The organism is Niabella drilacis (assembly GCF_900101395.1).
In the GTDB taxonomy this organism is placed as follows: Bacteria; Bacteroidota; Bacteroidia; order Chitinophagales; family Chitinophagaceae; genus Niabella; species Niabella drilacis.
Window position 1 is genome coordinate 93,210 of record NZ_FMZO01000011.1, and the last position, 57,140, is coordinate 150,349.

57 protein-coding genes (1 of these 57 only partly in view) are annotated in these 57,140 nt (G+C 46.9%); 32 read left to right on the forward strand and 25 right to left on the reverse strand.

All coding sequences use genetic code 11. The features are described 5' to 3' along the window. Window positions 1-173 precede the first annotated feature (173 nt). Entirely contained in the window at window positions 174-1,115 is a 942-nt protein-coding gene (locus BLS44_RS18040) for a sugar phosphate isomerase/epimerase family protein (RefSeq protein ID WP_090391627.1), read from the reverse strand. 592 nt (window positions 1,116-1,707) lie between these two features. On the opposite strand from BLS44_RS18040, the gene BLS44_RS18050 reads away from it, so the two are divergent. The 5 genes from BLS44_RS18050 to BLS44_RS18075 all read left to right on the forward strand — a co-directional run bounded on the left by BLS44_RS18050 (window position 1,708) and on the right by BLS44_RS18075 (window position 8,305). Continuing rightward, complete coding sequence (locus BLS44_RS18050; RefSeq protein WP_090391629.1) at window positions 1,708-3,333, forward strand: ABC-F family ATP-binding cassette domain-containing protein; 1,626 nt, start codon at window positions 1,708-1,710, stop codon at window positions 3,331-3,333. Window positions 3,334-3,511: 178 nt separating this feature from the next. Beyond that, complete coding sequence (locus BLS44_RS18055; protein ID WP_090391630.1) at window positions 3,512-4,708, forward strand: C1 family peptidase; 1,197 nt, start codon at window positions 3,512-3,514, stop codon at window positions 4,706-4,708. A 281-nt stretch (window positions 4,709-4,989) separates the two neighbouring features. After that, a complete protein-coding gene (locus BLS44_RS18065; protein ID WP_090391632.1) occupies window positions 4,990-6,030 on the forward strand; it encodes a Gfo/Idh/MocA family protein in 1,041 nt (346 codons plus the stop codon). A 50-nt stretch (window positions 6,031-6,080) separates the two neighbouring features. Further along, complete coding sequence (locus BLS44_RS18070) at window positions 6,081-7,385, forward strand: Gfo/Idh/MocA family protein (protein WP_245729262.1); 1,305 nt, start codon at window positions 6,081-6,083, stop codon at window positions 7,383-7,385. A gap of 95 nt (window positions 7,386-7,480) precedes the next feature. Continuing rightward, window positions 7,481-8,305 carry an alpha/beta hydrolase gene (locus BLS44_RS18075; RefSeq protein ID WP_090391716.1) on the forward strand — a complete coding sequence of 275 codons (825 nt, stop codon included), beginning with the start codon at window positions 7,481-7,483 and terminating at the stop codon, window positions 8,303-8,305. Between the two features lie 17 nt (window positions 8,306-8,322). On the opposite strand, the gene BLS44_RS18080 is transcribed toward BLS44_RS18075, so the two are convergent. Both BLS44_RS18080 and BLS44_RS18085 read right to left on the reverse strand, forming a co-directional pair. Beyond that, window positions 8,323-9,459: an acyltransferase family protein gene (locus BLS44_RS18080; protein WP_090391634.1), complete on the reverse strand. Its 1,137-nt coding sequence runs from the start codon at window positions 9,457-9,459 to the stop codon at window positions 8,323-8,325. Between the two features lie 52 nt (window positions 9,460-9,511). Continuing rightward, the gene (locus BLS44_RS18085; protein WP_090391635.1) at window positions 9,512-10,489 is read right to left on the reverse strand and encodes a metallophosphoesterase family protein; all 978 of its coding nucleotides are present in this window, start codon (window positions 10,487-10,489) and stop codon (window positions 9,512-9,514) included. Window positions 10,490-10,692: 203 nt separating this feature from the next. On the opposite strand from BLS44_RS18085, the gene BLS44_RS18090 reads away from it, so the two are divergent. Next, a complete protein-coding gene (locus BLS44_RS18090; RefSeq protein ID WP_090391636.1) occupies window positions 10,693-11,178 on the forward strand; it encodes a hypothetical protein in 486 nt (161 codons plus the stop codon). A gap of 55 nt (window positions 11,179-11,233) precedes the next feature. Here the strand turns inward: BLS44_RS18090 and BLS44_RS18095 are convergent, their stop codons facing one another. After that, window positions 11,234-11,989: a sulfite exporter TauE/SafE family protein gene (locus tag BLS44_RS18095; RefSeq protein ID WP_090391637.1), complete on the reverse strand. Its 756-nt coding sequence runs from the start codon at window positions 11,987-11,989 to the stop codon at window positions 11,234-11,236. A 352-nt stretch (window positions 11,990-12,341) separates the two neighbouring features. Here BLS44_RS18095 and BLS44_RS18100 point away from each other — a divergent pair, with 352 nt between their 5' ends. Beyond that, a complete protein-coding gene (locus tag BLS44_RS18100; RefSeq protein ID WP_090391638.1) occupies window positions 12,342-14,069 on the forward strand; it encodes a choice-of-anchor Q domain-containing protein in 1,728 nt (575 codons plus the stop codon). 389 nt (window positions 14,070-14,458) lie between these two features. Continuing rightward, window positions 14,459-14,680, forward strand: a complete 222-nt coding sequence (locus BLS44_RS18105; RefSeq protein WP_143019832.1) for a hypothetical protein — start codon at window positions 14,459-14,461, stop codon at window positions 14,678-14,680. A gap of 530 nt (window positions 14,681-15,210) precedes the next feature. On the opposite strand, the gene BLS44_RS18110 is transcribed toward BLS44_RS18105, so the two are convergent. Together BLS44_RS18110 and BLS44_RS26280 are read right to left on the reverse strand one after the other, a co-directional pair. Then, the gene (locus BLS44_RS18110) at window positions 15,211-15,555 is read right to left on the reverse strand and encodes a SymE family type I addiction module toxin (protein ID WP_090391640.1); all 345 of its coding nucleotides are present in this window, start codon (window positions 15,553-15,555) and stop codon (window positions 15,211-15,213) included. Between the two features lie 66 nt (window positions 15,556-15,621). Further along, on the reverse strand, window positions 15,622-15,960 hold the full coding sequence (locus BLS44_RS26280) for a hypothetical protein (RefSeq protein WP_143019833.1): 339 nt from the start codon (window positions 15,958-15,960) through the stop codon (window positions 15,622-15,624). A gap of 107 nt (window positions 15,961-16,067) precedes the next feature. Here BLS44_RS26280 and BLS44_RS18120 point away from each other — a divergent pair, with 107 nt between their 5' ends. From BLS44_RS18120 to BLS44_RS18155, 7 genes are all read left to right on the forward strand, one after another. After that, window positions 16,068-16,478: a helix-turn-helix domain-containing protein gene (locus BLS44_RS18120; protein ID WP_218127777.1), complete on the forward strand. Its 411-nt coding sequence runs from the start codon at window positions 16,068-16,070 to the stop codon at window positions 16,476-16,478. Window positions 16,479-16,496: 18 nt separating this feature from the next. Then, complete coding sequence (locus BLS44_RS18125) at window positions 16,497-17,636, forward strand: HNH endonuclease signature motif containing protein (RefSeq protein ID WP_090391643.1); 1,140 nt, start codon at window positions 16,497-16,499, stop codon at window positions 17,634-17,636. 157 nt (window positions 17,637-17,793) lie between these two features. After that, the gene (locus BLS44_RS18130) at window positions 17,794-18,987 is read left to right on the forward strand and encodes an ImmA/IrrE family metallo-endopeptidase (protein ID WP_090391717.1); all 1,194 of its coding nucleotides are present in this window, start codon (window positions 17,794-17,796) and stop codon (window positions 18,985-18,987) included. A 13-nt stretch (window positions 18,988-19,000) separates the two neighbouring features. Continuing rightward, window positions 19,001-19,549, forward strand: coding sequence for a hypothetical protein (locus tag BLS44_RS18135; RefSeq protein WP_090391644.1), 549 nt, complete (start codon window positions 19,001-19,003; stop codon window positions 19,547-19,549). Between the two features lie 275 nt (window positions 19,550-19,824). Next, on the forward strand, window positions 19,825-20,370 hold the full coding sequence (locus BLS44_RS18145; protein WP_090391646.1) for a hypothetical protein: 546 nt from the start codon (window positions 19,825-19,827) through the stop codon (window positions 20,368-20,370). A 310-nt stretch (window positions 20,371-20,680) separates the two neighbouring features. Further along, window positions 20,681-20,932: a type II toxin-antitoxin system ParD family antitoxin gene (locus BLS44_RS18150; protein WP_090391647.1), complete on the forward strand. Its 252-nt coding sequence runs from the start codon at window positions 20,681-20,683 to the stop codon at window positions 20,930-20,932. Further along, window positions 20,925-21,224, forward strand: a complete 300-nt coding sequence (locus BLS44_RS18155) for a type II toxin-antitoxin system RelE/ParE family toxin (protein WP_090391648.1) — start codon at window positions 20,925-20,927, stop codon at window positions 21,222-21,224. Before BLS44_RS18150 ends, BLS44_RS18155 begins: the two co-directional genes overlap by 8 nt. A 170-nt stretch (window positions 21,225-21,394) precedes the next feature. Here the strand turns inward: BLS44_RS18155 and BLS44_RS18160 are convergent, their stop codons facing one another. The 4 genes from BLS44_RS18160 to BLS44_RS18175 form a co-directional block, all read right to left on the reverse strand. Further along, window positions 21,395-22,111: a hypothetical protein gene (locus BLS44_RS18160; protein ID WP_090391649.1), complete on the reverse strand. Its 717-nt coding sequence runs from the start codon at window positions 22,109-22,111 to the stop codon at window positions 21,395-21,397. Window positions 22,112-22,540: 429 nt separating this feature from the next. After that, on the reverse strand, window positions 22,541-23,110 hold the full coding sequence (locus tag BLS44_RS18165; protein WP_090391650.1) for a dihydrofolate reductase family protein: 570 nt from the start codon (window positions 23,108-23,110) through the stop codon (window positions 22,541-22,543). A gap of 188 nt (window positions 23,111-23,298) precedes the next feature. Continuing rightward, the gene (locus BLS44_RS18170; protein WP_090391651.1) at window positions 23,299-23,853 is read right to left on the reverse strand and encodes a hypothetical protein; all 555 of its coding nucleotides are present in this window, start codon (window positions 23,851-23,853) and stop codon (window positions 23,299-23,301) included. Between the two features lie 202 nt (window positions 23,854-24,055). Then, entirely contained in the window at window positions 24,056-24,463 is a 408-nt protein-coding gene (locus BLS44_RS18175; protein ID WP_090391652.1) for a DUF1801 domain-containing protein, read from the reverse strand. Window positions 24,464-24,584: 121 nt separating this feature from the next. On the opposite strand from BLS44_RS18175, the gene BLS44_RS18180 reads away from it, so the two are divergent. Both BLS44_RS18180 and BLS44_RS18185 read left to right on the forward strand, forming a co-directional pair. Continuing rightward, window positions 24,585-25,148, forward strand: a complete 564-nt coding sequence (locus BLS44_RS18180) for a dihydrofolate reductase family protein (RefSeq protein WP_090391653.1) — start codon at window positions 24,585-24,587, stop codon at window positions 25,146-25,148. A 206-nt stretch (window positions 25,149-25,354) separates the two neighbouring features. Next, window positions 25,355-26,113: a class I SAM-dependent methyltransferase gene (locus tag BLS44_RS18185; protein WP_090391654.1), complete on the forward strand. Its 759-nt coding sequence runs from the start codon at window positions 25,355-25,357 to the stop codon at window positions 26,111-26,113. Here BLS44_RS18185 and BLS44_RS18190 read toward each other — a convergent pair. The 5 genes from BLS44_RS18190 to BLS44_RS18210 all read right to left on the reverse strand — a co-directional run bounded on the left by BLS44_RS18190 (window position 26,110) and on the right by BLS44_RS18210 (window position 32,683). Further along, window positions 26,110-28,629 carry a phosphocholine-specific phospholipase C gene (locus BLS44_RS18190; RefSeq protein ID WP_090391655.1) on the reverse strand — a complete coding sequence of 840 codons (2,520 nt, stop codon included), beginning with the start codon at window positions 28,627-28,629 and terminating at the stop codon, window positions 26,110-26,112. The two genes, BLS44_RS18185 and BLS44_RS18190, sit on opposite strands and share 4 nt — an antisense overlap. Before the next feature lie 305 nt (window positions 28,630-28,934). Continuing rightward, entirely contained in the window at window positions 28,935-29,912 is a 978-nt protein-coding gene (locus tag BLS44_RS18195) for a YihY/virulence factor BrkB family protein (RefSeq protein WP_090391656.1), read from the reverse strand. After that, window positions 29,909-30,949, reverse strand: coding sequence for an endolytic transglycosylase MltG (gene mltG / locus BLS44_RS18200; protein ID WP_090391657.1), 1,041 nt, complete (start codon window positions 30,947-30,949; stop codon window positions 29,909-29,911). Before mltG ends, BLS44_RS18195 begins: the two co-directional genes overlap by 4 nt. Before the next feature lie 75 nt (window positions 30,950-31,024). Further along, window positions 31,025-32,362: a tRNA lysidine(34) synthetase TilS gene (gene tilS / locus BLS44_RS18205; RefSeq protein WP_090391658.1), complete on the reverse strand. Its 1,338-nt coding sequence runs from the start codon at window positions 32,360-32,362 to the stop codon at window positions 31,025-31,027. A 9-nt stretch (window positions 32,363-32,371) separates the two neighbouring features. Beyond that, the gene (locus BLS44_RS18210) at window positions 32,372-32,683 is read right to left on the reverse strand and encodes a tetratricopeptide repeat protein (protein ID WP_090391718.1); all 312 of its coding nucleotides are present in this window, start codon (window positions 32,681-32,683) and stop codon (window positions 32,372-32,374) included. A gap of 102 nt (window positions 32,684-32,785) precedes the next feature. Between BLS44_RS18210 and BLS44_RS18215 the strand changes: the two genes are divergently transcribed. The 5 genes from BLS44_RS18215 (at window position 32,786) to BLS44_RS18235 (ending at window position 38,645) form a co-directional block, all read left to right on the forward strand. Further along, complete coding sequence (locus BLS44_RS18215; protein WP_090391659.1) at window positions 32,786-33,529, forward strand: electron transfer flavoprotein subunit beta/FixA family protein; 744 nt, start codon at window positions 32,786-32,788, stop codon at window positions 33,527-33,529. 77 nt (window positions 33,530-33,606) lie between these two features. Next, window positions 33,607-34,569, forward strand: a complete 963-nt coding sequence (locus tag BLS44_RS18220; protein WP_090391660.1) for an electron transfer flavoprotein subunit alpha/FixB family protein — start codon at window positions 33,607-33,609, stop codon at window positions 34,567-34,569. Window positions 34,570-34,831: 262 nt separating this feature from the next. After that, a complete protein-coding gene (locus BLS44_RS26285; RefSeq protein ID WP_143019834.1) occupies window positions 34,832-35,083 on the forward strand; it encodes a hypothetical protein in 252 nt (83 codons plus the stop codon). A 183-nt stretch (window positions 35,084-35,266) separates the two neighbouring features. Continuing rightward, complete coding sequence (locus BLS44_RS18230; RefSeq protein WP_090391662.1) at window positions 35,267-36,946, forward strand: TldD/PmbA family protein; 1,680 nt, start codon at window positions 35,267-35,269, stop codon at window positions 36,944-36,946. Between the two features lie 34 nt (window positions 36,947-36,980). Continuing rightward, on the forward strand, window positions 36,981-38,645 hold the full coding sequence (locus BLS44_RS18235; RefSeq protein WP_090391663.1) for a metallopeptidase TldD-related protein: 1,665 nt from the start codon (window positions 36,981-36,983) through the stop codon (window positions 38,643-38,645). A 158-nt stretch (window positions 38,646-38,803) separates the two neighbouring features. Here the strand turns inward: BLS44_RS18235 and BLS44_RS18240 are convergent, their stop codons facing one another. Continuing rightward, entirely contained in the window at window positions 38,804-39,295 is a 492-nt protein-coding gene (locus BLS44_RS18240) for a DUF3276 family protein (RefSeq protein WP_090391664.1), read from the reverse strand. Window positions 39,296-39,557: 262 nt separating this feature from the next. Continuing rightward, a complete protein-coding gene (locus BLS44_RS18245) occupies window positions 39,558-41,423 on the reverse strand; it encodes an ABC transporter ATP-binding protein (RefSeq protein ID WP_176954466.1) in 1,866 nt (621 codons plus the stop codon). A 270-nt stretch (window positions 41,424-41,693) separates the two neighbouring features. Here BLS44_RS18245 and BLS44_RS18250 point away from each other — a divergent pair, with 270 nt between their 5' ends. Further along, window positions 41,694-42,887: a hypothetical protein gene (locus BLS44_RS18250; protein ID WP_090391666.1), complete on the forward strand. Its 1,194-nt coding sequence runs from the start codon at window positions 41,694-41,696 to the stop codon at window positions 42,885-42,887. A gap of 76 nt (window positions 42,888-42,963) precedes the next feature. Here BLS44_RS18250 and BLS44_RS26290 read toward each other — a convergent pair whose 3' ends face one another. Then, window positions 42,964-43,479, reverse strand: a complete 516-nt coding sequence (locus tag BLS44_RS26290) for a hypothetical protein (RefSeq protein ID WP_143019835.1) — start codon at window positions 43,477-43,479, stop codon at window positions 42,964-42,966. Between the two features lie 570 nt (window positions 43,480-44,049). On the opposite strand from BLS44_RS26290, the gene BLS44_RS18260 reads away from it, so the two are divergent. Beyond that, window positions 44,050-44,862: a patatin-like phospholipase family protein gene (locus BLS44_RS18260; RefSeq protein WP_090391668.1), complete on the forward strand. Its 813-nt coding sequence runs from the start codon at window positions 44,050-44,052 to the stop codon at window positions 44,860-44,862. 17 nt (window positions 44,863-44,879) lie between these two features. Here BLS44_RS18260 and BLS44_RS18265 read toward each other — a convergent pair whose 3' ends face one another. The 3 genes from BLS44_RS18265 to BLS44_RS18275 form a co-directional block, all read right to left on the reverse strand. After that, a complete protein-coding gene (locus BLS44_RS18265; RefSeq protein WP_176954467.1) occupies window positions 44,880-45,368 on the reverse strand; it encodes a DUF3995 domain-containing protein in 489 nt (162 codons plus the stop codon). 8 nt (window positions 45,369-45,376) lie between these two features. Further along, window positions 45,377-45,751, reverse strand: a complete 375-nt coding sequence (locus BLS44_RS18270) for a DoxX family protein (protein ID WP_090391670.1) — start codon at window positions 45,749-45,751, stop codon at window positions 45,377-45,379. Between the two features lie 67 nt (window positions 45,752-45,818). Then, on the reverse strand, window positions 45,819-46,382 hold the full coding sequence (locus tag BLS44_RS18275; RefSeq protein WP_090391671.1) for a Crp/Fnr family transcriptional regulator: 564 nt from the start codon (window positions 46,380-46,382) through the stop codon (window positions 45,819-45,821). 208 nt (window positions 46,383-46,590) lie between these two features. Between BLS44_RS18275 and BLS44_RS18280 the strand changes: the two genes are divergently transcribed. Beyond that, window positions 46,591-47,463 carry an AraC family transcriptional regulator gene (locus BLS44_RS18280; protein WP_090391672.1) on the forward strand — a complete coding sequence of 291 codons (873 nt, stop codon included), beginning with the start codon at window positions 46,591-46,593 and terminating at the stop codon, window positions 47,461-47,463. 31 nt (window positions 47,464-47,494) lie between these two features. Here the strand turns inward: BLS44_RS18280 and BLS44_RS18285 are convergent, their stop codons facing one another. Next, complete coding sequence (locus BLS44_RS18285) at window positions 47,495-48,154, reverse strand: gluconate 2-dehydrogenase subunit 3 family protein (RefSeq protein WP_090391673.1); 660 nt, start codon at window positions 48,152-48,154, stop codon at window positions 47,495-47,497. 65 nt (window positions 48,155-48,219) lie between these two features. Next, window positions 48,220-49,899 (reverse strand): GMC oxidoreductase, encoded by a 1,680-nt coding sequence (locus BLS44_RS18290; RefSeq protein WP_090391674.1) that lies wholly within the window; start codon window positions 49,897-49,899, stop codon window positions 48,220-48,222. 254 nt (window positions 49,900-50,153) lie between these two features. Here BLS44_RS18290 and BLS44_RS26630 point away from each other — a divergent pair, with 254 nt between their 5' ends. Together BLS44_RS26630 and BLS44_RS18295 are read left to right on the forward strand one after the other, a co-directional pair. Then, window positions 50,154-50,312 (forward strand): hypothetical protein, encoded by a 159-nt coding sequence (locus tag BLS44_RS26630; RefSeq protein WP_176954468.1) that lies wholly within the window; start codon window positions 50,154-50,156, stop codon window positions 50,310-50,312. 104 nt (window positions 50,313-50,416) lie between these two features. Then, window positions 50,417-50,782, forward strand: a complete 366-nt coding sequence (locus BLS44_RS18295) for a Uma2 family endonuclease (RefSeq protein WP_218127778.1) — start codon at window positions 50,417-50,419, stop codon at window positions 50,780-50,782. A 9-nt stretch (window positions 50,783-50,791) separates the two neighbouring features. Here BLS44_RS18295 and BLS44_RS18300 read toward each other — a convergent pair whose 3' ends face one another. Next, window positions 50,792-52,021: a proline dehydrogenase family protein gene (locus tag BLS44_RS18300; protein ID WP_090391676.1), complete on the reverse strand. Its 1,230-nt coding sequence runs from the start codon at window positions 52,019-52,021 to the stop codon at window positions 50,792-50,794. Window positions 52,022-52,155: 134 nt separating this feature from the next. Here BLS44_RS18300 and BLS44_RS18305 point away from each other — a divergent pair, with 134 nt between their 5' ends. Next, window positions 52,156-52,665 (forward strand): acyl-CoA thioesterase, encoded by a 510-nt coding sequence (locus tag BLS44_RS18305; protein ID WP_090391677.1) that lies wholly within the window; start codon window positions 52,156-52,158, stop codon window positions 52,663-52,665. A 3-nt stretch (window positions 52,666-52,668) separates the two neighbouring features. Here BLS44_RS18305 and BLS44_RS18310 read toward each other — a convergent pair whose 3' ends face one another. Continuing rightward, a complete protein-coding gene (locus BLS44_RS18310) occupies window positions 52,669-53,232 on the reverse strand; it encodes an NADPH-dependent FMN reductase (RefSeq protein ID WP_143019836.1) in 564 nt (187 codons plus the stop codon). Between the two features lie 631 nt (window positions 53,233-53,863). Between BLS44_RS18310 and aroQ the strand changes: the two genes are divergently transcribed. From aroQ to BLS44_RS18335, 4 genes are all read left to right on the forward strand, one after another. Continuing rightward, window positions 53,864-54,289 carry a type II 3-dehydroquinate dehydratase gene (aroQ, locus tag BLS44_RS18320; protein ID WP_090391680.1) on the forward strand — a complete coding sequence of 142 codons (426 nt, stop codon included), beginning with the start codon at window positions 53,864-53,866 and terminating at the stop codon, window positions 54,287-54,289. A 13-nt stretch (window positions 54,290-54,302) separates the two neighbouring features. After that, window positions 54,303-55,535 carry an MFS transporter gene (locus BLS44_RS18325; protein WP_090391681.1) on the forward strand — a complete coding sequence of 411 codons (1,233 nt, stop codon included), beginning with the start codon at window positions 54,303-54,305 and terminating at the stop codon, window positions 55,533-55,535. Between the two features lie 550 nt (window positions 55,536-56,085). After that, the gene (locus tag BLS44_RS18330; protein WP_090391682.1) at window positions 56,086-56,691 is read left to right on the forward strand and encodes a DUF4254 domain-containing protein; all 606 of its coding nucleotides are present in this window, start codon (window positions 56,086-56,088) and stop codon (window positions 56,689-56,691) included. Further along, a protein-coding gene (locus BLS44_RS18335) for a glycosyltransferase family 9 protein (RefSeq protein WP_090391683.1) crosses the window boundary here: on the forward strand, window positions 56,688-57,140 show its start. The gene runs 573 nt beyond the window's last position; 453 of the gene's 1,026 nt are visible here — the first part of the coding sequence; its start codon is at window positions 56,688-56,690; its stop codon lies off the right edge, out of view. Before BLS44_RS18330 ends, BLS44_RS18335 begins: the two co-directional genes overlap by 4 nt.

Here is a 57,140-nt window from a genome sequence, read left to right on the forward strand (position 1 = left end):
GGTCTCTTACAGATACCTCAGATATCCACAGACTCTTTTAATCTTTCTGTGTAAATCCGCGAAATCTGCGAGCAAAACCCAGGGGTCCACAAGCAGGAAGGTCTCTTACAGATACCTCAGATATCCACAGACTGTTTTAATCTTTCTGTGTAAGTCCGCGAAATCTGCGTTTTTTATGTCTTCATCGCTTTTCGCAACATGGCAATACTTTTAGGCACAGCCGTTGCAGCATCTTCTTTGCCCTCATATTCCAGCGAAAGATAGCCCTGGTAATTTACTTTACTTAACAGGGACATGATCCGGTTATAATCCAGATCGAGTGTATACCACTCGCCACCACCATAATAGGTTTTGGCCTGTACAAAAACGGCCTGCGGCGCAATCATTTCCAGTTTCGAATATGGGTTTTCCAGGAAATTGCCCGTATCCAGCAAAAGCCCCAGCCATGGTGAGTTGATGGCTTCTTTGATGCGCAGCATACCTTCTGGAGTAGAGCACAGTCCCCAGTGATTCTCCAGGGCCAGCATAACACCATATTTTTCCGCTGTTGGGATGCATTGTTCAATAGCCTCAATACACCATTTAAAGCCGTCATCTTCCGTGTAGCCCGGAAGGATCGGTTCCTGGCCACGGTTCTTCATCAGTTCATCAAAGGATTTGGTAGTACCCCATCTCCCGGAATTGAGCCGTAAACAGGCAATGCCCATTTTTGCAGCCAGTTCAATACATTCTTTTGTTTTGTCGATATTCTTCTGCCATTCTGCCTTATCCGGTGTTACAAAACCCTGGTGGATCGAAAGACAGGTAAAGGCGATCCCGTTCAGGTAGGCCCGGCGTTTCAGGGCATTGATGTATTGATCGTCGACGCTGTCCATTTGCCGGTGCAGGATGTCTACTCCTTCCACACCCAGTTTTGCCGCTTCATCAATTACTTTCTCTATCGGGTACTTTTCCGGTTTAAAATGCCAGTAGGAATAGGAGGAAATACTGAGTTTGATGCGTGCAGCTGCCGGCGCTGTACTAAGGATACCTGACCGTGAAAAGGCAGGTAATGCGGCGGTGGCAAGGGCACTTCCAATACCATTGCGGATAAATGAGCGACGGGAACTTTCCATTTTTAACGGATTTTGATGGTAAATGAGCCTTAAACCGGGCTTTATCCAAAAGCAATCATTTGTACAAATCCCTTTCTGAAAGTTAAGGAATAATTCCCCTTTTTTTGTCTTTAAACTTTTTGTTGCCGGCAAATGTACCTGGTTTCAGCATTGATCGGTCCTGGGAGAGCGTTGTGATTATAGCAGATGTGCAGTTTGTAAAACCTATGCAGCCCAAAATGATCTGAAGGTGATCTTTCTGGAAGTGGAGCATCACAACGAACGGGCCCGAAAATTGTATCAGGGCTCCGGGTTTAATGATCATCACCGGGCGCTGATGATCTACCGTCCTGAGTAACAGGACAAACACGATGATCCGCCACCGACAGATTTTGCAGTGCAAACACCCCAAAAAGCCTTTACCAGCGTTTTTGTACAGCCAGGAGCGGCTTAATGAGGCTCCGGGCTCCCTGTACAATAGATTTGCCGGATCTTTATTCATTCAGCCGGCAATACAGGAACCCCGACTTTTCAGCGCCTCAAACTTTTCCACCTGTCAACTTTGCGTTACCTTTGCACCACTTTTTGAAAACAGATAAATAAAGATTGGCTCATGATAAGTGTAAAAGATCTGAAACTCGCTTACGGAAAGCGGGTATTGTTTGAAGATGTGAACGTTAATTTCACAAAAGGGAACTGCTATGGTGTTATTGGAGCCAACGGGGCAGGAAAGTCCACCTTTCTGAAAATCTTAAGCGGGGAGATAGAAGCCAATAAGGGCACCATATCCATTACACCCGGTGAGCGTATGGCCGTTTTAAAGCAGAACCAGTTTGAGTTTGACGATCAGACGGTGCTGAATACGGTATTGATGGGGCATAAAAAGATGTGGGATACCATGTTGCGCCGGGATGCCATTTATGCCAATCCCGATGCTACAGAAGATGATTACATGAAAGCATCCGAACTGGAAGCGGAATACGGCGAAATGGGAGGGTATGAATCAGAGAGTGATGCTGCCGCATTTTTAAACGGTCTTGGAGTGGGAGACGCACTGCACCAGATGCTGATGAAAGATATTCCCTCCAATATGAAAGTGCGGGTTCTGCTGGCGCAGGCCCTGTTTGGGAACCCGGATATCCTGTTGCTGGATGAGCCTACCAACGGTCTGGATATTGAGACCATCGGCTGGCTCGAAAACTTCCTGGCAGACTATGAGAATATTGTATTGGTAGTGAGCCACGACCGTCACTTCCTGGATGCCGTATGTACCCATGTGGCCGATGTAGACCGCCAGAAGATCAAGGTCTTTACCGGTAACTATTCCTTCTGGTACGAAAGTTCACAATTAATGGCCCGCCAGATCAGCGATAAGAACAAAAAACTGGAAGAAAAGAAAAAGGAATTGCTGGATTTTATTGCCCGCTTTAGTGCCAACGCTTCAAAGAGCAAACAGGCTACCAGCCGGAAAAAAGCATTGGAAAAGCTGGATTTCCAGGAGATCGAGCCCAGTTACCGCAAATATCCCGGCATTATCTTTCAGCCGCTGCGGGAAGTGGGGAACCAGATCCTCAATGTGGAAAAATTAAAGTCGGCAACAGAAGACCGGGTGCTTTTTGACAACGTAACCTTTAGCGTGAACAAGGGGGACAAGATCGCCTTTATTTCAAAAGACCCTACGGCTGTAACACAGTTTTTTGAGATCATTAACGGCGAAACAAAGGCCGATGCAGGACAATTTGAGTGGGGCACTACCGTTACTTCTGCATACCTGCCCATTGAGAACAGCAAATTCTTCCAGTCTGACTTAAACTTAATGGACTGGCTGCGCCAGTTTGTACCATCGCATGTGACCGATGTGGACGAGCCCTTTCTCCGGGGTTTTTTGGGGAAGATGTTGTTTGGCGGGGAAGAAGTGCTTAAAAAAACAAATGTGTTAAGCGGGGGTGAGAAAGTACGCTGTATGGTGAGCAAGATGATGCTGCAGAACCCCAATGTGATCATCCTGGATCAACCTACCAACCACCTGGACCTGGAAAGTATCCAGAGTTTCAACGAGCAATGTACCGTTTACAATGGCATTGTGCTGCTGACCAGCCATGACCATACCTTTATGCAAACAGTGGCAAACCGCATTATTGAATTAACACCTAAAGGCATCATTGACAGGTTGAGCACCTTTGATGAATACCTGGAAGATGAACGTGTAAAAGCGCTGCGCCAGGAAATGTATGCATAGGCTGCAGCATTGAAAAGATAGGATCGAACGGAGCTGTGGCTCCGTTTTTTTGTATCAGCCGGCGGCCATTCATAAAAAAACTGCATTCCATTTGCATCATCCGTCTTTACTTTGCGGGAATTTTTAAGTATTGCTTTAGCGGGATCCGCTTTATAAACAACCGATAAATTTAAATAAAATGTGTAGAAAGTTTTTCTTAACTGCCTTGCTGTTTGTGACCGTTGCCGGCAGCGGCTGGCTTCATGCCCAGGATGATCTCATCAAAAAGATCAGCGGTAACAGCAGCGACAGTACCGGTTTCCGGTTTACCAATATTATCAACCTGGAAGTGACGCCTATAGAGAACCAGGGTTCTTCGGGTACCTGCTGGAGTTACTCCACCAACTCTTTTTTAGAGTCCGAAATGATCAAAGCCGGCCGGAAACCTGTACCGCTTGCAAAGATCTATACAGCGCGCAGGTCTTATGAAGACAAAGCCGAAAATTATGTAAAAATGAATGGTGCCGTAAGCTGGGGCGATGGGGGCGAAGCACATGATGTCATAAATATGTATGCCAAATACGGTGCTGTGCCCGAAGAGGTATACACCGGTCTGCTGAATGGAGCCACTACCAATAATTTCAGCGAAATGCAGGCTATCCTGAAAGCCATGCTGGATGCGGTCATTAAAAATCCGGCCGGCGTACTTTCTCCCCGCTGGAAGAAAGCTTTTGCTGCAACCCTGGATGCCTACCTGGGGCCCGTACCACCAATGTTTACTTATCAGAACAAAAGCTATACCCCCCAAAGTTTTGCAAAAGAAGTAGTAGGGCTTGATGCCGGTAACTACATCGAATTTATTTCCCAGAACAATACACCATACTGGCAAAAAGCAATGATGATGGTACCCGATAACTGGGCTTTCCAGTGGGATTACAATATTCCTCCCGCGGCTGTTACGGATATTATTGATAATGCGCTGAAGAATGGGTACACTGTGGCCTGGGGAACAGATGTTTCCGAACCTTATTTCAGCTGGCCCAACGGGGTGGCCTTTGTACCGCAAAACCCGTTCTCCTATGTAAAAAATATTACCGCTGCCCAAAAAAAGGAGCTGTTCACCAGTCCCAAACCAGAACCGGAGATCACGCCGGAACTCCGGCAGACAGGTATCGAAAACGGCCAGACGTCGGACGATCATGGAATGCATATTGTTGGCCTGTCGAAAGATCAGGACGGCAAAGAATATTATATTGTCAAGAACTCCTGGGGTACCGGCAACGAATACAAAGGCTACCTGCATGTAACAAAAGCGTACGTACAGTTTAAGACGACCAGTATCCTGGTCAATAAAAAAGCCGTTCCGAAATCGGTTGCTTCAAAGATAACCCTATAAAGAAGTAGCAGCCTGTAATCAGGTAACCATAACAGCACCGGGGTTTCTCATTAAAGAAACCCCGGTGCTTTATCCCGTATACATCTGCTTGCCCAATGCCCGGGATAGCCGGAACGCCTGTACAGGAAATGGTCCTGATCAAACCGGGGGGTGATCCGGCCAGGAAACAAGCCGGGAGCCTGTTTACTTTTCCATCTTTAATCGTTTCGGTAACGTAACCGGAGATTATAACGGGGGCTTCATTGCAATTAAATATCTTTAAACACAAAACAGACGATCGCATGTTAAAGAAAAAAACAATGGACCGCAAACGATTCCTGCATCTTTCCGCGCTGGCGGGTATCGGCCTCGGGATCAGCGGGCATGCATCCGCAGGAACGGCAGAACGGGCCTGGCAGGGAAAGCGGATCGGGATCATCGGGCTGGACACTTCCCATGCCGTGGCCTTTACAAAATCACTGAATGGCAATAATCCGGATCCGGCATTTATGGGTTACCGCGTTGTAGCCGCCTATCCCAATGGCAGCAAAGATATCCCTTCAAGCGTGGAGCGCATTCCCGGCTACACGGCCGATGTTCACCAATACGGGGTTACCATTACCGGGTCCATTGCGGAGCTGTTGCCAAAAGTAGATGCGGTATGCCTGGAAACCAATGATGGCCGGCTGCACCTGGAGCAGGCTTTGCCGGTGCTGAAAGCAGGTAAACCGCTTTTTATCGACAAACCCATGACCGCATCCCTTAAAGATGCTGTCGCCATCTTTAAGGCGGCAGAACAATATAAAGTGCCTGTATTCTCCAGCTCATCGCTCCGCTATATAACCGGTATGGAGGAGATACTTAAAGGAGAATACGGCAAAGTGACCGGTGCGCAAACCTACAGCCCGGCAACACTCGAAAAAACGCATCCGGACCTGTTCTGGTACGGCATTCATGGGGTGGAGATCCTTTTTACGGCGATGGGCCCGGGCTGTCGGTCGGTAGTGCGCGTGCATACACCGGACACCGATGTGGTAACAGGCACCTGGGGCGATGGACGTGTAGGCAATTTCAGGGGTACCCGGAGCGGGAAAGCGGACTATGGCGGTACGGTTTTTACCGAGAAGAAAATAGTATCCCTGGGAGGTTTTAAAGGATATGATCCATTGCTGAAGGAGATCATCCGTTTTTTTGAAACCGGGAAGTCACCCGTAGCAACACAGGACACACTGGATATCCTTGCCTTTATGGAAGCCGCTGATGAAAGCAGGCGCCGGAATGGAGTGCCTGTCACGCTGGAATCCGTTTATAAAAAAGCCAACTACAAAACCAATAACGTATAACAGTTATGACCGGCAAAACTTCACGCAGAGCGTTTCTTAAAACCTCCACATTGAGCGCAGCAGCGCTTACTGTAGGCGGTGTGCTTCCCGGGTTCAGTGCCCGGAGCTACCGGAACATACCCGGGGCAAACGAACGGATCCTGACAGGTATGGTGGGTGTTAACAGCAGGGGGGCGGCACTGGCCGGCACCTTTGCTGCACAAAAGGAATGTCTGATCCGCTACGTATCAGATACCGATAGCCGTGCTATGACCCGCTGCATTGGCAACCTGTCTAAAATACAGGCCGTAACACCAACGGCACAGCCTGATTTCCGCAAGGTACTGGAACAAAAAGACGTGGATGTAATGGTGATTGCAACACCCGACCACTGGCATGCACCAGCGGCCTTGCTGGCTTTGCAGGCAGGCAAGCATGTGTACCTGGAAAAACCCTGCAGTCACAATCCCCGTGAGGGCGAAATGCTTATTGCATCTGTAAAAAAACATAAGCGTCTTATACAGATGGGCAACCAGCGCCGTTCCTGGCCCAATGTTATGGAAGCCATCCGGGAACTGCACAATGGCATTATTGGTAACGCTTATTTTGCACGCACCTGGTACGCCAATAGCCGTAAACCCATTGGTACCGGCAAAGCAGTTCCGGTACCCGGTTGGCTGAATTATGATCTCTGGCAGGGACCGGCTCCCCGCAAACCTTATATGGATAACCGGATCCACTATAACTGGCATTGGTTCTGGCACTGGGGCACCGGCGAAGCATTGAATAACGGCACCCATATGGTGGATCTTGCACGCTGGGGATTGCAGGTCAGCTATCCAACCAGGGTTACTTCGAGCGGTGGACGCTACTTTTTTACAGATGACTGGCAAACTCCGGACACACAAACGATCGGCTTCGAATTTGGCAGCAAAGGCAGCATTACATGGGAGGGCCGGAGCGCCAATGGCCGGTATGCAGACGGAGCTTCTGTGGGCGTTATATTCTTTGGAGAAAAGGGGGCCCTGCAGATGAACGGAGATGACGGATACCAGGTATACAGCCTCGATAACAAATTGATAAAGGATGTAAAGAGCAAAGTAACCGTAAACGCCACCAATACTTCCAACCCCGCGGGGATCCTGGATGGTCTTCATGTGCAAAACCTGTTCGATGGCATCAAAAAAGGAACGCCACTCAATTCCGATATCGAAAGCGGCCATATCAGTACCCTCCTTGTACAACTGGGCAATATTGCACAACGTACCTCGGGAGTGCTGGATACAAATCCCCGGAATGGGCATATTCTCAATAATACAGCGGCAGAAAAATTATGGAGCCGCACATATGAAAAAGGCTGGGAGCCCCGGGTGTAATATTGCCCGCTTCAGGAATGTTGCCCGCAATAATCCCAATGGGCCGGAAAAAGCTGTATCTTGTCCTTTCTGAACCCTTTCAAAAAGGACAAAATATGAAACGATTACTTGTTTTTGCAATCCTGTGTTTTGTACTTCATCAGGCACAGGCACAGGACAACAATTATGAATGGCAAAAAGATATTCGATACTACCCTGCATCTGTAAACCAGGATGCTTATCAGCAGGGGCAATGCCGGCTGGATGTGTACTATCCCCGGAATAAAAAGAATGCGGCTACCATTATCTGGTTTCATGGGGGAGGGCTCAAAGCGGGGAAAAAAGAAATTCCTGCTGCATTGATGAACAAGGGCTATATTATTATAGGAGTGGGGTACCGGTTTTCTCCAAAGGTAAAAGCGCCAGAGTATATTGAAGACGCAGCGGCAGCAGTTGCCTGGGCTTTTCAGCATGTTGAACAATATGGAGGCGACCGCAGAAAAATCGTATTATCCGGCCATTCGGCCGGGGGGTATCTTGACCTGATGCTGGCCCTCGATAAAAAGTATTTACAACACTATGACGTCAATGCCGACAGTCTTCTGGGAATTGTTCCTTTCAGCGCCCAATGCATCACCCACTTCACTGTAAGGGAAGAGCGGGGAACTGATCCGCTGCAACCGGTCATCGATTCAATGGCGCCCCTGTATCATGTTAGGAAAACGACTCCGCCCATATTGCTGATCACCGGCGACCGGGAAAAAGAGCTTTATGGCCGCTATGAAGAAAATGCCTACCTGCTCCGGATGCTGAAGCTGACCGGCAATACACAAACACAGCTTTATGAACTACAGGGTTATGATCATGGAGGAATGGCGCAACCGGCCTTCCCCTTACTGCTGCAGGAAGTAAGCCGGGTGCTGAAGCAGCGTCGCTTTTAAACCAGCAAGGTCGTTCATCAGTCGCGGGAGGGTATAACCGTAAATCTTCTTTTCAGGTGCAAAAACGGACGTTCCAGGAAGCGGTAGGAGAGCATCGCCGTAACCACCGTACCTATAAAAGCCAGTACAAAGCCAATATTATTTTTTTGCTCCGGCAAGTGCAGCCAGGTGGCAAACAGCGTGAGCTGATCTTTGTAAAGGTGATAGATCAGGTAGTAAAACAGGTTATGGAACATATATAAACCATAGGATATCCTTCCCAAAAAAATAACCGGTTTAGGCAGGTATTTGCCCGGGGTACCCAGCATGCTCAAAAACATAAGGAGGGCACCCAGTAATATACAAGCCCAGCCGCTCATAGCTTCGGCTGAGTTGGAAAGATGCGGAGCATCAGCTTTTACTTTAAATACCAATGAGGCGATCAGCCAGCAACCGATGCCGGCAATAAACAGGAGCGCCCGTAACGGGATGGAGAACCGGGGCTGTCGTCCTCTGAGGTATACCGACAATAAAATACCGGCGGCAAAAAACTGGAACTGTACAAAACTATTGGTCCATTCACTGCTGAATCCTTCCCTGGGGTGCCGGCCATAACTAAAAATAACCACGTAAGCGATAACCAGAAATGTAAATGCAACGGCTTTTAGCCCTTTGCGTGTAAAAAATACCGCCAGCAGGGGAATCAGCAGGTAAAACTGTTCCTCTACCGAGATGCTCCAAAGCGGGTTTTGCGGATAGCAGGACACCCATTCATTAAAACTGATATACCAGTTGCCTGCGAAAAGCGAAAATGACAGGAAATTACCGGTAGTGATCACACCAAAGTTTTTAGTGGTTACCGAAAGCACCAGGAAACCCGTTAGTACAAAAAAATAGAGCGGCCATATACGCAGTATACGGCGGATATAAAAGGATTGGGGGCGAACGCTGCCGGTGGCATCCTTTTCCCGTAACAACAGTTCCGTGATCAGGAAGGCACTCAGTAAAAAAAATAATGGCACCCCAAAAACGCCAACAAGACTTACCTGGTAAACCCAGTAATATTCTTTAACATCAATAGGGGCGAGATCCATCCGGTGCGTACAAAACACAAAGAGAAATGCAAAAAAGCGGAATACATCCAGCTCCGGGCGGTAATAGCGCTGTAAATTCATGATGGCAGAAATTTATTTGAAAGCAGACTTCATGGAAATAGTTGAGGAGCAGTTACCACTGTAGGTTACTGATCCGCGGCACGATCTCTTTACCGGTATGCAGCAATCCGGAGTTTTGATAGTTCAGTTCCTCCGGGGATTTTCCTTCCCATTGACTGCGCTTTCCCTTTATATGGATCCGGCCTTTAACCGGGTCAATTACAAGCGTCGTAAACAATGCGTCCTTATACGGACAGGTATAGGCAAGATAGGGGTATTGCTGATGCACAGCCGGATCATAGATCAGGTGCTTATATTTTTCACCCATCCAGTAGTAGGATGCAGAGTTAACGTGCACATAATGTATACCGTTTATGTGATAATGAGCGTCAATATGCGTATGGCCGTTAATGGCCAGCAAAATCTTATTCTGGTATTTTTCCAGTAATGCCTGTATTTCAGCCGCATTATCCACCGCATCGGGACCCGCCAGTGGCTGATGAGATACAATTATGAGTGGCTCCTTTATTGTTCCCAGCTGCTCCTTCAACCAGGCCGTTTGTTCCGGGCCAATATAGGAGGGATAGCCACCTTTATGATCCGGCGAGCCCTTATCGTTGCCATCCAGAACCAGCAGGCATATCCCTTTCAGCGCATAGGTATAATACCGGCCAGGCATGCCCCAGTAATTGATACATTGTTGTTTTGTATAACCGGCATCCGTATCATGGTTGCCGATCACATGCAATGTTTTCTGATGGGCATTTTTAAAAGCTGTGATCACATTTTTATTCTTATCACCGGGATAGGCGAAATCACCCATTTGCAACAGCGCATCCGGTTTTACTTTTTTCATGTCTGCCAGAAAAGCAGCCAGCCGCTCGTAGCCGGTCGGGATCAGGTCCTGGTGCAGGTCCGTAATAATACCGATTGTAATGGTTTCTTTTCTCAATGCGGCAGATACAGCGGACGGAATACTCAGGGCGAGGGCCGCAGATGCCGTGGCCTTTACAAATTGCCGCCGGCTAAGGGAAGTAGTTTGCTGTTTCATATTTAAGCAATTTAAACCAAATGCACTAATTGTTTAAGGACATAATGTAAACTTAATAGGAAAAGCTTCTGTTCCCGGCCAACTGATCAGTGGGCCCAGGGTATGCACAGCAGACCCGAAAATAACTGAGGCGCCCGGAATTTTTAAACGATCCGGGATCGTTTTTCCTATCTTCATTGAAATAAACTGTAAACAGATATTCTATGAGATCAAAAATTGCGGCCGCTTTTATAGTTGTTTTTGCCATATCCTGTACCCGGCAACAAGAAGAAAAAAGTACGGAAGCCCGGCTTCCGGTTACCGGTACCTGGAAGCTTTTAAGCGGAACACTTATTGAAAACGGCGATACGACTGTTACTGATTACACCAGGGACCGCTCTTTTATAAAGATCATCAACGACAGCCATTTCGCATTCCTGCATCATGGATTTAAAAACGGAAAGGACTCCGCTGTTTTTGCTGCAGGTGGCGGAGCCTATACACTCAGGGACAGTACCTATACGGAACACCTGGAATACTGCAATGCGCGGGACTGGGAAGGCCATGATTTCAGCTTTACCATTTCCATTCACAATGACACATTGGTACAGCAGGGCACAGAGAAAATTGCCGGCAGCAATGTAGACCGTTACAATATTGAAAGATACGTGCGGGTGAAAACGCCATCCGCCGAAACTTCCTCTAAATAGCGGTATGCGGTACTGCGTCAAAAAACAACCGCTGGTGAAAAAAGGGACGATGAAATCATACAGCAATGGCCGGGACCTGATACCAGGCCACCAGTATTAAAATAATGCCGATGATCATCAGTCCGTAAAGAACATACCGGAGAAAGGACCGGCTATTTAATTTACGGTTCAGCCATCTGCCTAAAAATATGGCCGGAATGGAGGTCGTCAGCGCTACCAGGAAGTAGTAATTCACTTCAGCCGTCACTAATCCCTTAACAACATACCCGATAAAGCCAAGCAGGCTCACCGGCAAAAAATAGGCCTGCAGCGTGGCGCGAAAGTGGGGCGCCGACCAGTTTCTAAGATTGCCGTAAACCACCAGGGGCGGTCCGTTCAGTCCATACGCGCCGCCAAAAACACCCGACAAAAAACCGCATGCAAAAAGCCACCATTGGTTATCATCCTTCAGGTTTTTTGTAGCTTTGGCAGTTAGCGTATACAGCGCGTAGCAGATAATTAATAACCCGAGAGCCGTTTTTACAAGGAGCTCATTGCCATATACAAGGATCAGCAAGCCCAGCGGAATACCGGGAATTGCATAAAAAATAAGCCATTTAGCGCTATAAAAATGGATCTTCCGGTGATCCTGGATCACGATAATCAATGCAATCACAATGGACAGCATGACAGACAATGGCACCGCAATTGTGGCGGGTAAAAAAAGCAGGAAGAGCGGCACTGCAACCAGCGATTCTCCAAAGCCCAGGGTTGACCGCACAAGCGCAGCAATAAAACTGATAACAAGAATGAAAATGATGATGAAGGGCATAGGGGATGAAAATACATAAATATTCCCGTTTAGTGCCCTCAGCTACTTAATCCTTGTTTTTTCATATCTTGCGTCTCTCGTTTTTAAACTATTCAAAACAATACTTTAAGTCTATTCGTGAACCTCTTTCAAATTTCCATGAATGCAACAACCCTGACAATTAAAAACTGTATGAAAAAATGATCCGCTAAGTACGATGCCCTATAACATTATATTGTGCTTCTTGTGCAGTAGTCCAACGCTCCATTGCTTTTAATTTTAACTGTGCAGGTACCGGTAGAGCAGCTGCTCGCAATGCTTGGGCGCAACCGATCATTATTAATAATTCCATTGTAACCCATAAACGCAAAAAATGAAAAAAACGTACCTCTTATTCCTCCTAAGCCTGTGCCTGGCGGGCGTACTCCCTGCGCAGATAACCCCCACAGCGGACCGTATACTCTATGTGAATAAAACGGTATCCGGTGGAAACGGCAGCGGTTCTTCATGGACCAATGCCATTCCGGAACTGGCCGATGCCCTCAAATGGGCCAGGGAACAGTACGATGCCAATAATAACTGGCTGGCGGGCGATTCGCTGCGTATACTGATTGCCGAAGGAACTTATAAACCTTTGTATGACGCTGATAACAGCCGGTATCAGAATGATGGGGCACGCGACAATGCCTTTGTGGTAATGGATCGTGTACATCTGTACGGCGGGTTTCCATCCGCAGGAAATCCCGGCATGGGCCAACGTAACTGGAAGACCTATGTTACCACGCTGAGTGGTGATATCGGTATCCAAAACGATCCATCAGATAATGCTTATCATGTGCTCATCAGTATGCGAGCTACAAACCTGCACCTGGATGGGATAAAAATTTCCGGTGGCACGGCCAATAGTACAAGCACAACGGGTCTTAGTGTACCAGGCGCTACTATCAGCTTCATCAGGAACACAGGGGCAGGTTTGCTGTTACGGGGCGGCCGTTCCTTACGGGTCAGCAATGTTGAAATAAGCGGCAACATGGCTGGCTATGCTGCAGGAGGTTATATTTTTGGTAGCCCGGCTTTTATAAATATTTTGGTTCGTAACAACGCAGCAGTAGAGTCCGGCGGCGGGTTGCATTTTACAGATGCTTATGATAGTCCAATTATTACCGGTGCGGTCTTTACGGGCAATACGGCAAAACTGGGTGCCGCTATCTATAACCGGGCCGACTCGCTCGTATTAATCAACACTACGATTGTGGATAATACGGCCACAAACGCCGGCAATAGCATATATAGCACGGTTTCTGATGGACCTGTACCAGGTGTCAGAAACCCGGTATTGATCAATAGCATACTTTGGAACAGCCAGCCAGGCGCAGTCAGTATGATGGAAAATGCGGGGAACAAAGCTTTTGAAGTCGCCCACAGTATTGTACAGGGCGCGGCACCGCCGGCCGGTACAGGCAACTCCAATGCCAACCCGCTTTTCACCAACGCCGGCAGCGGCAACTATACATTAATGGAGGCAAGCCCCGCTGTTAATGCCGGTAATAACCAGCTATGGAATGCAGCTAATGTTTCCGGAACAACGGTAGACCTTGCAGGTAACGCGCGCCTGGTAGGCAATAGCATTGATATGGGCGCCTTTGAATTACAAACCGTTCTTCCGGTAATGTTTGGCAGCTTCCGCGCAACGCTTAAGAACGGGCAATTATTATTTAACTGGAACACAGAAACGGAAACCAATAATGATCATTTTTTAGTACAGGTTTCTGCTGATGGAGCAAGCTGGGAGACCGTGGGAACCGTCCAAAGCAAGGCTACAACAGGCAACAGCCATACCGTATTGGAATATGCCATTACGATTCCGCTAACCATGCTCGGTTTAAGTGCCGGATTTTTATCACTGGGTGCAATGGCATACAAGCGTCGCAGGCGGGCATTGCCAGTAGCTGCGTTCCTGGTTTGCATTTTAAGTTTCGCCTGCCATAAAACCGGGATTGTTAAAAGCGCCGAAACCGGTACGCTGTTCGCACGTTTGGTACAGGTAGATAAAGATGGTGCTCAGCGGGTATCAAAGACCATTCAGGTAGTGCGGGAATAAGTTTCCATATATTACAAATTTGTTTGTAGACGATGGGTAGGAGTTTGTCCTCCATTGCCTATACTATAGTAAATCACCGGTATGTTGTATATTCAATTATACTGGTGATTTTAATTTATTCTGAGGCAAACAACGTTTTTTGATTAGCTTTGTTTGAGCTAACAAAATTTTCAGTACCTATGAATTGGATGCGAGCACTAAAAGATGCCAGGACTGCCTATATGGAAAATAATTTTGAAGGTTGTCGCGATTTTGGAGTTCCACGAAAATCATATTCCGACAAAACAGCAAATGGTTTAACTACCTGAATTCTTGATTTCCTGAAATATCACAGGCATTATGCGTGCCGGATCAACACCACGGGCATTCCACGAATCGTAAACGGCATATTGACCTGGACGCCCTGCAATGCGAATCTTGGCGTGGCAGATATTCACGCTGTTATTACCAGTCGCTTTATTGCCATCGAAATAAAGATCGGTACTGATCGGTTGAGCAGGCACCAGGAAAAAGAAAGGCTGCGGGTGGAAGGAGCAGGAGGGGTATACTTTTTTGTGCGGACCATGGAGCAGTTTTACGACTGGTACCAGGAATATTGCAATAGCAATTAGATAGTTTTATTTAACATAATATAAATTATAGGACAAACCGGGCCGCCGGAAATCGGCGCCTGATCCGTTTATCCTATAATTTAATATTATGTCTGCTCCCGGTAGCGGTTTTGTAAGCCCTGTGCCAGGACAACAAAACCAGGGACCGGGATTGCCCTTCGGGTAAATAATTAATCATGTTCTTGTCTCCATAGGCAATTTTTTTTTGCGTTTGTCTGGAAAGAATATCTCCGCCCGTTTTTCCTATAATTAGACATTATGTCTCCGCTGCGCTTCGGGCTGCGCCTAAATAGCCGCTGCGGCTATGCTGTTTGCTTGTAAAATTTTTAGTGGCGCTTTTAAAAATTTACGCCACAAATTTTACGCGCAAAGCCCTGCACAGGCCACGCTGCTTTACAGTTTGATTTAATTTACGTTTCTGCCTGCGCTGATTTTCTTCGGGTAAGTGCATGTTAGCGATAATTAAACGTGACGAAGAAAATAGGCGCTTTGTACACTCCTGATAATCGAAAACCCTATCCGCCTCCTATTTAACATAATGTTATTTGCGCGTATTTATTTATGGACTCGTTTTTTGCAGGATCATCTATTTTATCTGTTTTTGGTTCTTTGTAGTTGCTCATTTTAAGATCGGCTTCTTCATTACTATGTGTAATGATCAGTTTATTCGGTTCTACGGTAACATCTACATATTGACCGGGCTGAAAGCCACAATCGGCCAGCCATTTGCCAATTAAACGTATTTCCGGGTGGTGAGCAACTGTTTCATCGCCCATGTAACAGGTTCTGCTGTATACGATCGTTTTTTCATACACTTTCAGTTTACGTATTTTCCTAATGACGAGGTTGTTTTTCAACATTGCTATGATTGCCATAGGGTTGTTTTAAAAGTTAAAAAATATTATTTTGTATATTAAGCAAAACGGGGAAATTGGAGCGTTCTAAGCTATTGCCACTCCATTGTGTTCTGTTTGTAGTTTTATTCCGCCCCCACCCTCTCTTATCCAAACCAAATGTGCGGCTTCCAGCAGCTTTATTAAACCGGTACAAATGCATATTGCATTTAACCTTAGTCCTACATTACAGGGACTAAGCGCACCTTCTACCAGCGCTTCCCAATCCGCTACCCAACGCTGTAAGCTGTGTTGCCGGAACAACTTTGCAAACACCCGGTACGGATGGCAATATTCTTTTATGGATAAACTACGCGGAAAATCGCCCCAGGGATCCGGCTTGCCCACGCCGCAGCAATAGTCCACCAAGGGCGTCACCAGCTGCACTGCGGGATATTCAAGTTACCCGCCGCATATTTTATCCTGTTTACGGGATATTTTAGCTAACTTTATAGAGCAATTATTTAAGAAATAAAAAACCTAAATTTGAACCTATGACACACTCAAATGCTATGGAGAAAAAGATACACGAAGGACGAAATGTAAAACGTTTCCGGGAAATGCTGGGTATAAAACAAGAAATGTTGGCTTATGAGCTGGGCGACGACTGGAACCAGAAGAAAATATCTATACTGGAAACCAAAGAAACGATTGATGTGCCCCTGCTTCAGCAAATTTCCGCTGCGTTGAAAATACCCGTTGAGGCTTTTCAGAACTTTGATGAGGAACAGGCGGTGAATATTATTTCTAATACTTTTCAAGAAGGATCTGTTGCCAATAATTCTGGTTCCTTGAATTATACTTTTAATCCTCTTGAAAAAGTAATGGAGTTGTTTGAACGTTTACTAGCAAGCGAACGTGAAAAGGTAGAACTGATGAAAGAGATTTTGGAGAAGATGAAATAATTCTCAATCCTCGACCCTATGATTGATACATATCTTCAATATGGCATTTCAAGCGATTTGGCGCAAAAATTAGCTGGGCTTGGCCTACCAAAAACAACCTTTGAAAAAACATCTAAAAAGAATCTTAAAGAAAAATATGGCTTATCCGACAATGAAGTCAATATTGTAAATGACCTAATCCAAAGGAAACCTATAAACAAAGATACCGTTGAAGAGTTATTATATAATTCAAATTATACTTGCTGTATTTGTAAAGGTACAAAGGGAAGTTCTTACATCATTCATCACATAAAGGAGTATTCAATAAGTCAAGATAATAGTTATTTTAATCTTGCTGTTCTTTGTCTTAATGATCATGATTTGGCTCACAAAAAAGGTAAAACGTTGAGCTTGCAGCTTACAGAATCGGACATTCACAAAGCCAAACAGAAATGGGAAAAGCAAGTATATGAACAAAATTTGGAGAAGGCTTGCAGAAATGGCAATATTACTGAGATTGATTTTTTGAATATACCCCGGATATTAGAGCTTTGTGTTGAGCTATTCGGCAATGTCCCGCACACGCAGTATAGTAATGAATTATACTCTAATCATCTAATTCTGAAAAGTGGGGCTTTAAATGATTGTAGAATTAGAGAAATGAATAAGAATCCCGAAACCCCATTAATTTTTTTCGCACCTAACGGTTCTTCAATCCTAAAGCACCATTACTATGAAATATTCAAGGCTTTACTGAATCATTTAAACTTTGTTGATTTAGATCACTTGCTAAATAGAAAATCTTTAAAAAAGGGTATTGTCGGACAATATTGCTATTACATTGGAGGATTGTATAGTAAGCGGCTACCTGATCCAATTACAGAGTCTTCGGAGTTTATGAAATTCTATTTCAAACGAAAACCATTTGTAGTAGAATGGCTTGTAGACCCTAAATATTTTTGTTCAAGCTCTGCAAAATGGCGGACATTACATAGAGGTGTCTATATCATTTTTGGAAAGATTCGAAATGTGAACATTGAATCTATCGAGGGAAAAGATCAAATAATAGTTGATATAAGGCCATATTGCTTCGGTCTTCCCAAAGAGCAAAAAGATAGAACTCCTTCAATTGCATATAGAGAACAATTTGACGATTTTTTTGATGAAGAAGACAATTAGTCTATTTATTGCTGGATAATCAAAGTCTAATATCAAAAGCAATGACAAAGTAAAATAAGCCAGGAAGCGATCAGGCATTATTTTGAGGGTAATTACCCTCTTTTTTTGGTTTATTTCAAATTTATACTTATTTTTGAGGGGTAAATACCCGTGTTTTGTGGATAATTTAAACATCAATTCTTTATTAAGATCCGTTTTTGAAGATCAGCCTTTGCTCGATATAAAGGCGTTGTTCGATCAAAAGCTAAACGATTTTGGCATTACCAAAACCAAAGCGTTAAAGTTGTTAGGTATTGACAAAGATGTTTTTGAGGAGATAATTACCGGCACTGCTAAACAGCCCAATTTAATTCATGTAGTTAAGCTGGCGGAGTTTCTTGAAATCGATATTAATAGCTTTATAAAAGTTGTATTAAACAATCAAAGCATAGACAATATTTCGTCAATTGATAGCGCGCGCAAAGCCACTTTTTTGCTCAAAAATTTTGACGTAAAAACATTAACGAAGCTCGGCTTTTTTCAAAGCAACGATGATGTAGATGCTTTGGTAAAAAAGGTGCTTACCTTTTTTGGCTTCTCCTCAATACAGGAATTTGAAGAACAGTTGGAGGAGCCTTTATACAGCCGAACCAAAAGAAACTTTTCGGATAAGATGAAAGACTTTTGGATTAAATCGGCCTATCAAACTTTTAAGGTGATTAATAATCCAAATGAGTATGACAGAAATCGCTTAAAGGATTTGATTGTAAAAATTAAACCTTATTCGCAAGATATAGAAAACGGGCTTTTTATTGTATGCAGGGCTTTGTATAATGTGGGCGTAACTGTTATTTTCCAAGATTATTTAGCAACTACACAAGTGAGAGGTGGTACGTTTATTGTAAATGGTAAGCCGTGTATTGTATTAACAGACTTCAACAAGAAATATCCTACCATCTGGTTTACCCTGCTGCACGAGCTGCATCACGTTTTATTTGATTTTGAATTTATAGAAACGAACAGGTTTCACCTAACCGGCGATGATGATTTATTCCTGATAGAAGAAAAAGCCAATTCGTTTGCGAGAGATTTTTTTCTTTCTGAAGAAAAATTTCACTATATCAAAAAGTATATCCATAATCCCTACTTGGTTTCGAAGTTTGCAAAGGAGAATGAAATTCATGATTCCATTGTGTATTCATTTTATATCTGGTATCAGGATGAGCTTTATGGGAAAAAATATCATGCTGCGTTCAAGAAATTTTATCCAGTTTATAGCAGTTCTTTAAAGAAGTTGAACCCGGTATCATGGGATGAGGAAAGTATAAAAGTAACCAGCGAGAAAATTAAAGAGATTTTAGAAATTAAGTAACCCCTTTATTATTATGGAGAACAACAAAAAAACAAAAAAACAAGAAGAACTTTCGGAAGCAGATATCGAGCGATTGGAGCTTCTGCAAAAAGCAAACGAAAAAGTAGGCAGACAATTAAGCATCAGTACAGAAGATGGCTCTTTGCACGAAATTGATGAGCTGAAACAACTTATTGGAAAAGAGTTTGAGAATCCCGAAGAGAAGTATAACATCTACTATCGTGGTATAAGAAAGCTCTTAATGGATTACTTGCCCAAGGGTGCAGATTTTAAGGAGGTGAGAGAAATTATCTATGATGAGAAGAATGTTTTTTTGAACTTAGGCAAGCGAAAGTCTGACAACAATGGTATTAGGAAATCAGACGGAAGGATGACCTATCAGCCTGTCATGAACGAAATACTGGATATTGTAATAAGATGGGTGGCTGAATCACAGAATCCATTTGATATTTACCGGGAGTTTTATGAGCTAAATGAGCGGCATGGTTACGGTCATGAAGAATATGATAAGACTACACTGAGCGTTGCCAAAGCTATGAAGATATTAAGTGAAAAGAAATAATATCAAATCAATAGGGTTATTAAGTCGTAGCTAAATGTTACGACTTTTATTTTTCAGCGTCCCGCGTGAGGGATAGCAGCGGATACCCCGCTGAAGCATTTGTGCGGTGGGGTTTGTGGCGGAGTATGAGCGGATAGCCCGGCCCCGGTATGGGGTGTTGTGCGATTTCGATTTATATTTGGTATATGCTGTAATGGGCTGTGTGGGGATATTTAAACTTAGCGGATGCCCCATACCGGGGACACGCCCAAATAAAAAATTAATTAAACAAAGGAATGACAAAGGAAGCGATCAATGAATATTTAGACGAGCTGGAACATTGGCTTTTGAATGCATCCGCAGTGATTTCGGTTGAGGTAAGCAGTACATGGGTCAATCAATTTCCGGAAGAAGCAGCTGTATTTATTTTGAGAGAGGATGATGCAATTGTGTATGTAAGCGAAACGGGTAACTTAAAAAACAAGATGGCTGAATTGGTAAGCGACAACCATTTTGAAGATGATATGAGCGGGTTGCTAAACGATATCATTGCAAAACATTTAAAGCTATCATACCTGTTGGTGGATTTAGGAAGAAAGGAATTGGAAGAAAGAATTTTGGAACGAATCAGTGCTTCTAAGAAAACATATACCAAAGCCGGAAAACAACAGTCGCATAAGAATGCTTATGAAAAATGGACTACGGAGGATGATGAAAAGCTGGAACTACTTTTTTGTGAAGGAAAAACGGTAAAAGAATTATCTGCCATTTTTGAAAGAAATGAGGGATCAATAAATTCAAGGATTAAAAAACTGGAACTAAGAGAAAAGTATGATCGCTAACTACCATTCCCCTACCCTTGCTAAATTTTAAAAGAATAAAAACAAAAAAGAATTACGCGGCTTCGCCGCTAAACAAAGAACCCTGGCCCACCCACCACCCAGATCCATTACCGGGTTACATTATATACTACAGGTCTGGCACATTTTAGCGCACATTGTCAAGGATCAGGGCGTGCCCCCGGTAAGAAAAACTACGGCTCCTACCCTCGCCTTGTTTTCTAGCCGGGGCCGGACTATCCGCTGAATCCAAGATAATTAATATTCTAAAAAGTTACCAAATATTGGTAACTTTACTAAAAAAGAGAAAGTTATGGGACGCAATACCTCTGTATCATTGGGCGATTACTTCGAAAATTTCGTAGAGCACAGCATTGCCGACGGTAGGTACAAAAATGCAAGCGAAGTAATTCGGGCAGGACTTCGGCTGCTCGAAGAGGAAGAAAACAAGATGCGGGCCTTGAAAAACGCTATTCAGGAAGGCATTAACAGCGGGATAGCTAAAAAATTTGATGCAAAAAAGCATTTAGCCAACTTAAAATCTGCTAAGAGAAAAGATGGCTAAATATGTATTGACGAATAAGGCGGTTGAAGACCTTACCCGGATTTGGAATTATACTTATGAAGTGTGGTCGGAAAACCAGGCGGATAAGTACTATGAGCTACTTATTTCGGCCTTTGAGGAAGTAGCAGAAAGCCCTGCGTTGGGTAAAAGCTATGCAGCGCTGTCAAAAGAAATATTGGGTTTTAAAGTAGGTAAGCACATTGTATTTTACAGAACCCTGGCACTAAAAGAAGTGGAGGTTGTAAGGGCGCTGCATGCAAGAATGGATTTGAATAATAGAATGAGAGAATAGTCGCTGCCAATTTTCGAGGCACGCAAAGTAAAAAGAATATCGATGACCAGCTTCCCCACTAACGCCAGGCCCACCACCGCCCATAAATACTGTGGGTTTTCAGATACATTATTTTTCATGAGAACCTGTCCTCTGCCCTGCGGGTAAATAATCAATCACGGTTGCGCCTCTTATTGATTCGCTATTTTATTATACGCGTTCAGGCACTCGTCAAGCGGTTTTCCCTGGTTATAAATGCAATCGCAAAATGCTTCGCAGGCCTTTGGATTTCTATTGCCGGGACATCCGTTGGTGCATTCCTCCGGGGAATTGCCCGGCCGGATATCATATATATACAGGTTTGTGATGATTACCGCTGCTATCATGCCAACAACAAACCCGAAAAACAGGAAGGGGAATTTATTGCTCAGCGGTTTTTTCCTTGCAGGACGATCGTTCTCTTTACCTTGTTTGAATTGTAACAGGTATTTTAACCGGTCATAGTCCCACCATAACAAATAAATATTGCCAAGCAGGAATATGGTCGTTATGCGGGTACCCTCGAACCGGACGGCATAAGTAAGGACACAAATGTTCAGGATAATGGGAAAATACGACAATGCCCCCAGGAATGCTGTTCTTGGAATGAGCAATAAAACGCCGATTACTAACTGCGAAATCCCGATAAATGTATAGTAGTATTCGGTGTGATACAAGGCTTCCAGGTAATGCCCCATTGGGTTGTTGACGGATAAGCCGGCGGCAAACCGTTCTCCCCTGATTTTTACAATGCCTGATATAAAGAATGCCAGCGCCAGTACGATGCGGCAGAAAACAGCAAAGTAATAAAACCATTTGTTCCCTTTTGCTTCATCATACAGATGGGTAAGCCTGCCTGCTTTGCTCATAAAATAAAAGTTGCGTTGCCGGTTACGAATAATCTTGTGCTCTACTTTGCCTGTTGCTTTTCCCTATGTACTCTGCATTCTGTTTACTTGTATTAAAAAGCACTTTGAACTACAAAGTTCAAAAAAATAACTCATCCTCCAAAAATTATTTTTAAGGCGTTCTTTTTCCCGCAGACTCCCGGTATTATCAGATTTATGAAGAAAAACGGCCGCCACCGCCCCATTGCAATGTGCCGGTGACCGATAAAGAGGATGGCCTGGCTTTAACCGGCAGGCCCCTGCCCGGTCCATCGAGAAGCATTTTTAAGAGAATTAAAAAATGTTACCTGCTCCCCCTCTATCGGGTCGACTGCCTTTTTATGTTTGCCGGAAATAATTAGCTCCGGAGATGTTGAAATATCTTATGCAGGATTTTATTCCGGAGAATGATCATTTTTTCAATGATCCAAGGTGTTGATACCTGTTGATGAGCAAACCGGTGGGCGTTGTCTTTGAGTCTATAAAAGCAAGTTCGCGGGCATCAATACCGTTTGCCAATAAGCGTTTACCACTGCCCAGCAGAACCGGGTAAGTGATGAGTACCACTTCGTCTGCCAGTCCCTGGTCGAGCAATACAGAGGTTAATGTTGAACTTCCCACAACAATCAGATCGGGGCCGTCCGTTGATTTGAGATCACGGATCGCAGCTACTATTTCTCCTCCCAATCCTTTTACCGGCCCCCATTCCAGGCTCTCGGGCCGGTGGGTGACGATGTATTTTGTTGCAGCATTTATCGCACTGGCCATTGGAAAATCCCCGGCATTGGGCCAAAAGCCGCTAAATATATCGTAGGTGTGGCGGGCAAGCAGCAGGTCGAAATCAGGCCCATAAGCCTCCAGGAGGGCTGCCGCCCCGGCCGGGCTTCGGTAGGGCGTTGTCCAGGCTCCATAGGTATAGTCTCCGTCATGCTCGATTACGCCATCCAGCGAGATGTGTTCAAAAATCCGGATCTTTCTCATTTTATTTCTTTTTAATTATTGTTCAAAGTTAAAAAGGATGAGGACCTCCGGTAAGGTGCGATCATGACAACATAAGGGTGGTTTTAGCCCGGCACGGGAAACCGCACCAATAGGGCCATGATCGCGCCCGCACATAAAACAGGTGGCAAAGACTGCGTATAAAAAGGTAAATGCCCAGGCATCCGCCCCTATTCCTTCTCCACTTTTACGATTTTGGAGTAGGTTACGGTACTATCAAGATCCTGCTGGGCTACCCGGATAAAAGCGATACTGCTTTGTTCTTCTCTTAATGCTGCGTTTTGCTTGAACATAAATTGCAGGTCTGCTACCCCCGTAAGATCCGGGCTTTCGGCTGTGGGAATGGTTTCTAAATTAACACAGGTGCTAAAGGCCCGGTCAAATGTGGTCCAGTGGGTATTGCCCCATTGGGTTACCGCTACCAGGGCTTTCACAGACGATTCTACATCTGTATTGCCGCAATAGAATCTTGAAAAGTTGCCGGTGCCCTTATGTGCCTTTACCCGGTAGATGGCACCGGCGGCAGGAAAATTAATGGTTGTAAACCCATTGCCGGTCAGCGCCCCCTGAACGGCAGGATCGTTCTTCTGTTCCCACTCAATAGAATATCCGGCACCTTGTCCCGGGAACTGGATAGACGTGGTACCGGCCGGGAGCTTGCTTAAGTCCCATTCCGTTATAAACCAGTCTGCCGGAGCCTGGGCCCGCGCTTTGGCGGCGATCATTAAAAGAAAAAAAAGGTAGCAAAGGTCAGCGTGCGTTTTGTTGCGTTCATTTATAGAGGTTTAAGGCTTATAAATATAGGAATTGCATTTTATAACGCTATGAAAAGCACTGGCGCTGTTTGCTAACCAGGGCATGCATATACTGTTGAAACAAATGCTTCGAACGACAGCAGAAGGCGTTGACGCTTGACCTCGCCACTGTTTAACGATTGTTCTTTTTGAACGTTTTGTCCAGCTCAACGGCTTCCCGTATCAGCTTTTGCAGGGCTTTGACGTTGATCTCTTCGGCCGATTGATAGATCCTGTAATAAATTTGCTTGTTGGTTCCGTGCTCCAGGTAATGGGCTTCATCCTTTAACCGGTTGCCAAACCAAAAGGCAAACATCACTCCGCTTTTCAAACCCCCGCGGGGAACCGCAGCCGGATAGATCAGTAATATGGATCGGTTGCCATAGAAAAACGGAACATTGTAGGATAACTTTTCTTTGCCGTAGCCATTCAAGGTGTCAATGGCGATCTGGCGCAACACATCCAGCAGCAGGGCCTGGTCTGCCGGGAGGAAGGCAAACAGCTCGATCAATGAGCGAAATTTTATCTTCGGTTTTTCCATTTCCCGGTTGTCATATAACCCCGTAAAAATAAAAAAATTTATGCGGGCGCTTGCCCGTTACCGATAAATATTTACCTTTTGGGACATCATGCAGGTATGCAATGAATATAAATGAAATAAAATGAGAAAGCTAATCGGAGCGATCAATATGACACTGGACGGCTATTGCGATCATACAGCAATCATTCCGGATGATGACCTGCATCAGCATTACGCTGACCTGTTGCGGAGCGCAGGTGTTACGCTCTATGGGCGGATCACTTATCAATTGATGGAATATTGGCCCACGGTGGTAAAGAACCCTACGGGTAACCAGGCTACAGACGATTTTGCGCTGATCATGGACAGGATTCCGAAAATCGTCTTTTCCCACACGCTGAAACGTGTTGACTGGGAAAGCGCCCGATTGGCAAAAGGTTCCCTGGAAGAAGAAGTTGCTGCGCTCAAACAAGCTCCCGATGGGGAAAAAGACATTTTAGTGGGCAGCCGGAGTCTGATCGTTGCCTTGCTGAATCTTAACCTGATCGACGAGTTCCAGTTGACCATCCACCCGGTTGTGGCAGGAAGCGGTTTGCCCTTATTTAATAATATCAGCGACAGAACAATGTTTAAGCTTCTGCATACAAAAACCTTTGGCTCCGGTGCAATAACGCTTTACTATGCCCCGGTAAAAAATGGCGATTAACAGGATGCTCCCGTCAGCCCTGTTTCGCCCCTTTATACGTGCCGCCCCCTTTACGATATTGGAAGAGATGCGCTCAATAATGATAGAGCTGTTCTCTTATCTAAAAGATCATCGACTTTCATATAGTAGCCCCATCTTCCCGGTAGCTGATCTGACCGATCGTCAGAGAAAATCATTAAAGGGCTCTTAAGCTTATATTTGTACCTATGCAGGATAATACCCGGCGTTTTAGCAACCGCGTAGAAGACTATGTAAAGTACCGGCCCCACTACCCGCCGGAGATCTTAACGATGCTGGAGCAGCAAAAATTGCTGTATCCCGGTGTTGCCATCGCAGATATCGGATCCGGAACAGGGATCTCTGCCGGGCTATTTCTTCAAAACGGGTATGCAGTCTGGGGTGTGGAGCCTAACCGGGAAATGCGGCTAAAAAGTGAAGTACTCCTCCGGGCTTACCCCCATTTCAAAACCGTGGAGGGCACTGCAGAAGCTACCACCCTGCCAGGCAACAGTATTGATCTTATTATAGCCGGGCAGGCTTTCCACTGGTTTCACCGGGAGGAATGCCGCAGGGAATTTAAGCGGATCTTAAAGCCGGGCGGGACCGTTGCGCTGATCTGGAATGAACGATTGACGGACACTGCGTTTGAAAAGGATTATGAACAGCTTATTATCCGCCACGGGAACCAATACCGGAAAGTGGACCACCGGAATATCGGCAATGCTGCTATAGAAGAATTCTTTTTCCCTCAACCGGTAACGCTGACGGTTTTCGACAACCAGCAGGTTTTTAATTATGAAGCGCTGGAAGGCCGCTTGCTTTCATCCTCCTACATGCCTGCCAAAACAGATCCGGGATACCCGCAAATGGCCGCAGCGCTCCAAACGCTGTTTGAACAATTCCAGGACAACGGTCATGTTACGCTTCACTATGCCACCAAACTGTACCTGGGACAGCTTACCTAAACCACCCGTCCCATAAAGGGATCCGTAATGCTTTCGGTGATGGTCTCAACCCGGCCGGCATACCGCTTTTCAAAACGGATGTTTCCCTTTATCCTGATGCTGAAGTCGTACCAGCCCCTGCTTTTGGAAAGGTTAAGAACCAGGTTCTGACTCCCGTTTACCTGTTTACTGATTGTATTGTTTTTATAAGCATTGTCTACGATATCGACAGTCACGGGTGCAGCGCTACTGAATTGTACGATCACATTCCCCGTTGGCTGGTTCCGGTTCATTTCATAAGCGCAGGTTACTTTCAGCGGGGGATCCTGCCTGCCTCCCCTGAATTCGCGGAAAAAGCCGTTGGGCCCATGCAACCGCAAATGATAATTCCCGTTTTCGAATGCTTTTACCGGCCACTCATACTCCAGGCTATCGCCGGCTTTTACGGCAAATGACCAGTTGCGGCAAATATCCGCCGCTTCCGCGCCGTCCGCAAAAGCAGCCGGTGCATAGGCCGTAAATGGTGCGCCCTGGGCCCTTTGCCCAAACACTGCCGCTCCTGCCTTCAGGGAAACAACCAGCGCGTCCTTAGCATCCGAAAGATTACCATCCACGTACAACTCATATGGGAGTGGTAAAGAAGGACGGGTCCCCTTCTCCTGCTGCGGCATAAAGGGAAGATCGCCCAATCCTTTAATAGCCTGCCGGGCATCCTCGCCAGACAAACGGTGAAAGCCGCCCGGTTCTTTCCGGAACTGCGCGTTATAAATACTTTCTACAAATGCGTTCCTTTTCAGGAACGGCAGCGGTTGTACCGGCTTACCATCAAACGGACTGAAAGCCGCCGTGAGGTCCCCGCTGATCGTCCTGCGCCATTCGCTGATGTTATCGATCCGGATCTTCTTATTGAATTTCTGATTCAGGAATGTTTCCAGGAATTGCAGGGTAGACGTATGCTCAAATACCTGGGAGCATACCTTTCCGCCGCGGCTCCAGGGCGATGCGATGACCATCGGAACCCTGAAACCCAGCCCCACCGGGGCTTCCCGGGCCTGCTTCTCAGGGATACCCTGCTTCAGCTCGTATTCCATCCTTACATGTTCCACCTCGGTGTCGATACCGGCGCTGCATTTCCCGGTTCCCGGTTTTTTAAGATCGGCTATGGAAAAAGGAGGCACATGGTCGTAATAACCATCATTTTCATCATAGGTCAAAATAAATATAGTCTTCTTCCAGACTTCCGGATTTTTGGTGAGGATGTCCAGGATCTCCGAAATATACCAGGCGCCGTACCAGGGTGCACTGGGGTGGTCCGAAAAGTTTTGCGGGCCTGCCAGCCAGGAAACCGTGGGAAGCCGGCCTTCATCCACATCCTTGCGGAACTGGAATAATAAGTCGCCCGAGGGCACTGTCATCATGCGCTCCGCACCGCCTTCACTGTACTTCAGCTCCGACACCGAGCGATATCCCGCATCATTCCTGTTATTCACAAATGCATTAAAAAACAGCTCCTTTTCCTTTTCGGTCAGCTTTTCAAAATTGGCCCGGCTCCACTGCGCCAGCTCAGCCCGGGCATTGTCCAGGGCTGCCTGCTTTTTACCCAGCGCCGCTTTTATTTTCGTTGACGCGTCTTCGCTGGAGGGACTTTCTTCCTGTAGCCGGTTGATCTCCCCCGGCAGGGTCTCCACCAGTTGTTTTAATCCCTCAATATACCTGGGAGTATATTTTACATTATAGGCTTTGAAGAATTCCAGCAGGTTACATCCAAAGTTCGATAGCCATGCCCGCTCCTCTCCTTTGTACCCCCCTCCACATGAAATATCATTCTGATAGAATTTCCAGTTGATATCGTTCGCTGTAAGTAATTCCGGAAAGGTCTTCCAGCTCATTTTGGCATGGGCAAAATTGTCATTACGGATATTGTCCCGGGGATACCCGTCATCCGTATCACGGATCGTTCCGGTCCAGAAAAAAGAGCGGTTGGGTGTAGTACTGGTCATAGCCGAGCAAAAATTCTGATCACAAACCGTAAAAGCATCTGCCAGTGCATAATTGAACGGAAGGTCCTCCCGGGTATAAAACCCCATGGTCAGCGGCATTGCTGCGTATTTTTTATTACCGGCCTTTTTGGCTGGCAGCCAGCGGTCATATTTCCCGTTATTGAACGCATCTACCTGACTGGGACGGGAATGCGGAAGGGCGCCCATCCAGGTGGCCTTCGTCTCCTTTATATTGAGCCGGAACGGGGCATAGCTATCCCCTTTCTCGTTGGTCTGGAACCATACCGGCTTTTGGTCCGGCAGCGTAATAGCCCGGGGATCATTAAAGCCACGCACGCCCTGCAGGGTGCCGAAACAATGATCAAAGGAACGGTTTTCCTGCATAAGGATTACGATATGCTCGGCATCTAAAAAAGTACTTCCCGGCTTCGGATCAATAGACAGGGCCTTTAAAAGCGCATCCGGAACAGCAGCCCTGATACCCGCAGCCCCGGATAATAACATGGATTTTTTTAGGAAGACACGTCTGTTATCCATTCAATCGTTTTTATAAATGATAAAAAAGTACCCGTCAAATATAATTTAAGAGACCACTGAAGACTCATTAAAAGATCGTTAACCGGTCTTATGACTATTTCGACGGTAGAAAATTAAGAAAGTTTAAACAAAAGAAATGGAAATAAACAAAAAAAAAGCATTTGCTATTCGGAATAATGGGGAAATGTGAAAGTGTGAAAATGGAGAATATCAACAATGCTTCAGGTCGGATCAGACGTTGTGCTTTGAAACCTTGAGCCCGCCCATGATCTGTGAGCCGTGAAATACCGCTCTAACGTTGAACCTCAAATAAGCACATCTTCTGTAAAGGGTTCTTCCTTTTGAGTATCCCGCTTTAAAGCATTGGACCGGATACTGACATTGATCTCAAACCCGACGAGCAGGATCAGCGAGTTGATAAATATATAAACAAGCACCAATAATACGGTTCCAAGTGAGCCGTACAGTTTGTTGAAGCTGCCAAAACTGCCTACCCACCAGGAAAAACCCAGGGCCAGGATGGTCATCAGCACGGCAGCCAGCACAGAGCCGGGAGTGATCCAGGTCCATTTTTTATGTACAGAAGGCACAGCCCTGTAGATATAGGAAACAATGGTTAAAAATAAGATCACGATCAGGATCCATCGTGTACTGCTGATGAGATTTATGAGCCATTGCTGCTCGATCCCAAACCATTCCAGCACATTGCCCTGTGCAGCCAGTAAAGCCACACAAAGGATGAACAGGAAATCCAGCACGAGCGTTACCCGCAGCGCGTTACCTCTTTTTTGCAGCCCTTTCCGCTTTATAAAACCGGGAAGATTCTTGTCGAAAGAGCGCATCAATCCCATAATGGCATTGGACGAGAAAAAAAGCGATAACAGGATCCCCACAGAAAGCAGGTCTGTCCGCTGTCCTTCAAAAATATTATTGACAAATTCAAGGATGGGCATATGGTACCGGGGATCCGGAACGATCCCTTTTATGATCTCCATGATCTCCTCTTTGAAACGGATCTTCACCGGGAGCTGTCCCAGGATGATCGGGAACAACGTAAACAAAAAGATCAGCGTGGGCGGTATCGCCATAAAAAAATTATAAGAGATCGCCGAAGCCCGCTCGATGATATTATCATCCTGGATCTGTTTCCTGAACCCTTTGAATGTATCCAGCACAGAAACCTGCTCAAACCCCGGTATGGCCGTGGTTTCTCCTTTATGCCGCAGCCAGCTTACCCGCCGGGAGCCCTTAATACGGTTGGCGATATTTTTTATAGGACTCATGGAGCTGCGCGAAGACTGTCTCTTTTTCTGATCTGGGTATCCAGGGCCTGCTGATACAGTTTTGCATACTTTGTATGATCCTGGTAATTGCTGGTAAAAATATGCGATCCGTCAAAATTACTGCTGGCCACAAAATACAGATAATCTGTTTTGGGGGCATTGAGTACCGAATCGATGGTGGCCTGCTGGGGCGTACAGATGGGACCGGGCGGCAGCCCTTTATTCTTATAGGTATTATAGGGTGATGCTACGGCCAGGTGACCAAAAAGAATGCGTTTGATCCCGAAATCTTTCAATGCGAACTTGACAGTGGGGTCCGCCTGCAACGGCATTCCTTTCGCTATCCGGTTCATATAGGTGCTGGCTATCTTGGGCTTATCGGCCGCCTTGTTTGTTTCCTCATCTATAATAGAAGCAAGCGTAATAACCTGCAGCTGGGTAAGCCCCTGCGCTGCGGCTTTCTGCTGCCGGCCGGGGGTCCAGAATTTCTTATACGCGTCAAAAAATTTATCAAAGATGGCCCGGGGTGTGGTATTCCACCGGATCTCGTAGCTCAGCGGCAACACTGCGGCCATTACCGTATTACTATCAAGATTATAAACACCCAGCGAATCATTGCTACCCAGGAACCGGATCGTTTCTGAAGAATCACATTCAAAGGCCCTGCCGATCCGGCCGGCCAACGCCTCACGGGTCCGGATCTTTGTAACCACAAAATCCACCGGTGTCTGGTTCCCGTTCTTCAGCATGCGTACCAGGGACACAATTGCAGTTCCCGCTGCAACCCGGTATTTGCCGGGTTTGACCACTTTGTATCCCAGCGCCTTTGAGGCCAGGTTGAACCAGCTGATCCCGGAAAGGATGTTTTTTTCAACCAGCTGTTGCTTCAACTGTTCCATTGTAGTACCTGTTTTTACATACAGGAATCCTTTCTCTGTCTGATGCGTGGCCGGCCCCAGGAATTTAAATGTGATAAAGCCCAGCAGCACCAGCAAAATGAGCAGGATATACGGAAACTTTTTTTTCTTGTTTGCCATTATTTAATAATTCAGTTTTTTGATCCGGGATATATGAATATGTTTAACCAGTTTGTCTTCCTGTTTTTACCGGATCTATTGCTCGTTCTGTTTCAGGTAACTGATCTCCACTACCTCCCTGGTGGTATCGGTCACCCTGAAACGATGATCAATGCGGTGTCCGATGACCCAGAGGATCTTCTGCTGCATTTCCAGTACCCATACTTTTTCCTTCCCCGTAGCGGTCAGCTTCTGATCGATCAGGAAGCGGGCTACTTTCTTTTTTTTGACCATTCCCAGCGGATAAAAATAATCCCCGGTCCTCCAGGGGCGAAGCTGGATGGGGAATTGCACTTGACGCGCATCCAGCCAGACTGTTGCGGCCGTTGCAGGGATAGAGCCAGTATTTTCCTTTAACCGGAAGTGGAGTGTTCCCTCATCAAAAAAGTAAGTACCGGGTTGCTCAATAAGGATCCGCGACCGCTCCGATGGCGCCAGCGGGGCAATGATCAGGTGCTTCCGGTCGCGGATCACGCGGTGGGTTGCGGACGCGGTGAACCGGCCGGAATCCGATCCCGTCAGGGCAAACACTTCCGGAAGCTGCCCTGCACTAAAGCCATAATCCTTGATGATCTCGAACAGAACAGTGAGTGGTGCCACTGTTTTTAACAGCAATAACACGGGAATAAATAGCTCATTACCCTTTTGGGTCACCAGTTTTTTACGATACTGCATCACAGATTGCTGGTACAGGGCGTTGATCTCCCGGAAACGCTGCACATTATGTACCAGGTTCTGTTCCGCTTCGGGGTAAACGGACGCTATCTCCGGCAACAGGCGGTTACGGATAAAGTTCCGGGTATAGTCGTCCTTAAGATTGGAAGCATCCTGTACAAAAGAAAGCGACTGATCCTGCAGGAACTGCTCCAGCGCTGTCCTTTTGGCAAATAACAGGGGACGCACCAATGCACCGTTTTTTTCTTTAATACCGGTGAGCCCATTGATACCCGTTCCCCGGAAAAAATTCATCAGCAGGGTCTCAATATTGTCATTGGCATGGTGTGCCGTAAGTATATAATCGAACCCCTCCTTTTTCCTGATCTCCTCAAACCATTGGTAACGGAGCTCCCGGGCTGCTTCCTGTATCGACAACCGGTTAACCGTGGCAAATTCGCTGGTGTTGAAACGGATGCTGTAAAAAGGTACCGCCCAGTTTTCAGCAAGTGCCTTTACAAATTCCTCATCCCTGTCGCTGGCCGCTCCTCTTAACTGGAAATTGCAATGTGCTACTCCAAAATCAAACGATGCCTCCTTACAAAGCTGGCCCAGTACCACCGAGTCTACGCCGCCACTTACGGCCAGGAGTAAACGGTCTTTTGCGGTAAAAAGATGCCCCTGATATATATACTTTAAAAAACGGGTTAACAGATCCATTACTATTTTTTAAAATTCGAGGTATTCGCAGGCAGCCCTCAGTTCATTGTATGCGTGCTGTTCTCCCAGTTTCTGAGCAATTTCCATTCCCTTTTTATAAACAGCAATTGCTCCCGGCTCATCTCCGCAACGCTCCTGCAATTTGCCAAGATGGTAGTAACTGCCCACATAATCCGGGTCCTTTTCCAGGATCGATTTGAACAGGGCCGCTGCTTTTCCGTCATCGCCTGCTTTTACGTATTCAAGGGCCAGTGCATGGTTCAGGAACCCGTCATCTCCGTTCTCCCGCAACAAGGCTTCCAATTTTTCGATCCGGTTCATTGTGGACATTTTTTTTAAGTATCCTATACATAATTATCTTACAACAGTTATCTTTGTTTGGTTGCATAAACAACTTTCATATATAAAACAAGTGATACCATAATGAAGATATTAGTTTGTATTAGTAAGACGCCTGATACCACGGCAAAAATAGCCTTCACGGATAATAATACGAAATTTGATGCAGCTGGTGTTCAATGGATCATCAATCCCAATGATGAATATTACGCCCTGGTGCGTGCTATTGAATTAAAGGAGGCTGATCCGGCCGCAACAATCCATCTTATTAATGTTGGCGGTGCAGATGCGGATGCCATCATCCGTAAGGCGCTGGCCCTTGGTGGTGATGAAGCCATCCGGGTGAATGCTGAAAACCCCGACAGTTTCGGCATCGCATCACAGATAGCACAGGTAGCAAAAGAAAATAACTACGATCTCATCTTCCTGGGAAAAGAGACCATCGATTATAATGGCAGTTCTGTAGGCGGGATGGTAGCCGAGCTCCTGGACCTCCCCTACATTTCTCTGGCTACAAAATTTGAACTAAGCGGAACAACGGCAACCGTAACCCGCGAAATAGAGGGCGGCGAAGAAGTATGCGAGGTTTCCCTGCCGGTGGTCATCAGCTGCAACAAAGGGATGGCAGAGCAAAGGATCCCCAATATGCGGGGTATTATGGCGGCACGTACCAAACCCCTGAAAGTGGTAGAACCGGTAGCGGCGGATATCCTTACCGAAATAGCTGCATTCAGTCTGCCACCCGCAAAAGCAGGGGTTAAACTGGTGGATGCAGATAATGTGCAGGAACTGGTACGCCTGTTGCACGAGGAAGCAAAAGTGATCTAAGCAAATAATTTCCGGTTTATCATTTATGGTTTGTGGTGAAGACCATAAACGACCAATAAAAAACAATAAACTTAAAAATGTCTGTTTTAATATTTATCGATATCAATGAAGAAGGGGCCGTAAAAAAAACATCCCTTGAAGTGTTGACTTATGGTGCCCGGCTGGCCCGGCAATTAGGTGTGGCTGCCGAAGGCCTGGTGCTGGCTCCCGTAAAGGAAGAGCTGCAGGCCCTTGGAAAATACGGCGTTCAAACCATCCACCAGGTTCAAAACGATGCCCTGGCACATTTTGATGCACAAACCTATACAAAAGCGATCGCACAGGTAGCAGAAAAGACCGGGGCCACCGTACTTGTTTTTTCCAATAATACGGATGGAAAGGCGCTGGCTCCCCGGTTGTCGGCCCGTTTAAAGGCAGGCCTGGTATCCGGAGCAGTAGCCCTGCCGGAAACCGGCGATAGTTTTATTGTGAGGAAATCTGTTTTTTCAGGTAAAGCATTTGCAGATATAAAAGTCATAACTCCATTAAAAATCATTACACTAAACCCAAATTCATTCAATATTGAAGAAGGTGAAGGAGTAGCAATAGTTGCTCCTGCGGAAGTTACAGTGGATGCCCCAAGGGTGAAAACGATAAGTGTAAACCGCCAGTCATCAGAAGTACCTCTTGCCGAGGCGGCATTGGTTGTAAGCGGCGGACGTGGCATGAAGGGGCCAGAGAACTGGGGCATCCTGGAAGACCTGGCCAAAGCATTGAATGCAGCGCTGGCCTGCAGCCGGCCCGTGGCGGATGCACATTGGCGGCCTCACAATGAGCACGTTGGTCAAACCGGTGGTGCCATCGCTCCCAATCTTTACCTGGCGGTAGGTATCTCCGGCGCTATCCAGCATCTTGCCGGTGTAAACCGTAGCAAAGTGATCGTTGTGATCAATAAGGACCCCGAAGCGCCTTTCTTCAAGGCAGCTGACTATGGCATTGTAGGCGACCTCTTTGAAGTAGTGCCTAAATTGACAGAGGCCGTAAAACAATTAAAAGGATAATGTAAAAGGCCGGGAAAAAACCCCGGCCTTTTTTATGCAAAAACCGGAACGCCTGCATCATGTCCGTAAAACGGACATGAAATATGTAATAATAATGCTGTTAGTTTGCGGCTGTACAGCAGCCCTGGCCCAGGATACAGCAGATCTTAAACGCCCATCTTATCTAAATCTTTATTCGATACCAAATCCCGATATTATTGACACATCGTCAATTAGAAAGTTTAATGAGAATTTTTATATAGCTAAAGCCCGACAGGATCGCATGCCCGTACTATTGCCCTACGGAGCCGGTAAAAAAATGCTGAATGTGGGGAAAGGTATGGGCAAGACCGACCGTATGCCTAATTTATGGAACAAGCCCGGCAGGGACAGCAATACGGGGAATCAGCCTTTTTATATCCGCCCCCTGTATTACTACCCGGCACCTTTGCTGTCTGCCCGCCCGGAGCCTCCCTATATCCCGGCTTATAAAATGAAAAGTACAAAACCTGCATACCAGGCTGGCAGGCCTTGATACAGGGCCGGCCCGCACTCATTTTTAATGGCAGCCTTTATAGCGCCCCCCTGTTACCCGGCCCGGATCCGGGCCGGGTGTACCCCTGTTTTTAAAGAACCGGTTTATTAATGAGAACATAAAAATCGGTATCTTCCGTGATGGATGTGATCTTTTGTAACTTCAATTATTTAAACCCACTTTATGATCTTTAACCTGCGATCGGGGCTTGCTGCTATCGGACTAACCTTCATCACCCAAACCCTGTTTGCCCAGGACCTGCTCATGTCCACCCTTTCAAAGGAGCTGCAAAGGGAATTTGAGCAATTAAAGAAGGCCGATGACCGCCTGTACTATATGAGCTACCGGGTCGATGATATCACCACTTATAATATCCGTACTTCTTTTGGTGCCGTTACGGGTATTGATTCATCCCGGTACCGGGTATTTTCTCCCTCCATAAGGCTGGGCAGCTATAAGCTGGACAATACCCATAACGTTGGCTTCGGCCAGTTTCCCGGCGGGATCCCGGTGGTGGATGATGCGGATATCATTACCCTTGCCATCTGGAAAAACACAGACAATGCTTATAAAAACGCGGTACAGGCTTATGAGCAGATCCTTACCAATAAAAAAGTAAAAGCGGCGGAGGAAGATTCGGCAGCAGACTTTTCCCCGGCTGCAAAAGTTGTTTATTACGATCCTCCCCTGCGTTATGCCGCCCTGCGCCCCGATGTGGAAAAGCTCACTAAAAACCTGGTGGCCTACTCCGCGCTGTTAAAGAATAACCCGGATCTGCTGATGGGGATTGCCAATATCGAATTTAAAATAGTGCGCAAATATTTTACCGATACCGACGGCTCCTCGATCATCGAAAACGGCACCAGCGCCTGGCAATCCGTGTACAGCCTCACAAAGGCCGATGACGGGATGGAGCTCCCCCTCTTCCGGATGTATTACGCCTACGAACCCTCAGGGCTTCCTTCAAAGGATAGTGTGCTGAAAGATGTAAAGGAAATGAGCACGAAGCTGACCGCACTCCGTTCTGCCCCCGTAGCCGATCCTTTTGTAGGCCCTGCGATCTTATCCGGGCGGGCATCAGGGGTATTTTTTCATGAGATCTTCGGGCACCGCCTGGAAGGCAAACGGATGAAAAGCGATTTTGACGGGCATACCTTCAAGAACAAGATCGGATCCCCGGTATTGCCTGCCTTCCTGAGCATTACGCTGGACCCGACGGTAAAACAGGTTGGCAAAACGGAAGTGAATGGATTTTACCGGTATGATGACGAAGGTGTTGCTGCACAAAAAGTAGATGTGGTAGAAGCGGGTATCCTGCGCAGCTTTTTAATGACCCGCACGCCTATTAACGGCTCCAGCGGCTCCAACGGGCATGCCCGCACAGCCCCGGGCGGAATACCCGAAAGCCGGCAAAGTAACCTGATCGTTAAAGCTTCGGCTTCGGAAACGGCAGCTCAGTTGAAGGAACTGCTGCGCACAGAGGCCAAAAAACAGGGACACGAATATGGTTATTATTTTGAGGATGTGCAGGGAGGTTTCACCAGCATCGGGCGTACCATGCCCAATGCATTTAACGTAATGCCGGTCGAAGTATACAAGATCTTTGCAGATGGGCGACCAGACCAGCTGGTAAGAGGTGTTGACCTGATCGGTACCCCTTTGTCTATGTTTCGCAGGATCATTGCAGCCGATGATACCATGGAGACCTTTAATGGCATGTGCGGATCCAGCTCCGGTTGGGTACCTGTTTCCGCATCGTCCCCGGCGATCTTTGTAGACCTGATCGAAACCCAAAAGAAAAGTAAATCCAACGAACGGCTGCCGGTATTGCCCCGGCCGGATCTTGACAGGACCGCCCGGTAGTAAACTGATATACGCCATCCATTAAAACGAACCGATGTTAAAGAAATTATTATTGTACACCTGTTCTTTTATGCTTACCCTGGCGGTGAGCAGCCAGGAACTGCGCGACAACTTTTATGTAAAAGTGCTTTCAGAAGAATTGAACCGCAATATACAACGGCTCAGTCTTCCGGACCTGGGCAAGCCGTTCCTCATCAGCTATAAATTAAGGAACATGGTTTCGCAAACTATACGGGCCGAAAGAGGCCGCATCGTTACCCCGTTTCCCGGGCCTGCAGCAACCAAAACGGCTTCTGTAAAGTTGCTGGTGGGCGATTATCACCGGAATTTTGACTACCTCTTTGATGACGGATCCTACATCATGCTGCCGGATGAAAATAATTCAGACGAGCTGCGCAGGTTGCTTTGGCTGGAAACCGACCGGGCCTATAAAGCAACTGCACAGCAATACAATGCCACTATGGCCGCATTAAAAAGGGTAACGGTAGATCAGAAGGAGCTCGACCTGGATGATCTTACAAAGATCCATACCGGGGTAAAGGACTTCGGGAGCCTTCCGGTAGTGACTGCTGCCAGTACCGAACATTGGAGCCCGCTGCTGCAGAAGCTTTCAGCGATGTTTGTGAGCTACCCGCAGATCACCAGTTCTTCCTGTTATCTGACCATCAACCATGCGGAAGAATACCTCGTATCCAGCGAAGGCGCCGTTATCCGCCGGCCGGTTTCGCAGGTCGTACTGACCATTGCCGCTTCAATGCCGGGTAATGATGGAAGCAATATCTTTGAAACCTATAACGACTATGTAACCCGTTTGGATGAGCTGCCCGATTATAAAATACTGGAGGATACCACCAGGGCATTGATCCGCAGGATGCTGGAGCGGGACAAAGCTCCTAAATTTGAAGGGTCTTACCTGGGCCCTGTTCTATTTGAAGGGGAAGCACTGGCCAATCTTATTTCCGGATTTTTCCGGTATAGCCTGGGCGTCAACCGCAAATCCATCCTGTACCCCGATAACAATACCACTTTTTATGAGGACAAGATCGGGCAAAAACTGATCGCGTCCGGTTTAACACTGACCGCATTGCCGCATTTAAAAACATATGACGGACGGCATACTACGGGGGCCTTTGATGTCGACTACAATGGTGTAGTGCCACCGGACACCCTGGAGCTGATCCGGGAAGGCGTTTTAAAAAGTTTGCTGAACGGAAGAACCCCCACCCGGAAATTCGAAGCGCCCGGCGGATTTGCATTTGGTGAACGGACCTACAGCGCCGGTGTACTCCGGCTTACCGCAGATACCGTTGCCCCCATAAACGACATGAAAAAAGAACTGGTAAAAGCCGCTAAAGAAGAAGGGCTACCCTATGCCTATATTGTACGCGATGTAAATGTGAGCTATGGCCAGGCGCCTTACCTGTACCGCATTGACACTGCCACCCTCAGGGAAGAAATGCTTACCGGTTTTAAATTTACCAGTTTGAATATGCGCAGCCTGCGCCGCTTTATCATAGCTGCGGATCAGATGCATTTATGGAACCAACCCCTTTATTCGGTGATCTGCCCGCAAAGCATGGTCATCGGGGAAATAGAACTGGAAGCAGAAAACAGCGTGGTAAAAGCCAAACCCATTATCGTCAGCAACCCGCTGCTGGATAAAAAGCCCGGAAAAACCAAACAACAAAAAAAGCATTGAGGAAACATCAGGATCGGGATTGCAGATTAAAAAATTGAGCGGTCTGCAATAAGTGACCAGTTCAGCAGCTGGCTAAAAATCAAGAGCAGGTACCCGGTTCTCCTATAATACAAAAAGCCGTCTGCTAAAGACGGCTTTTCCTTTATTCTTAAAAAATATTACCATTTTTCTACTTCCTCATGACTGCCGGAAGCAGGAGCATCGTTCTGAGGAGCAGGGGTATTGATCTCCTCTGCCGGCGCCGGTGCTTCAGTAATAACTGGTGTGGGATCCGCATCTTCTTCTGGCGGAGCCGGTGTTTCAGCAGGCGCAGTAACAGGGGCCGGCTGATAAGCAACAGGTCCACCCTCGTCATCGTAATCTTCATGATTGAAAGCATCAAAATTAAAATCAGGCATCAGATCTGTTTTTACATAGTCGATCGCCTCATTCAATGCTTTCAGGAACTTGTTAAAATCCTCTTTATACAAGAACACTTTATGCCGGTCATATCCATTGTCGTCAAAGCGCTTGCGGCTTTCTGTAATGGTCAGGTAATAATCATTTCCCTTGGTAGACCTTACATCAAAAAAATAGGTCCTTCTTTTTCCGGCACGGAGTCTCTTGCTATAGATGCTCTCCAATTTTCGATCGTTATGCTCGTTCTCCACGTGTTTCTTTTTTAATAAGTAGAAAGATTAAGATACAAACAAATATATGTATGTTTTCAATAAAAATTAAATTTATTGAAGTTTTAGCATTTTTTTTTAAACAATTTTTATATACCTACAATCAGCTATTTATGGCCGAAATTGTAGCAAGATCATCCCAAAGTATTCTATGACATTCGATGCCCTGGCAGCAATACAGCTTCAGAACCGCAGGGCAGAGAAAAGGAGGCACCGGCTTGGTCACCGGTTACTGCACATAAGATCAGGGAGTTGGTTCTTCAGTCCCCAGTCCCATTTGCTGCCGGTGGTACAGGCGGGCATAAAAGCCGTCGGGGATCTTCATCAGTTCATCATGGGAGCCCTGTTCTGCAATTTTACCTTCATCCAGCACGATAATCCGGTCAAAGGAAAGCAGTGAGAATACCCTGTGCGTGATGATGATGGCCGATCGTTCATCCAGGTAGGCATTCAGCCGGCCCATGATCTCTTTTTCTGTTTTTGCATCCACAGCACTCAGCGAGTCGTCGAAAATAATGATTGCAGACTCTTTAATCAATGCTCTTGCAATGGAGATACGTTGCTTCTGCCCGCCGCTGAGGGTAACGCCGCGCTCCCCTATCATTGTATCATAGCCCTTTTCAAATCCGTCAATTTCCCGTGCCACACCTGCTATTTCCGCAGCGGCGATCACCTCCTCCATGCTAGCCCCCGGCTTTCCGAACCGGATATTATTGGCTACCGTATCGCTGAACAGGAATACGTCCTGCGGCACGTAGCTGATCTGCTCCCGGAGGGCATACAGATCAATATCCCGGATATTATGATGCTGCAATACAACAGCGCCGCTGTCGGCATCATACATCCGCAGCAACAGCTGGGCTACCGTTGTTTTACCGCTACCGGTTTTACCCGTTATAGCGATCTTCTCCCCTTTGCGCACTTTAAGATCAAATTGCTGCAACGCCCTGATCCCCGTATCGGGATAAGTAAAATCAACCGCATTAAAGGCGATGGAGCCATCCAGCTGCAATGGGGTGGCACCGGTCTCATTTTTTATTTCCGGCACAATATCCAGGAATTCATTCAACCGCTTTTGTGAGGCCGCCGCCCGCTGTACCATACTGGCGGTAAGCCCGATGGCACTAACGGGGAATGTAAGCATATTCACATACACGATAAACTCAACAATGGTCCCCAGCGTAATGTTGTGCTCATGATGAATATAGTAAAGTCCTCCGATCATGATCGTAAACAAAGTGCTGATGCCGATCAGCAGCTGGATCGATGGAAAATAAATAGCTTCCACCCGGGCCAGCGCTATGGCGTTCTTACGGTAATGTTCACTATTGACGGAAAAAAAGTTAAACATCGCATTTTCCTGTACAAAGGACTTGATCACCCGGATACCGGAATAGGATTCCTGGGCATTGGTAGTAAGATCAGAAAGCGCAGCCTGGATCTTTTCGCTCTTTTTATGAATATTGCTGTTTACAAAATAAATGATCACCGCCAGTACCGGCAACGGGATCAGTACATAAATGGTAAGCTCCACGCTGCTTTGTACCATAAAAAAAACGCTCAGGATAATTACGGTAAGCAGGTTTACAATATACATGATCGCCGGACCGGTAAAGATACGCACCCGGCTTACATCCTCAGCAATCCGGTTCATCAGGTCACCGGTAGTATGACTTTTAAAGAAGCGGCCCGACAGCCGCTGGTACTGGTTATACACTTCGTTTTTCTGATCATATTCAATATGACGGCTCATGACAATGATCGTCTGGCGCATCAGGAACATAAAAAAGCCCCGGAGCAATGCCAGCACCAGTATTACAATACTGGCGATGAACACCACCCTGGCAATGCTGTTGTACCGGGTTACCCAATCCACGATCTTTTTTACCAGTACATCATATCCCCGGGTTTCAGCCCCAAACCCCGAACCTCCGGGGCGGGCAGCATTTCCTGTTAACACCAGCGACTGATCTACATAGTTCACTATAAAACGCATCAGCTGGGGCGACAGCACGTTAAAATAATTGGACAGAGCCACAAACAGGATACCTGCCCCCAACCGGATCCGGTACTTCCAGAAATACTTTCCCAAGGCGCCTAAGTGCTTCATAGCTGCAAAGTAAACGGTAATGTGCCAAATCTCAAATTTCGGACCGCCCGGTTTTAGCAGTCAGTAACCATTAGCCCTCAACAGATTTCAGCCGCCTCAAACCTGAAACCCGGCAGTGGTCTGTGAATAGAGAAACGGGGCTAACCAATGCCAATCGTCCATAGAACCCCGGCAGGAAGCGGATTGATACGGACATAGGGAGCAGATGGCAGATAGCTGTTTGCTCAGTTTTCAATTTAAAGCAGTATCTTGTTGTTATAAATAAAAACTATGGTTCCGGAACTCAGACAGGCTTATAATACTGCATTTACCGACGAAAAATTCCAGGCATTCGTGCAGGCGTTGAACAACTACTCCACCCCTATCCAGTTCCGGATTGCAGAAACCCCGGTCTTTATACCGCAAACATTTTCGCAGCAGATGATCGATGCCTGCGAGCAGATCGTTGACGTGATCCTGCAACCGGATTTTAAGGAAAAGACCACGCGGGCCATACCCGAAAATTACAGGGTTCCCAATGAGAACGCTCACCCCCATTTCATAGCCTTTGACTTTGGTATTTGCCGTAATGCCAATGGCGGGCTGGAGCCACAGCTCATCGAAATGCAGGGATTTCCCACCCTTTTTGGATACCAGGTACTGCTGGACGATGTCTTTAGTGAGCATTTCGGTATTCCTCCGGGTTATTCTTCCTACCTGGGCGGATTGAACCGGCAAAGCTACCTGGAGCTTTTTAAAAAGATTGTGGTTGGCCATGAGGACCCGGAAAATGTGATCCTGCTGGAGATCTTCCCACAGCAGCAAAAGACCAATGTAGACTTTTACTGTACAGAAGACTACCTGGGCATCAGGATGGTTTGTGTGACCGAGCTGATCCGGAAAGGAGATCAGCTGTTCTATCTGAAGGATGGAGTAGCAACACGCATCAAGCGGATCTACAACCGGGTTATTTTTGACGAACTGCAGCAACAGGAAGCAGCGGTACAGGAAAAAGCGGCGGTATTGTTCAAAGACCTGGATGTGGAATGGGTAACCCATCCCAACTGGTTTTACCGGATCAGTAAGTTTACCCTCCCGCTGATCCAGCATCCGAATATCCCGGAGACCCGCTTTTTGAGTGATATTAAAGAGATACCCGTTGCGCTGGATCATTATGTATTAAAACCGTTGTTCTCCTTTGCCGGCCAGGGTGTGGTCATTGATGTAACGCCCGCCGATATTGCGGCTATCAAAGATCCGGAGAACTGGATCCTGCAAAAAAAAGTGGAGTACGCTTCCGTTATCCAAACGCCGGATGAACCGGCTAAAGCCGAGATACGCATCTTTTATTTCTGGGAAGAAGGTGCGGCACGTCCCCGGCCGGTCAATAACCTGGCACGCCTGAGCAAAGGCAAAATGATCGGCGTTCGGTTCAATAAAGATAAGACCTGGACGGGGGGAAGCTTTGCGCTGTTTGAGCAATAAAATGTACGTTTGGGAATAGCGTTTATGCGCGTTAATCGCAGAGATACCCAACAGGTTATCGCGGACAGCACCAGCGCTAAGGTTGCACATTAACAAATCCGTCGAATGCAATTCCATTTCCGAACTCTTTTATGGTCTTACCCAATTTTAAAGCGTTAAACTGTTTTTCAATACTATCAGCGTTTGCCTGTCGAATTACTTTAAGGTTTGGTACTTCATATTCAAAGGGTTCAAACCGATCACCAAACTCTTTAATTATTGTGTCATAAGAAACAAGTCCGCTTTCTTTAACTGTTTCAGATAGCCTCTCATATTCTTTCTGAATGATTAAATAGTCAACCGGCGGAAGTATGACCGGTATATGCATTGGCCAAACGCAAGCGGTGTATAATGCCCCGTCTTCTTTATTTCTGACAACAAAATATCCCGGAACAAAAATATCTTCCTCCGTTAAATTTTCCTGCAATGTTTCACGATGTGTTTGATACCCCCACAAATAATTTGACTTATCAGGGGACAGATATTGAAAGTCCAATTCTCTGAACCGCTCTACTGTTACGCTATCATTTTGCCGGATCCATTGTTCCTCCAAATATCCCTTTGGAAATTTCCCCGGACTGTCCGGATCATTTTCATCCTGGGGATTTAAAACATACAGGTCAAGGTCCGTTATAAATTTTTCAATGACCGGGAATATTTCGAATCCGAAAAACCTGGGTCTGAAAAAGTTGATACTAAAGTTAAAATTGAGATATTTGAAATCCCGGAAGTTTTCGAAAATCTCAATTTGCTCCGGATCATTTTCGGGCTTATTCCAGTCAATAAGAAAATAAACACCGGTTGCAGGATTTTCATAGTGCCATTGTCGCGGATGATCGCTTATATTATGAGGAAGGTTCTTTGTCAGGTACGCTGCCAGTTCAGCCTCCGTCTGTTGGCTGCCTTTTTGTTTGTAGAAATACAGATCGAAGCTCATGTTGCAATATTGATTCTATTCGAAAATAAAAGAAAGCTTCCAAACACTCAAACTTCATCAATACTGCAGCTGTTAAACATTTTGAATCATCCCCCAAATATCCCCGGATCTGGTCAATCCCGGGAATGAGCATGCGGCCATCAGTTTTAAATTCCTTATTTTAGATTTTATATTTATTATTACGATATGGGGCTCTTCTCGTTCCGGAAAAAACAAAAGATCATCGGACTTACCCTTTCAGGCGGGGGCATGCGTGGTGTGGCGCATATCGGAGTTTTGCGCGCCCTCGATGAGTTTGGGCTGAGACCACAGGTGATCTCCGGTACCAGTGCCGGAGCCATTATCGGGGCCTTTTATGCTGCAGGATACTCGCCCCTGCAAATGCAGGAGATCGTGACCCGAACAACTTTTTTTTCCAGGTCATCCTTCCGACTGGGCACTACCGGCATTTTTAACACCGTCTTTTTGCAACGGCTCTTTAAAGAATCCTTTCCGGATGACAATTTTAACATCCTTAAAATACCCTTATATGTAGCCGCTACCGAAGTTACCCATGGCCGGACGGAATATTTCTCAGATGGAAGGCTCTTCCAGGCACTGCTGGCATCAGCCAGCATACCGTATATCTTTCCGCCCATCCGTATTGGCGCCAAAGTATACATGGACGGAGGCATCCTGAACAACTTTCCCATAGAACCCATTTATGATAAATGTGACCTGCTGATCGGCTCGCATGTCAACTCACTGATATACGACGACATGCAGAAGATAAGCGCCCGCAAGGTATTTGACCGGGTCGTTCACCTGGCCATCGGAAAATCTGTTTATTCCAAGGCCCATGCCTGTGACCTCTTTTTTGATCCCCCGGGTATGACGCAGTTCAGTCTTTTTGATAAAAAAGGCGTACCGCAAATGCTGGATATAACTTATAAAAATACCGTAAGTGTTCTGGAAGAAAAGGGGTATAAGCGTAAGACAGACCAGGTGCATCCTGTATAAGATGGTACTGTTCTTTTTCAATCCGGATAATCAATACAGGGATAACCGGCGGCCGGGCAGGCTCCGGCCTGCATGGTTTCCCGGAGCTGCCATTCCAAAATAATTATAAGGCACCCAATAAACAGGCATAGTGGAGTATAAATACGCGTATCATACCAACCGAACCGGCTGTTTTTTATCCGTTTGAAAAGACCAGCATATTTAAAATCGCCAACGGCCCTTGCAAAGAAGAACAATGCGACGCCCCCCAGGCCATAGGTTTGCAGCACGCAGGGGATCCTAAAATACAGTATTCCTGCTTTTATCAATACCAAAACTGCAAGTCCGGCAAAACCGGCGCCCAATGTAAAACTGTGCAGTGGCTTTGGCGACAGTACCCGTTTATTCTGTCTGTTAACCGGAAGAGCGGCCCCGATCCACGCCTGCCCGCCGGCCCCCCAATAAATATGAATAGCCGATAACAGTAAAAAGAGCGCAAAAAGCAAATATGCAATAAAGAAGATCATCTTAAACCCTATTGGGATATCCATATCCTGCCCAGGGCCACCAGGACGGCGATAAGAAAATAGGCAATGTTTACAAAAACATTCCGGAGCTCATTCCGCTGGTAGTGGATCCGCGCTGCAAAAGGCATGATAGCAGCCAGGCAAAATGCAGCCACCGGTGTAAGCCATGGCATTATATCGAAGTATACGGGTACGATCAGTCCGGCAACCCCTGCAAGTTCCAATATACCAATAATCCTGACGGAAAGCCGGGAAAGTCCTTCAACCCCCGTTTGCCCGATGGCTACCAGCTTTTTGGGAGGCAATACAGTTTTGCAAATGCCTGAATACAGAAAACCGGCGGCCATTAAAACCTGTAAGATCCAAAGAATAATGTTACTCATAGTTTTTCTCTTTTCAATACAAAGGTCAAAACATGCAGCAACACCGCCTTTGACATTTATCAAAAACTCAGATCTGTGCGCGTATCCTGCTCAGGGTTTCCTGTGTAATGCCCAGGTAGGAAGCGATCATACCAAGCGGCACCCGCTGAATAAATGAGGGATTTGATTGCATCAATATTTTATAGCGTTCCAGGGCGGTTGCAAAATGCAGATCGTCAAACTTCTGCTGCAGCTGTATTAAACCATGGGCTACCAGCATCCTGAAAAGATGTTCTATATCATGATAACGGGCGCAGAGTTCGTCAAGCACATCGCGGTGCAACACATAAAGCACCGTATCCTCCAGTATCTCAATACCGCGCCGGTCGGGCCTTCGTGTGATAAAACTGATTATGGAGCAGGCAAACGAGTTTTCATCGCTGATCCAGTCCGTAATATCTTTACCATCCTTCAGGTAATAGGTCCGGGTCAGCCCTTTATCAATAAAGTACAGGCATTTACAGGTGGTATCCGGTCTAACAAGAATGGTTCCCCTGGGCAATACCTGCTTTTGCAGCTGTTTGACCAGCTCCTGCCTGCTTTGTTCAGACAGCGTTGCGTACTGTGCTACCGTTACAAAAAAATGCTCCATTTCCCTGATTTAATGCTTTTATACGGGCAACAAAGACCGGGCCCGGATTATTCCCAAAAGAAAAGAGAACATTCCTGTTCAAGAATATGCCGGGAGTTAAGACCGGCGCCCGTAATTGATGCATATCAAATAAAAGAAACAGGAATAAAATGCGACGCCTAAAAAGCATTACATTTGGGCATAGGGTAACTGATATAAATACGTTGAAATGGTTGTACCGGAGGTCTATCGCGAAAAATCGCCGTTATCTGAAAAAGATTGTTTTGTGGTGTTTGACCGGCGCAAGTCGAGTTTTACGTTCCCGGTGCATGTGCATCCCGAATTTGAACTCAACTTTGTAGACGGCGCGGCCGGGGCACAGCGCATTATCGGGGATTCCGTGGAAAGCATCGGCGAAAAAGACCTGGTGCTGATCGCCAACCCGGAGCTCAAACATGCCTGGAAAGACGGAGGCCGCAGTTTCAGTAATATCCACGAGATCACCATCCAGTTTCATCCCCAGCTCCTGGAGCAGTATTTAAATAAAAACCAGTTCCGCAGTATACAACGGCTTTTTGAAAGAGCTTCAAAAGGCGTTTGCTTTGGAGCCGCCACCATCGAAAGGGTGCAGCCGCTCCTGCATATCATTACGATGGAAAATGACGGTTTTTACTCGGTAATGCGGCTGTTTATCCTTTTACATGAACTGGCCCGGAACGAGGACTACCGGGAACTTTCCAGTGGCGCCCCGCCTGAAATTACCCGGAGCGCCGAGCTGCTTAACCGGCTGCAGGACTATGTGAGCCAGCACATCACAGATATGATCCGCCTTTCAGATGCGGCCACGCTGCTGAATATGAGCCGTTCTACTTTTGCCCGCTTTCTTCAATCTCAAACAGGACTGAATTTTACAGACTACCTCCTTGATTTCCGGATCAACGTGGCGGTACGTAAGCTGAAAGGAACGGCATCTATACAGGATGTGGCAGATCAGTGCGGCTTTAACAGCATCTCCTACTTTTACCGGGTATTTAAAAAAGCAAAAGGTATCACGCCCGTAGAATTCAGGAGCAACTTTAAAAAGCAGCAGGTTATTGTGTAAGACCACGGGTACACCTGCAATGCGATGCATTTTACAGGGCCCAGGCTTTGTCGCCCTTTTTATAAGGATATGCGCCATTATAATGCCCCGGGGTTTCCACATATCGAAGCGCCTTGGTCATGCCAACCTCTGAGCTGAAATATCCCCAAAGGGTCAGTTGCCGCATCATGGTAAAATAATGGGGGGGATAATTTTCCTTCAGGTATGAAGCGCCAAAATCATTACCGGCTGCCGCCGCCCGGGTCTTTTCATCCTGTTGCTGGTTGAACTGGTCTTTTGCCTTCTTATAAGCATCCGTATTTACATATGCCCTCGCTTCGTTATACAGCCCGGTAAGAAAGCCTGCTTTTTCGGCCGGCGACAACTGCTCAAATGTTTTTTTGTATTGCCGGTTACAGGCTTCTTTTAACTGTGCAAGACCTTCTGAAAACGTTTTCCGTTCGGTTTCCGTATAGCAGTCGGTAATAACAGACTGCATAAACGTTCCAACCCGGGCAGCCCTGGCGCCGCCGGAGTCCGGGGTAGCGGGAAGGATGGTTTCACCGATCTCATCAAGCAGCGCAAGATCTGCTGCCGTAAACAGGCCGGTCTCCCCAGCCGGGTTCTTACAGCCTGATAAAAATGCGTCGGCGCCTACCAGGGCGCCGCCCAGTAAAAGGGATACCTGTGTTAAAGCTTCTCTCCTGTTCATAAAGCTATGTTTTTAGGGTTATCCGGTTTTCTGCACCGGCAGACCGGATACGATAACCCTACAGATTAAAGATTTTGTTTTTTTAACTCGCTAACCGCGTATGCTGCCGCACGTGCGGTAAAGGCCATATAGGTTAAGGAAGGGTTTACACAACCCGCCGATGTCATAAAGGAGCCATCCGTTACAAATACATTGGGGGCATCCCAAACCTGGTTCCATTTGTTAAGCACAGAGGTCTTGGGATCCGAACCCATGCGCGCCGTTCCCATTTCGTGGATCCCCTGCCCCATTATGCCATCGTTATCAAATCCATACACATCTTTGATCCCCGCTTTTTCCAGCATTTCCTTCCCGTCGTTAATGATCTCCCGGCGCATCTTTTTTTCGTTTTCTTTCAGCTCGGCATCGATCGCCAGTACATCCAGGCCCCATTTATCTTTCCGGTTTCTATCCAGTGTAACCAGGTTATCATGGTAAGGCAGCACTTCCCCAAAACCGCCCATCCACACACTCCAGGTTCCGGCTTCTGTAAGGGCTTCCTTTAAGGCGGCGCCCACCGCTATTTCCTCAGCAGCCCTGGTGCCCCGGCCCCGGCCGGCTCCCCCCTGGTAACCAAAACCCCGGATATAATCCCGTTTTTCGCCATTCAGGTTCCGGTACCGGGGTATATATACCCCATTGGGCCGGCGTCCGTAAGTATACATATCGTCATAGCCCTCGGCCCGCCCTCCGGCCCCGGAGCCCAGGTGATGATCCATCAGGTTATGTCCCAGCTCACCGCTGCTGCTGCCCAGCCCGCCCGGCCATATATCCGTGGCAGAGTGCAGCAGCACCCAGGTACTGTTCAGGGTGGAGGCATTCAGGAACACGATCTTTGATTTGTATTCGTAGGTCTTATTGGTTTCCGCATCCAGCACTTCCACCCCTGTCGCTCTCTTTTTATCCTTGTCGTACAGGATCTTTGTAACAATACTCCAGGGGCGCAGGGTGAGGTTGCCCGTTTTCATAGCCGCGGGCAACGTGGAGGACTGGGTACTGAAATAGCCTCCGTAAGGGCAGCCCCGGTCGCATTTATTACGGTACTGGCATTTGCTGCGCCCCGGCAATGCCTCCGTAAGATGGGCGCAACGGCCAATGATCAGGCGCCGCTGATCCCGGTAGGCCGTTTTAATACGGGCGGCCATATCTTTTTCAACAACATTCATTTCCATGGGCGGCAGAAATTGTCCATCCGGCAGCTGGGGCAGGTTTTCAATACTGCCGCTCACACCAATGAACCGCTCCACATGATCGTACCAGGGCGCAATTTCGGCATACCTTACAGGCCAGTCGATAGCAATGCCGTCTTTGGCATTGGCCTCATAGTCAATATCACTCCAACGGTAGGTCTGTTTTCCCCAGAGCAGTGAGCGCCCTCCCACCTGGTACCCGCGAAACCAGTTGAACTGCTTCACCTCAGTATAAGGTGTTTCCGTATCATTGGCCCACCAGTCGAGGTTGATCTCGTTAGGACCAAAACCCCGGATACGGTTGGGATAAAGCCGCTTTTGTGCCAGGGTCATACTGCCATGATGGGAAAATTCCCAGGGCCCCTTGCCCGCGTTCACATAATCGGTTATATGTTTCACATCTTTGCCGCGCTCCAGCAATAACACTTTCAATCCTTTTTCACAGAGTTCTTTTGCCGCCCATCCCCCGCTGATACCGGAGCCGATCACAATAGCATCATAATGATTATCTGCCATAACGATAGAATTGCTTTAAGAATTTATAAATAAAAATTTTGTCCCTGTTTTTTACAAACAACCCGATAAGAGGTATAAATATACTGATTTTCTCCAATAATGCAATCGATTACATAAATTAAAGAACACTCCACTTTTCGCAGCTTTGCCCGAACACGCTTCTTTAAGCGATCGCCCCGCATGGAGGAAGCAGGACTCCCCCATGACCATCCCGACTCTAAATATTGCTTAACCTTACTGAATATATCATGGTTATGACAGATTTTACGCATTTGGACCTGAACAAATCCTATACCTACGCAGATTATCTTACCTGGAGATTCCAGGAGCGACTGGAACTGATAAAAGGGAAGATCTTTATAATGAACCGGAATCAATTTTTATTAAAATGCGTAATTACTAGTGGTTTGTGAGGACATAAACCACGGCCCACGCCACGGTCAGTGTCCTCACTGACCGAGAAAAGAAATAATTTTGATGCCGGCTTATTATTAAACCAGGCCCGGCGCCTTTTGATGTGCGTCTTGCTGCAAAAAACAAGGCCGTTACCACCGTACTGCAACCAGCTATCTGTGTTGTTTGTGATCTGAATAAACTTGATGACCGGGGTTGTATTGGCGCTCCTGATATTGTGGTGGAAATATTATCGCCCGGTAACAACAGCAAGGAACTAAAGAATAAGTTTGAAGTATACGAAGAGAATGGAGTACAGGAATACCGGATCATTCACCCTGAAGAGAAAACATTTATGGCTTACATACTGGATGGGCAGGGCAGGTATCAGCCCACTGCCCTAAAAACGATCGGAGACCATATCACAACACCGGTATTACCGGGTTTTGTGCTGGATCTTGAAAAAACATTTGATTACTATACCGGCTAAACCTGCACTTTATTTCCGGCGCTGCAGCTCCTTTTTGATCAGTCCCAGCTCACGGCCGGTTTGCCCCTTCACGGAAGTGTTTTCCTGCGCACGGCGCATCAGGTAAGGGATCACATCATCAATGGGCCCGAAAGGCAGGTATTTGCTTACACTGCAGCCGGCAGCCGCCAGGTTAAAGGTAATATTGTCACTCATACCATAGAGCTGGCTGAAATGTACATGCGGATGATGAAACGGAACCCCGTGCTGCTGCAGCCATGCCACTGCATCCAGGTTGCTTTTTTCATTATGGGTGGCAATGATCAGCGCTACCCGGTTCAGCCGCTCCAGGCCAAATTGCACACCGGCATTATAGTCGCGGTCAGCGCTGATCTTATCAGGCTGTATCGGGGATGCATAGCCTCTTTCTGCTGCGCGGGCCCGCTCTTTTTCCATGTAAGCCCCCCGTACCAGCTTTACCGCCAGCAGAAAATTGCGTTCCTCAGCTGCTTCGTAGCAGTCTTTTAAGAACTGCAGCCGGTCGTGCCGGTATAATTGTACCGTATTATAAATAACCGGTGTTGTTTTATTAAAGCTGTCCATCATTAAGATGGTCAATGCGTCTACCGGGTCCTGGATCCAGGTTTCTTCCGCATCGATCAGCACACCTACTTTTTTTTCTGCAGCCTGCTCGCAGATGCGCAGCAACCGGGTGCGCACCCGGTGCCATTCTTCCTTTTCGGCAGTCTCCAGCTGGTCGATTACCTGCAGGTACCTTTTGATCAATGTTCCGGTGGCGGCGGTCATCAGCCCGTCGATCTTTTCCAGGAGCGCAAACCTCGAAAACCCCGTCACCTTTACACTCATAAAGGGAATGTTGGATTGGGTGGCAGCGTAATCAATAACCCGGATGAACTCATCCGCAGCATGATCATATTCTTGTTCGGAGTCCTCTCCTCCCTCTACACCATAATCCAGGATCACCTGTACCTGGTATTGGCCCAGTTTGGCGGCCACCTTTGCTGTTTCCGCAAGGGTTTCGCCTCCCACAAACTGCTTAAAGATCGTACTCCTGATAATCCCTTTTACAGGCAACCCGTTTTTGATCGCCCAGGGGGTGAGCCGGGTTCCCAATTTTACCAGCGTGGGTTGCCCCATCATTGAAAAAAGCAGTCTTGCCTGTTTTAACTCCTTGTCCGACTTGTATTTAAATGCGAATTCTGTGTTATCAAATGATACCGGTAGATTATTTTCCTGCATATAACTAAAGCAAAATATTCGTCAAAGGTAAGGGCGCTTTTCTTTTCATTTATAAAAAGATTGGCCCGGCGCAACCGTTTGAGCAGCCATTTTCTTAATTAGCCGTATCCCGTTACTTTTGCAAAAAATTAAAAATGGCGAAAAATCCTGCAGACAGCCTGATCGTAATGACAGAACTGGTATTGCCCAATGATACCAATACCTTTGGTAACTTAATGGGCGGCCGCCTGATGTACTGGATGGATATTGCCGCTGCCCTGTCTGCCCAAAAGCACGCCAACCTTCCTGTAGTTACGGCGTCCGTTGACAACATTTCTTTTGAGAACCCCATCAGGCTGGGCAATTCGGTACATATCGAGGCCAGGGTCACCCGGGCTTTTAATTCTTCTATGGAAGTGCACATGGTGGTACATGGGGAGGACCTGGTGAACCGCTACCGGTATAAAAGCAATGAAGCCTATTACACCTTTGTAGGCCTGGATCCCCACGGGAAACCGGCCCATGTGCCAGCGCTGGAACCGGTAACGGAAAAAGAGCTCCTGCTTTTTGAGGGCGCGCTGCGCCGCCGCCAGCTCAGGCTCATCCTGGGAGGCAAAATGAAGCCCATCGATGCTGCAGAGCTGAGGGCCCTGTTCCAGATGTAACACTTATTTCCTGCCCTGCGTGGTTTCAGCTACCCAGTCCGCATACGCTTTCAGAAACCCTTCCAGGAATTTATCCAGGCGGGCCCGGTCTGCCGACTGCGGATCATTAAAACAAGCAGCAATATTGCTGAGATAGGCTTCCGGCTGCTGCATCATGGGCACATTTAAAAACACCATAGCCTGCCGCAGGTGATGATTGGCTCCAAATGCGCCCAGTCCCCCGGGCGTAACGCTGGCCACTGCACCGGGTTTCCGGTTCCACACACTTTTTCCCGATGGCCGGGAGCCTACGTCGATGGCGTTCTTTAGGAGCCCGGGAATGGAGCGGTTATATTCCGGTGTTACAAAAATGATCCCGTCCTTTGCCCGGATGGCCTCCCGGAACCGCAGCCAGGGCTCAGGAGTATGTTGCTCAAGGTCTTCGTTATACAGGGGCAGATCGCCGATCTCAACGATCTCCAGCTGCAGTCCGGAAGGCGCCAGGCGGATCATTTCCGCTGCTACCTTACGGCTGTAAGAGGCGGCCCGCAGACTTCCTACCAGCAGGCCGATTTTTTGAATGCTCATAATAAAAGCTTTGGTTAAAAATAGGCGAACCCTTCAAAAAAAACAAAACCTGCCCCTGTGTACCAACCGCGGGGAACAAAGGAGCAGGCTTAGAGCCTGTTTAAAATTCATTCAATGGCTTTATTATGGCTGTTTTGGGCTGCAACTGCGTTAAATTTTTCGCCATAGTGGCCTACTATGCCTGCAAAATTTTCCTTGTTTCGCTCCAAAATAGCTTCATAATAAATTCCATCAATTAAATTTAAACAGGCTCTTATATCATCGTTCTTTTTGCCCTCATAGCGGCTCCCGTGGCTACAGAAATCTTTCGGTATTTCAGAGCAGGGCAAACGCACCTGATTTCAGCATTGTTCAGCTCCGGAGGAGCAGCGTGTTTATAGTAATCTGCTGTTTTATCAACCCGGCTCCTGTAGGAGCCGCGTGTTTGTTGGGCCCGAAATTTTACGCGGCTCCTACAGGAGCCGGCTTTTCTCTTTAATACCTTGCTATAAACACGAGGCACTCACCGTGCCTGAAAATGCTCCTGGTGTGCTCTTTTCACCCAATTTAGATGCGTTTATCCTGTGTTTCAGAGATTCTGTAGTCCGATCAAAATACAAATGTTTATATTAGCCCATTAAAAGTTTCACCCATGCATCTTGTAATTATCAACGGCCCCAATCTTAACCTGCTGGGCAGGCGGGAACCCGGTATCTATGGCAGCTCCAGCTTCGAATCATTCTTTGAGCAGCTGAGGGAAAAATACCCTGCGATCCGCTTTGATTATTTCCAGAGCAATATCGAAGGTGAACTGGTAACCGCCCTGCAGCAATACGGGTTTGAAGCAGATGGCATCATCCTGAACCCGGCGGCCTATACCCATACTTCTGTTGCCATTGGCGATGCCATTGCCGCTATCAACACACCGGTGATAGAAGTGCATATCAGCAATGTGCATGCCCGTGAAGATTTCAGGAAAATATCCCATGTAAGTGCCAAAGCGGCCGGCAGTATTATCGGACTGGGCTTAAAAGGATATGAACTGGCCGTTAACTATTTCCAGGACTCAAAAAAATAACCGTCCAAGCCATATGAACCAGCAAAAAAAGACCTCCATTCTCAGCCTTACGGTCGTTGTAGCTGCGCTTGGCTACTTCGTTGATATTTATGACCTGCTTATCTTCGGCATCATCCGCATCCCCAGCCTGAAGGAGCTGGGCCTTACGGCGGATGAGATCACCACCAAGGGAGAATGGATCCTTTCGGCCCAGATGGCCGGACTGCTCATCGGCGGTATCCTCTGGGGTATCTGGGGAGATAAAAAAGGCCGGGTGAAAGTGCTGTTTGGGTCCATCCTTATTTATTCCATTGCCAATATCTGCAACGGGTTTGTTCAAACCGTGGAGCAATATACGGCGATCCGTTTCCTGGCGGGTATCGGGCTGGCTGGGGAACTGGGCGCCGGCATTACGCTGGTGGCTGAATTGTTGCCCAAAGAAAAACGGGGCATCGGAACTTCTATCGTTGCCGGTTTTGGCGTACTGGGTGCTGCCGTTGCTTTTTTAATAAAGGAAGAATTTCACTGGCGTACCTGCTACTTCATCGGCGGCGGGCTGGGGATCCTCCTGTTGCTGCTCCGGATCTCGGTGCTGGAGTCGGGCATGTATCACCGGATGAATGCCGCTGATGTCAAAAAGGGACGGTTCCTGATGCTTTTCAGCAGCAGGGAGCGTTTTACCAAGTATATTAAAAGTATTTTTATAGGCCTGCCCACATGGCTGGTGATCGGGATACTCATCACTTTCAGCAGCGAGTTCGGAAAACAATTCGGGATCACCGGTGATGTTGATCCCGGCCGGTCTATTATGTATGCTTATATCGGGCTGGCCCTGGGCGATATTACCATCGGCCTCGTAAGCCAATGGCTCAAAAGCCGTAAAAAAGCACTGTATATTTTTTATGCCCTCACTTTTATTTCGATGCTCCTTTATTTTACCACTCAGTGGAACGGCACGCCCGGCTGGATGTATACCCTCTGTTTTTTCCTGGGTTTCAGCATCGGGTTCTGGGCCATTTTTGTTACGGTGGGTGCAGAGCAGTTTGGTACCAACCTGAGGGCGACCGCAGCAACCACCGTTCCCAATTTTGTACGGGGTTTATTACCACTCATCCTGCTCCTGTTTAAAGAAATACGCGGCATCAGTAATGTGGGCTATGTAAATGGCGCTATTATAACCTCAGCTATCGTAATGGCTGTTTCCACCATTGCAGTGATCACCCTCCCGGAAACTTTTCATAAAGATCTGAATTACGAAGAGCTTTAAGAGCCTGTTTAAATTTTATTGATGGAATTTATTATGAAGCTATTTTGGAGCGAAACAAGGAAAGTTTTGCAGGCATAGTAGGCCACTATGGCGAAAAATTTAACGCAGTTGCAGCCCAAAACAGCCATAATAAAGCCATTGAATGAATTTTAAACAGGCTCTAAGTCCAAAATGTGAAAAGGCGGAGATGTAAGAATGCGTCAGGCATATAACCGTTTTATCTCCGGAGCCCTGTTGACCATTGACTACTGACAGGGGATGAAGCCGTTTCTCTTCTCATCGATCAATCTTTTGTTTAAGGTTTGACCTTAGATCCGTTTTTATGCCTGATATTTTCCCAAACGTTTGGGAGACTATTGACCATCAACTATCGGCCATCAGCCATTAACACTGTTCAAACCTGTTTTATACTTCATTAACAGACCCCACATTTTCATATTTTCAAATTAACAATATTTAACATTGGTTCTTTATTCGCATATTTCCGCATTTTCCAATCTTCAAATTGTTCCCGGTAGCTTACATTTGCGGGATAATAATAAATTTGATCATGCGCACGGCAGACTGGATCCCTATTTTTCAGCAAAGTATTTCCGACTATCATCAAACGGACCAGGTTGATACGCCGGTTCAAAATCCCTTCACCAAGGGGTCCCTGGAATTCCTGATGTATGAAAAGAACTGGATCGATACGGTGCAGTGGCACCTGGAAGACATTATCCGGGATCCGCAGATCGACCCGGTTCAGGCCCTGGCTATAAAAAGGAGGATCGACAGCTCCAACCAGCACCGTACAGATATGGTGGAATATATTGACAGCTGGTTCCTGCAGCAGTTCAGCAGCGTGCCCGTAACCGACGATGCCTCCTTTAATACAGAAAGTCCGGCCTGGGCTATTGACCGGCTGTCGATCCTGGAATTAAAGATCTACCACATGCAGCAGGAAGCAACACGGCCTGATGCTTCTGAGGTACACCGGGCGGCCTGTTCTGCCAAACTGGATATCCTGCTTACCCAGCGTAACGATCTGTCTGCCGCCATCGACCAGCTGCTCAGTGATATTGTTGCGGGCAAAAAATATATGAAAGTGTACAAACAAATGAAAATGTACAACGACGAAAGTCTGAACCCCGTCCTTTACCAGCAAAAAAAATGATGAGCGCCGCACCCGCACATATACTGGCCCTGCGGTTTTCTGCATTGGGCGATGTGGCTATGACCGTTCCTGTTTTAAAGCGGCTGCTGGAGCAAAACCCGGCGCTGGAGATCACCCTGGTTTCGGTACCCTTTCACCAGCCGCTTTTTGAGAATATCGAGCGGCTGCATTTTTACGGAGCCGATATCAGGAATGATTTCAAAGGGATTACCGGACTGATCCGGCTGGCGCGGACATTAAAAAAGGACATCCGGTTTGATGCTGTTGCCGACCTGCATGATGTGCTGCGTACCAAGATCATCCGCAATTTCCTGGGCCGGGTGCCGGTAGCGGTTATGGATAAAGGCCGGAAAGAGAAAAAGGAACTGACAAGACCCGGAAACAAAAAACTGCGCCCGCTCAAAACCACGTTTCAACGCTATGCCGACGTGTTTACAAAGCTGGGGATG

Bases quoted from the DNA above. Each gene is read 5' to 3' on its own strand.
- BLS44_RS18040 (WP_090391627.1), bottom strand. From the start codon at position 1,115: ATGGAAAGTTCCCGTCGCTCATTTATCCGCAATGGTATTGGAAGTGCC.
- BLS44_RS18050 (WP_090391629.1), top strand. From the start codon at position 1,708: ATGATAAGTGTAAAAGATCTGAAACTCGCTTACGGAAAGCGGGTATTG.
- BLS44_RS18055 (WP_090391630.1), top strand. From the start codon at position 3,512: ATGTGTAGAAAGTTTTTCTTAACTGCCTTGCTGTTTGTGACCGTTGCC.
- BLS44_RS18065 (WP_090391632.1), top strand. From the start codon at position 4,990: ATGTTAAAGAAAAAAACAATGGACCGCAAACGATTCCTGCATCTTTCC.
- BLS44_RS18075 (WP_090391716.1), top strand. From the start codon at position 7,481: ATGAAACGATTACTTGTTTTTGCAATCCTGTGTTTTGTACTTCATCAG.
- BLS44_RS18080 (WP_090391634.1), bottom strand. From the start codon at position 9,459: ATGAATTTACAGCGCTATTACCGCCCGGAGCTGGATGTATTCCGCTTT.
- BLS44_RS18085 (WP_090391635.1), bottom strand. From the start codon at position 10,489: ATGAAACAGCAAACTACTTCCCTTAGCCGGCGGCAATTTGTAAAGGCC.
- BLS44_RS18090 (WP_090391636.1), top strand. From the start codon at position 10,693: ATGAGATCAAAAATTGCGGCCGCTTTTATAGTTGTTTTTGCCATATCC.
- BLS44_RS18095 (WP_090391637.1), bottom strand. From the start codon at position 11,989: ATGCCCTTCATCATCATTTTCATTCTTGTTATCAGTTTTATTGCTGCG.
- BLS44_RS18100 (WP_090391638.1), top strand. From the start codon at position 12,342: ATGAAAAAAACGTACCTCTTATTCCTCCTAAGCCTGTGCCTGGCGGGC.
- BLS44_RS18110 (WP_090391640.1), bottom strand. From the start codon at position 15,555: ATGGCAATCATAGCAATGTTGAAAAACAACCTCGTCATTAGGAAAATA.
- BLS44_RS18120 (WP_218127777.1), top strand. From the start codon at position 16,068: ATGACACACTCAAATGCTATGGAGAAAAAGATACACGAAGGACGAAAT.
- BLS44_RS18125 (WP_090391643.1), top strand. From the start codon at position 16,497: ATGATTGATACATATCTTCAATATGGCATTTCAAGCGATTTGGCGCAA.
- BLS44_RS18135 (WP_090391644.1), top strand. From the start codon at position 19,001: ATGGAGAACAACAAAAAAACAAAAAAACAAGAAGAACTTTCGGAAGCA.
- BLS44_RS18145 (WP_090391646.1), top strand. From the start codon at position 19,825: ATGACAAAGGAAGCGATCAATGAATATTTAGACGAGCTGGAACATTGG.
- BLS44_RS18150 (WP_090391647.1), top strand. From the start codon at position 20,681: ATGGGACGCAATACCTCTGTATCATTGGGCGATTACTTCGAAAATTTC.
- BLS44_RS18155 (WP_090391648.1), top strand. From the start codon at position 20,925: ATGGCTAAATATGTATTGACGAATAAGGCGGTTGAAGACCTTACCCGG.
- BLS44_RS18160 (WP_090391649.1), bottom strand. From the start codon at position 22,111: ATGAGCAAAGCAGGCAGGCTTACCCATCTGTATGATGAAGCAAAAGGG.
- BLS44_RS18165 (WP_090391650.1), bottom strand. From the start codon at position 23,110: ATGAGAAAGATCCGGATTTTTGAACACATCTCGCTGGATGGCGTAATC.
- BLS44_RS18170 (WP_090391651.1), bottom strand. From the start codon at position 23,853: ATGATCGCCGCCAAAGCGCGGGCCCAGGCTCCGGCAGACTGGTTTATA.
- BLS44_RS18175 (WP_090391652.1), bottom strand. From the start codon at position 24,463: ATGGAAAAACCGAAGATAAAATTTCGCTCATTGATCGAGCTGTTTGCC.
- BLS44_RS18180 (WP_090391653.1), top strand. From the start codon at position 24,585: ATGAGAAAGCTAATCGGAGCGATCAATATGACACTGGACGGCTATTGC.
- BLS44_RS18185 (WP_090391654.1), top strand. From the start codon at position 25,355: ATGCAGGATAATACCCGGCGTTTTAGCAACCGCGTAGAAGACTATGTA.
- BLS44_RS18190 (WP_090391655.1), bottom strand. From the start codon at position 28,629: ATGGATAACAGACGTGTCTTCCTAAAAAAATCCATGTTATTATCCGGG.
- BLS44_RS18195 (WP_090391656.1), bottom strand. From the start codon at position 29,912: ATGAGTCCTATAAAAAATATCGCCAACCGTATTAAGGGCTCCCGGCGG.
- mltG (WP_090391657.1), bottom strand. From the start codon at position 30,949: ATGGCAAACAAGAAAAAAAAGTTTCCGTATATCCTGCTCATTTTGCTG.
- tilS (WP_090391658.1), bottom strand. From the start codon at position 32,362: ATGGATCTGTTAACCCGTTTTTTAAAGTATATATATCAGGGGCATCTT.
- BLS44_RS18210 (WP_090391718.1), bottom strand. From the start codon at position 32,683: ATGAACCGGATCGAAAAATTGGAAGCCTTGTTGCGGGAGAACGGAGAT.
- BLS44_RS18215 (WP_090391659.1), top strand. From the start codon at position 32,786: ATGAAGATATTAGTTTGTATTAGTAAGACGCCTGATACCACGGCAAAA.
- BLS44_RS18220 (WP_090391660.1), top strand. From the start codon at position 33,607: ATGTCTGTTTTAATATTTATCGATATCAATGAAGAAGGGGCCGTAAAA.
- BLS44_RS26285 (WP_143019834.1), top strand. From the start codon at position 34,832: ATGCCCGTACTATTGCCCTACGGAGCCGGTAAAAAAATGCTGAATGTG.
- BLS44_RS18230 (WP_090391662.1), top strand. From the start codon at position 35,267: ATGATCTTTAACCTGCGATCGGGGCTTGCTGCTATCGGACTAACCTTC.
- BLS44_RS18235 (WP_090391663.1), top strand. From the start codon at position 36,981: ATGTTAAAGAAATTATTATTGTACACCTGTTCTTTTATGCTTACCCTG.
- BLS44_RS18245 (WP_176954466.1), bottom strand. From the start codon at position 41,423: ATGAAGCACTTAGGCGCCTTGGGAAAGTATTTCTGGAAGTACCGGATC.
- BLS44_RS18250 (WP_090391666.1), top strand. From the start codon at position 41,694: ATGGTTCCGGAACTCAGACAGGCTTATAATACTGCATTTACCGACGAA.
- BLS44_RS18260 (WP_090391668.1), top strand. From the start codon at position 44,050: ATGGGGCTCTTCTCGTTCCGGAAAAAACAAAAGATCATCGGACTTACC.
- BLS44_RS18265 (WP_176954467.1), bottom strand. From the start codon at position 45,368: ATGATCTTCTTTATTGCATATTTGCTTTTTGCGCTCTTTTTACTGTTA.
- BLS44_RS18270 (WP_090391670.1), bottom strand. From the start codon at position 45,751: ATGAGTAACATTATTCTTTGGATCTTACAGGTTTTAATGGCCGCCGGT.
- BLS44_RS18275 (WP_090391671.1), bottom strand. From the start codon at position 46,382: ATGGAGCATTTTTTTGTAACGGTAGCACAGTACGCAACGCTGTCTGAA.
- BLS44_RS18280 (WP_090391672.1), top strand. From the start codon at position 46,591: ATGGTTGTACCGGAGGTCTATCGCGAAAAATCGCCGTTATCTGAAAAA.
- BLS44_RS18285 (WP_090391673.1), bottom strand. From the start codon at position 48,154: ATGAACAGGAGAGAAGCTTTAACACAGGTATCCCTTTTACTGGGCGGC.
- BLS44_RS18290 (WP_090391674.1), bottom strand. From the start codon at position 49,899: ATGGCAGATAATCATTATGATGCTATTGTGATCGGCTCCGGTATCAGC.
- BLS44_RS26630 (WP_176954468.1), top strand. From the start codon at position 50,154: ATGACAGATTTTACGCATTTGGACCTGAACAAATCCTATACCTACGCA.
- BLS44_RS18300 (WP_090391676.1), bottom strand. From the start codon at position 52,021: ATGCAGGAAAATAATCTACCGGTATCATTTGATAACACAGAATTCGCA.
- BLS44_RS18305 (WP_090391677.1), top strand. From the start codon at position 52,156: ATGGCGAAAAATCCTGCAGACAGCCTGATCGTAATGACAGAACTGGTA.
- BLS44_RS18310 (WP_143019836.1), bottom strand. From the start codon at position 53,232: ATGAGCATTCAAAAAATCGGCCTGCTGGTAGGAAGTCTGCGGGCCGCC.
- aroQ (WP_090391680.1), top strand. From the start codon at position 53,864: ATGCATCTTGTAATTATCAACGGCCCCAATCTTAACCTGCTGGGCAGG.
- BLS44_RS18325 (WP_090391681.1), top strand. From the start codon at position 54,303: ATGAACCAGCAAAAAAAGACCTCCATTCTCAGCCTTACGGTCGTTGTA.
- BLS44_RS18330 (WP_090391682.1), top strand. From the start codon at position 56,086: ATGCGCACGGCAGACTGGATCCCTATTTTTCAGCAAAGTATTTCCGAC.